51 protein-coding genes and 1 riboswitch are annotated in these 57275 nt (G+C 65.6%); of the genes, 27 read left to right on the plus strand and 24 right to left on the minus strand.

The genetic code is table 11. The features are described from left to right. Window positions 1-563 (minus strand): PAS domain-containing protein (locus MK313_RS00425; protein WP_287779394.1); only part of this gene is annotated, 563 nt, incomplete at its 3' end. Between the two features lie 331 nt (window positions 564-894). On the opposite strand from MK313_RS00425, the gene MK313_RS00430 reads away from it, so the two are divergent. The 5 genes from MK313_RS00430 (at window position 895) to MK313_RS00450 (ending at window position 5904) form a co-directional block, all read left to right on the plus strand. Beyond that, window positions 895-1257, plus strand: a complete 363-nt coding sequence (locus tag MK313_RS00430) for a hypothetical protein (RefSeq protein WP_008944113.1) — start codon at window positions 895-897, stop codon at window positions 1255-1257. Window positions 1258-1386: 129 nt separating this feature from the next. Further along, entirely contained in the window at window positions 1387-2673 is a 1287-nt protein-coding gene (locus MK313_RS00435) for a pentapeptide repeat-containing protein (protein WP_287779401.1), read from the plus strand. A gap of 90 nt (window positions 2674-2763) precedes the next feature. Continuing rightward, the gene (locus MK313_RS00440) at window positions 2764-3942 is read left to right on the plus strand and encodes a GNAT family N-acetyltransferase (RefSeq protein WP_287779404.1); all 1179 of its coding nucleotides are present in this window, start codon (window positions 2764-2766) and stop codon (window positions 3940-3942) included. Between the two features lie 7 nt (window positions 3943-3949). Further along, entirely contained in the window at window positions 3950-4876 is a 927-nt protein-coding gene (locus MK313_RS00445; protein WP_287779407.1) for an alpha/beta fold hydrolase, read from the plus strand. Then, window positions 4873-5904, plus strand: a complete 1032-nt coding sequence (locus MK313_RS00450; RefSeq protein ID WP_287779409.1) for an agmatine/peptidylarginine deiminase — start codon at window positions 4873-4875, stop codon at window positions 5902-5904. The genes MK313_RS00445 and MK313_RS00450 overlap by 4 nt, the downstream gene beginning before the upstream one ends. A 16-nt stretch (window positions 5905-5920) precedes the next feature. On the opposite strand, the gene MK313_RS00455 is transcribed toward MK313_RS00450, so the two are convergent. The 3 genes from MK313_RS00455 to MK313_RS00465 all read right to left on the minus strand — a co-directional run bounded on the left by MK313_RS00455 (window position 5921) and on the right by MK313_RS00465 (window position 7672). Next, window positions 5921-6460, minus strand: coding sequence for a PAS domain-containing protein (locus tag MK313_RS00455; RefSeq protein WP_287779411.1), 540 nt, complete (start codon window positions 6458-6460; stop codon window positions 5921-5923). 251 nt (window positions 6461-6711) lie between these two features. Continuing rightward, a complete protein-coding gene (locus MK313_RS00460; protein ID WP_008944107.1) occupies window positions 6712-7194 on the minus strand; it encodes a PAS domain-containing protein in 483 nt (160 codons plus the stop codon). Between the two features lie 10 nt (window positions 7195-7204). After that, entirely contained in the window at window positions 7205-7672 is a 468-nt protein-coding gene (locus tag MK313_RS00465; protein ID WP_008944106.1) for a PAS domain-containing protein, read from the minus strand. Between the two features lie 202 nt (window positions 7673-7874). Here MK313_RS00465 and aguB point away from each other — a divergent pair, with 202 nt between their 5' ends. Then, a complete protein-coding gene (aguB, locus tag MK313_RS00470; RefSeq protein WP_287779416.1) occupies window positions 7875-8750 on the plus strand; it encodes an N-carbamoylputrescine amidase in 876 nt (291 codons plus the stop codon). Here aguB and chrA read toward each other — a convergent pair. The 3 genes from chrA to MK313_RS00485 form a co-directional block, all read right to left on the minus strand. Then, on the minus strand, window positions 8747-9940 hold the full coding sequence (gene chrA / locus MK313_RS00475) for a chromate efflux transporter (protein WP_287779419.1): 1194 nt from the start codon (window positions 9938-9940) through the stop codon (window positions 8747-8749). The genes aguB and chrA overlap by 4 nt on opposite strands. Before the next feature lie 259 nt (window positions 9941-10199). After that, entirely contained in the window at window positions 10200-11138 is a 939-nt protein-coding gene (locus MK313_RS00480) for a DMT family transporter (RefSeq protein WP_244922256.1), read from the minus strand. A gap of 327 nt (window positions 11139-11465) precedes the next feature. Continuing rightward, complete coding sequence (locus MK313_RS00485; protein WP_287779424.1) at window positions 11466-12368, minus strand: YgfZ/GcvT domain-containing protein; 903 nt, start codon at window positions 12366-12368, stop codon at window positions 11466-11468. Window positions 12369-12519: 151 nt separating this feature from the next. Here MK313_RS00485 and MK313_RS00490 point away from each other — a divergent pair, with 151 nt between their 5' ends. After that, on the plus strand, window positions 12520-13854 hold the full coding sequence (locus tag MK313_RS00490) for an aspartate aminotransferase family protein (protein ID WP_008944101.1): 1335 nt from the start codon (window positions 12520-12522) through the stop codon (window positions 13852-13854). A 54-nt stretch (window positions 13855-13908) separates the two neighbouring features. On the opposite strand, the gene MK313_RS00495 is transcribed toward MK313_RS00490, so the two are convergent. Further along, entirely contained in the window at window positions 13909-14886 is a 978-nt protein-coding gene (locus MK313_RS00495; RefSeq protein WP_008944100.1) for an NAD-dependent epimerase/dehydratase family protein, read from the minus strand. 369 nt (window positions 14887-15255) lie between these two features. Between MK313_RS00495 and MK313_RS00500 the strand changes: the two genes are divergently transcribed. The 14 genes from MK313_RS00500 to MK313_RS00565 all read left to right on the plus strand — a co-directional run bounded on the left by MK313_RS00500 (window position 15256) and on the right by MK313_RS00565 (window position 33959). Then, complete coding sequence (locus tag MK313_RS00500) at window positions 15256-17043, plus strand: methyl-accepting chemotaxis protein (protein WP_287779427.1); 1788 nt, start codon at window positions 15256-15258, stop codon at window positions 17041-17043. Window positions 17044-17318: 275 nt separating this feature from the next. Beyond that, complete coding sequence (locus MK313_RS00505; RefSeq protein WP_287779429.1) at window positions 17319-19034, plus strand: methyl-accepting chemotaxis protein; 1716 nt, start codon at window positions 17319-17321, stop codon at window positions 19032-19034. A 160-nt stretch (window positions 19035-19194) separates the two neighbouring features. Beyond that, entirely contained in the window at window positions 19195-20514 is a 1320-nt protein-coding gene (locus MK313_RS00510) for a sensor histidine kinase (RefSeq protein WP_287779432.1), read from the plus strand. 122 nt (window positions 20515-20636) lie between these two features. Beyond that, on the plus strand, window positions 20637-22616 hold the full coding sequence (locus MK313_RS00515; RefSeq protein ID WP_287779435.1) for a methyl-accepting chemotaxis protein: 1980 nt from the start codon (window positions 20637-20639) through the stop codon (window positions 22614-22616). A gap of 123 nt (window positions 22617-22739) precedes the next feature. Next, window positions 22740-22845, plus strand: a riboswitch (TPP riboswitch). Further along, window positions 22837-23994 (plus strand): glycine oxidase ThiO, encoded by a 1158-nt coding sequence (gene thiO / locus MK313_RS00520; protein ID WP_287779437.1) that lies wholly within the window; start codon window positions 22837-22839, stop codon window positions 23992-23994. Its footprint overlaps the riboswitch before it by 9 nt. 11 nt (window positions 23995-24005) lie before the next feature. Next, window positions 24006-24230 carry a sulfur carrier protein ThiS gene (thiS, locus tag MK313_RS00525; protein WP_287779440.1) on the plus strand — a complete coding sequence of 75 codons (225 nt, stop codon included), beginning with the start codon at window positions 24006-24008 and terminating at the stop codon, window positions 24228-24230. Window positions 24231-24235: 5 nt separating this feature from the next. Further along, entirely contained in the window at window positions 24236-25027 is a 792-nt protein-coding gene (locus tag MK313_RS00530; protein ID WP_287779442.1) for a thiazole synthase, read from the plus strand. Beyond that, window positions 25024-25650 (plus strand): thiamine phosphate synthase, encoded by a 627-nt coding sequence (locus tag MK313_RS00535; protein ID WP_287779443.1) that lies wholly within the window; start codon window positions 25024-25026, stop codon window positions 25648-25650. Before MK313_RS00530 ends, MK313_RS00535 begins: the two co-directional genes overlap by 4 nt. Before the next feature lie 104 nt (window positions 25651-25754). Then, window positions 25755-26144, plus strand: coding sequence for a hypothetical protein (locus MK313_RS00540; protein WP_287779446.1), 390 nt, complete (start codon window positions 25755-25757; stop codon window positions 26142-26144). A gap of 93 nt (window positions 26145-26237) precedes the next feature. Next, window positions 26238-27179 carry a protein translocase subunit SecF gene (secF, locus tag MK313_RS00545; RefSeq protein WP_287779448.1) on the plus strand — a complete coding sequence of 314 codons (942 nt, stop codon included), beginning with the start codon at window positions 26238-26240 and terminating at the stop codon, window positions 27177-27179. Between the two features lie 167 nt (window positions 27180-27346). After that, window positions 27347-28063 carry a hypothetical protein gene (locus MK313_RS00550; RefSeq protein WP_287779451.1) on the plus strand — a complete coding sequence of 239 codons (717 nt, stop codon included), beginning with the start codon at window positions 27347-27349 and terminating at the stop codon, window positions 28061-28063. Window positions 28064-28256: 193 nt separating this feature from the next. Then, entirely contained in the window at window positions 28257-29126 is an 870-nt protein-coding gene (locus MK313_RS00555; protein WP_287779454.1) for a PAS domain-containing protein, read from the plus strand. A gap of 598 nt (window positions 29127-29724) precedes the next feature. Next, window positions 29725-32343, plus strand: coding sequence for a glycosyltransferase (locus tag MK313_RS00560; RefSeq protein WP_121220212.1), 2619 nt, complete (start codon window positions 29725-29727; stop codon window positions 32341-32343). An 11-nt stretch (window positions 32344-32354) separates the two neighbouring features. Further along, complete coding sequence (locus MK313_RS00565) at window positions 32355-33959, plus strand: glycosyl hydrolase family 17 protein (protein ID WP_287779459.1); 1605 nt, start codon at window positions 32355-32357, stop codon at window positions 33957-33959. Here the strand turns inward: MK313_RS00565 and MK313_RS00570 are convergent. Both MK313_RS00570 and MK313_RS00575 read right to left on the minus strand, forming a co-directional pair. Beyond that, the gene (locus tag MK313_RS00570; protein ID WP_287779462.1) at window positions 33926-35398 is read right to left on the minus strand and encodes a M81 family metallopeptidase; all 1473 of its coding nucleotides are present in this window, start codon (window positions 35396-35398) and stop codon (window positions 33926-33928) included. The two genes, MK313_RS00565 and MK313_RS00570, sit on opposite strands and share 34 nt — an antisense overlap. Window positions 35399-35512: 114 nt before the next feature. After that, window positions 35513-36940, minus strand: a complete 1428-nt coding sequence (locus tag MK313_RS00575; protein WP_287779465.1) for a hypothetical protein — start codon at window positions 36938-36940, stop codon at window positions 35513-35515. A gap of 267 nt (window positions 36941-37207) precedes the next feature. On the opposite strand from MK313_RS00575, the gene MK313_RS00580 reads away from it, so the two are divergent. Together MK313_RS00580 and MK313_RS00585 are read left to right on the plus strand one after the other, a co-directional pair. Then, window positions 37208-37717, plus strand: coding sequence for a cupin domain-containing protein (locus MK313_RS00580; protein WP_287779468.1), 510 nt, complete (start codon window positions 37208-37210; stop codon window positions 37715-37717). A gap of 108 nt (window positions 37718-37825) precedes the next feature. Continuing rightward, entirely contained in the window at window positions 37826-38932 is a 1107-nt protein-coding gene (locus MK313_RS00585) for an META domain-containing protein (RefSeq protein ID WP_287779470.1), read from the plus strand. On the opposite strand, the gene MK313_RS00590 is transcribed toward MK313_RS00585, so the two are convergent. The 7 genes from MK313_RS00590 to MK313_RS00620 are packed head-to-tail and all read right to left on the minus strand — an operon-like array spanning window position 38929 to window position 44980. After that, a complete protein-coding gene (locus MK313_RS00590) occupies window positions 38929-39720 on the minus strand; it encodes an ABC transporter ATP-binding protein (RefSeq protein ID WP_287779473.1) in 792 nt (263 codons plus the stop codon). The two genes, MK313_RS00585 and MK313_RS00590, sit on opposite strands and share 4 nt — an antisense overlap. Then, window positions 39711-40754, minus strand: coding sequence for a FecCD family ABC transporter permease (locus MK313_RS00595; RefSeq protein WP_287779475.1), 1044 nt, complete (start codon window positions 40752-40754; stop codon window positions 39711-39713). The genes MK313_RS00590 and MK313_RS00595 overlap by 10 nt, the downstream gene beginning before the upstream one ends. Window positions 40755-40769: 15 nt before the next feature. After that, on the minus strand, window positions 40770-41804 hold the full coding sequence (locus MK313_RS00600) for an iron ABC transporter substrate-binding protein (protein ID WP_287779477.1): 1035 nt from the start codon (window positions 41802-41804) through the stop codon (window positions 40770-40772). Between the two features lie 17 nt (window positions 41805-41821). Next, window positions 41822-42631 (minus strand): molybdate ABC transporter substrate-binding protein, encoded by an 810-nt coding sequence (locus MK313_RS00605; RefSeq protein WP_287779479.1) that lies wholly within the window; start codon window positions 42629-42631, stop codon window positions 41822-41824. A 36-nt stretch (window positions 42632-42667) separates the two neighbouring features. Beyond that, window positions 42668-43501 carry a substrate-binding domain-containing protein gene (locus tag MK313_RS00610; protein ID WP_287779482.1) on the minus strand — a complete coding sequence of 278 codons (834 nt, stop codon included), beginning with the start codon at window positions 43499-43501 and terminating at the stop codon, window positions 42668-42670. Window positions 43502-43532: 31 nt separating this feature from the next. After that, window positions 43533-44267, minus strand: coding sequence for an ATP-binding cassette domain-containing protein (locus MK313_RS00615; RefSeq protein ID WP_287779485.1), 735 nt, complete (start codon window positions 44265-44267; stop codon window positions 43533-43535). A gap of 8 nt (window positions 44268-44275) precedes the next feature. Then, window positions 44276-44980: an ABC transporter permease gene (locus tag MK313_RS00620; protein WP_121220189.1), complete on the minus strand. Its 705-nt coding sequence runs from the start codon at window positions 44978-44980 to the stop codon at window positions 44276-44278. A gap of 203 nt (window positions 44981-45183) precedes the next feature. On the opposite strand from MK313_RS00620, the gene MK313_RS00625 reads away from it, so the two are divergent. Then, window positions 45184-46419 carry an MgtC/SapB family protein gene (locus MK313_RS00625; protein WP_287779490.1) on the plus strand — a complete coding sequence of 412 codons (1236 nt, stop codon included), beginning with the start codon at window positions 45184-45186 and terminating at the stop codon, window positions 46417-46419. Here MK313_RS00625 and MK313_RS00630 read toward each other — a convergent pair. Both MK313_RS00630 and MK313_RS00635 read right to left on the minus strand, forming a co-directional pair. Beyond that, on the minus strand, window positions 46416-47114 hold the full coding sequence (locus MK313_RS00630; protein ID WP_008945154.1) for an ArsR/SmtB family transcription factor: 699 nt from the start codon (window positions 47112-47114) through the stop codon (window positions 46416-46418). The genes MK313_RS00625 and MK313_RS00630 overlap by 4 nt on opposite strands. Before the next feature lie 80 nt (window positions 47115-47194). Further along, the gene (locus MK313_RS00635) at window positions 47195-47407 is read right to left on the minus strand and encodes a hypothetical protein (protein ID WP_008945153.1); all 213 of its coding nucleotides are present in this window, start codon (window positions 47405-47407) and stop codon (window positions 47195-47197) included. 203 nt (window positions 47408-47610) lie between these two features. On the opposite strand from MK313_RS00635, the gene MK313_RS00640 reads away from it, so the two are divergent. Then, entirely contained in the window at window positions 47611-48459 is an 849-nt protein-coding gene (locus MK313_RS00640; protein WP_287779493.1) for a metallophosphoesterase family protein, read from the plus strand. A gap of 163 nt (window positions 48460-48622) precedes the next feature. Here the strand turns inward: MK313_RS00640 and MK313_RS00645 are convergent, their stop codons facing one another. After that, window positions 48623-49366: a 4'-phosphopantetheinyl transferase family protein gene (locus MK313_RS00645; protein ID WP_287779495.1), complete on the minus strand. Its 744-nt coding sequence runs from the start codon at window positions 49364-49366 to the stop codon at window positions 48623-48625. Between the two features lie 170 nt (window positions 49367-49536). On the opposite strand from MK313_RS00645, the gene MK313_RS00650 reads away from it, so the two are divergent. Then, window positions 49537-51474, plus strand: coding sequence for a methyl-accepting chemotaxis protein (locus MK313_RS00650; protein WP_287779497.1), 1938 nt, complete (start codon window positions 49537-49539; stop codon window positions 51472-51474). Window positions 51475-51534: 60 nt separating this feature from the next. Here MK313_RS00650 and MK313_RS00655 read toward each other — a convergent pair whose 3' ends face one another. Together MK313_RS00655 and MK313_RS00660 are read right to left on the minus strand one after the other, a co-directional pair. After that, the gene (locus MK313_RS00655; RefSeq protein WP_287779499.1) at window positions 51535-52935 is read right to left on the minus strand and encodes an amidase; all 1401 of its coding nucleotides are present in this window, start codon (window positions 52933-52935) and stop codon (window positions 51535-51537) included. 32 nt (window positions 52936-52967) lie between these two features. Further along, window positions 52968-53555, minus strand: a complete 588-nt coding sequence (locus MK313_RS00660; protein WP_121220175.1) for a PAS domain-containing protein — start codon at window positions 53553-53555, stop codon at window positions 52968-52970. Between the two features lie 207 nt (window positions 53556-53762). Between MK313_RS00660 and MK313_RS00665 the strand changes: the two genes are divergently transcribed. Beyond that, on the plus strand, window positions 53763-54281 hold the full coding sequence (locus MK313_RS00665; protein WP_121220173.1) for a PAS domain-containing protein: 519 nt from the start codon (window positions 53763-53765) through the stop codon (window positions 54279-54281). Between the two features lie 33 nt (window positions 54282-54314). Here the strand turns inward: MK313_RS00665 and clpA are convergent, their stop codons facing one another. Both clpA and clpS read right to left on the minus strand, forming a co-directional pair. Further along, window positions 54315-56663 carry an ATP-dependent Clp protease ATP-binding subunit ClpA gene (gene clpA, locus MK313_RS00670; RefSeq protein WP_287779501.1) on the minus strand — a complete coding sequence of 783 codons (2349 nt, stop codon included), beginning with the start codon at window positions 56661-56663 and terminating at the stop codon, window positions 54315-54317. Window positions 56664-56669: 6 nt separating this feature from the next. After that, window positions 56670-56996, minus strand: coding sequence for an ATP-dependent Clp protease adapter ClpS (gene clpS, locus MK313_RS00675; protein ID WP_008945146.1), 327 nt, complete (start codon window positions 56994-56996; stop codon window positions 56670-56672). Between the last annotated feature and the right edge of the window lie 279 nt (window positions 56997-57275).

Raw genomic sequence — 57275 nt, forward strand, 5'->3', positions numbered from 1 at the left:
AGCGGCCGGCCGATGAGCGTTGCCGGCGCCATCCACAGGGCGCTGTCCTTGCCCTCCTCGATGTCCAGCACGCGCCCGGTCCGGTCGATCCGCAGCATCGTGTCGGGCACCGCCTCGACCAGCGTCTGGATGCGCCGCTCGCTCTGCCGCACCACCTGAAGCAGCCGCTTCTGTTCGCTAAGGTCGAGGACACTGCCGAAAACCGCCGCCCCAGCCGGGCTTCCACCAACGGGATGCAGATCGAGACGCCACCACATCTTTCCCGCCGGCAGCGTCACCACTTCCTCGCACTGCACCGGAAGGCCCTTGTCCCGGCATTGCCGGAACCGCGCCTGCAGGGACGCCGCCTCCTGCACGCTCATCAGGTCGTAGAGGCTCCGGCCGGCCATGGCCTCGGGCGGCAACCCGGCCAGCGCGGCGAAGCGGGTATTCACCTCGGCCAGCCGGAATCCGCCGGCACCGTCATCGGCCAGCAGGAACATGCCGAGCAGCGGATGATCGAAGACCGCCGGCCGCGAGGGCACACCGTCCCTGGGTTGTTGTCTGCTGGCGTCCCCGGTCATCCGGAATATCCGCTGTCGCCGATGCGAAGAATCATGAACGTTCCGTCTGGCCACCCCGGCCGCTTCACTTGGCGTGTCCCGCCAGCAGATTGCGATAAATCTATGCGATTTTTAGACAAACTAACGAGCAACATTGTGTGCCCAATGTCAACATACCTTTTTATTTAGGGGGTGATTTTTAAAAAAGCTTAATGAACAAGATGCTTTTTCGCGAATCAGGCTTGTTCGAATCTGCTAATACACAAAAAATCTGGGGATGTTGAAAGCGGCATACGATACTATAATAGCGTCATCTGCTCTCCTTCAGCATCATTCCGACCCGGGGATTCACATGCCGCAGCACCAGGACCGCAACAGCCGAGAGGCTGTCTTGCTGCATATAAGCCGGCAGTTCGAGGATATCGCGAAACGCGTTTCGCAGGATGTGACGCATCATGCCGCAAGCAGCCCGGTTCCGGCCGCCGTCGGCTTCGTGCTCTATTTCCTGCGCAACAGCGAAGGCGAGCCCCTGAAGGACACGACGCTTGTGCGCGTCGGCATCACAATGAAGGAGATGGAAGAGACAGAGGGTTTCGCAAATCTGGTGGAGACCTGCAAGCTGCGGCACCTTACCGCCCGGCTGGAAGAACATTTCTACAGCCAGCAACCTGTTTTCACACGTATATATAAGGTGGTGGTCGATGGCTGGTCTTAACCATCAATTAACACCCGTCTGTCTTGATGGCCGGGCCACCAAGACATAGTATGCGCAGCGCGAGAATGTTGGTGACGATGACACATCACTTCTGTTTCCCGGGGCGAACGGCCTAGAACGGATTATTGAATGACCCCCCAGGAAATATTGCTGCTCATTCAGCGTCACGAATTCTGGCTTGAACGGAAGCCCGGCGGCGGCCGTGCAAACCTGTCGGGCATGAACCTGTCCGGGTTCAACCTCGCCAATCTGAACCTGCAGTCCGCCAAATTCTCCGGCGCCAATCTCAGCCGCTGCATCCTGGCCGGCGCGGACCTCAGCTATTGCGACCTGTTCTGCGTCAATCTGGATGCCGCCGACCTCAGCAATGCGGTGCTGCACCGTGCCGATCTGCGCGGCGCGCATCTGCGCAACGCCAACTTCACCGGCGCCAATCTGAAGGAAGCCGACCTGCGCGGTGGCGCGCTGATCAGCGGCAATCCCGCGAACCCGGCGACCATGCTGCGCGCCGACCTCAGTTTCGCGGAGATGGACGCCGCCATGCTGCAGAGCGCCAACATGTCCGGCGCCGACCTGTCGAACGCCACCATGGTCGAGGCGAATCTGGAAAGTGCTTTGCTGTGCGGCGCCAACCTGTCCGGCGTCAATCTGCGGGGCGCACAGCTGGAAGGAGCCGACCTGTCGGGCGCCAACCTGACCGGCGCCAACCTGGCCGATGCCAATCTGACCGGCGTGAACCTGACCGGCGCCGTGATCTCGCGCACCAACATGGCGCGCGCGGAGATGAACCGCGCCATCCTGACCAATGTCGATCTGGGCGGCGCCGACCTGACCGGCGCCAACATGGCGGAGACGCGCCGTGCCCTGTCGCGCTCGATCCACGACATCGTCCGCGACCATGTCACCTGGGTCGAAAGCGATGGCGTGATGGGCGTCCGCGCCGAACTCTCGAAGGCCGACCTCAGCCGCCAGGACCTGTCCGGCGCCGACCTGTCCGGCGCCGACCTGCGCGGCGCGGTGCTGGTGGGCGCGCGCCTGGCCGGCAGCCGGCTGGTCATGTCGGACCTGTCGGAGGCCAATCTGGAAGGGGCCGACCTCGAAGGCGCGGTGATGGACGGGGTCAACCTGTCCAACGCCAACATGACCACCGCCCGGCTGCGCGGCGCCACCCTTGCCTCGGTCGAGATCAAGAACAGTGACGGCAAGCCGACCGGCCGGCTGTGGCCGGCGAACCTGGCCGGCGCCGACCTGTCGCGCGCCGACCTCACCAACGCCATCCTGTCCGGCGCCAACCTTGCCAAGACCGACCTGACCGGCGCCAAGCTGCACAACACCAACCTGATCGGCGCCAATCTGCGGGATGCGGTGATCGATCCAGCGCAGCTGACACTGGCCCTGCGCGACAGCGAGTCCTGACCCGCCCCTGATCTGGCGCACACCGAACGCTTGCACAGAGCGCCGGGTGACCGATCTAATGGGCTGGTGACCGCAACGCAGGTTTTCTTCATGCCAGATGACGCGCCGGAAGAGCGCCTCACCGCCACCGTCCATGCCCGGATATCCGAGATCGGCTCTGCCGACTGGGATCGCTGCGCCGAGCCGGACAATCCCTTTGTCAGCCATGCCTTCCTGTCGGCGCTGGAGGAGTCCGGCTCGGTCGGGACGGAGGCGACCGGCTGGCTGCCGCAGCATGTGGCGCTGCGCGACGGGGCAGGCAGGCTGCTGGCCTGCGCGCCGGCCTATATCAAGCTGCATTCCCAGGGCGAATATGTGTTCGACCATGGCTGGGCCGACGCCTTCGAGCGCGCGGGCGGGCGCTATTATCCGAAGCTGCAGGTCTGCGTACCCTTCACCCCGGCGACCGGACCGCGCCTGCTGGTATCCCCCGGAGAAGATGCCGGGCGGCTGCGCCCGGCACTGGTGACGGCGCTGGTGCAGCTGTGCGAGCAGGCCGGCCTCTCCTCCCTGCATGTCACCTTCCCGACCGAGCCTGAATACCGGCAGATGGGCGATCTCGGCCTGATCCGCCGGATGGGCCAGCAATATCACTGGGAGAACCGGGGCTATCGCAGCTTCGAGGATTTCCTGGGCGCGCTGAACTCCCGCAAGCGCAAGCAGATCCGCAAGGAGCGTCGCGAGGCACAGGATAGCGGCATTGCCATTACCGCTTACAGCGGCAGCGACCTGAAGCCGGCGCACTGGGATGCCTTCTACCGCTTCTATGAAAGCACCATCGACCGCAAATGGGGCTGGCCCTATCTGACGCGTGGCTTCTTCGACCTGCTGGGCGAAAAGCTGGGGGAGCGCGTCGTGCTGTTCCTCGGCGAGGATGGCACTCGACCGGTCTGCGGTGCCCTGAACCTTGCCGGTACCGACACGCTCTATGGCCGCAACTGGGGCTGCGACGAGCATGTGAAGTTCCTGCATTTCGAAGCCTGCTACTACCGCGCCATCGACTGGGCCATCGAGCAGGGCATGGCCCGCGTGGAGGCCGGCGCGCAGGGACCGCACAAGATCCAGCGCGGCTACCTGCCCGCCCCGACCTACAGCGCGCACTGGATCGCCCACCCCGGCCTCGCCGAGGCCGTCGCCCGCGCCATGGACCGCGAGCGCCCGCTGGTTGAGCGCGAGATCGCGGCGCTGACCCAGGAATACAGCCCCTACCGGCAGGATTCGGAAAGCTAGGAACAGCATGTCAGACCCAATCCAACAGGCCGGCGGCAATGTCGGCTGGCTGACCGCCAGCGACGGCGCGCGGCTGCGTTACGCGACCTTCCGCCGCGAAGGGGCACACGGCTGCTTCCTGGTGCTGCCGGGCTTCACCGAATTCATCGAGAAATATCTGGAGGTGGTGGGGGAACTGGCGGCACGCGGCTATGACTGCGTGGTGCTGGACTGGCGCGGCCAGGGCAAGTCGGACCCGCGGCTGGCCGACCGGCACAAGGGGCATGTACTGGATTTCGGCCATTTCCAGCAGGATGCAAGGCAGCTACTGGACGAGGTCGCGCTGCCGCTGGCGGCGGGGCGGCCGCTCTACGGTCTTGGCCATTCCATGGGCGGGCACAATCTGCTGCGGCTGCTGCATGACCGGGGCGGCGATTTCCGCCGCGCCGTGGCGGTGGCGCCGATGATCGACATCTGGTCGGGCTTCCTGCCGCCCGTGATCAGCCGCGCCATTGCCTGCGCGATGGTGCATATCGCCCCCGATTCCTATGTGCCCAACACCGGCCCCTACGACCCGGCGAAGAAACGCTTCGCGGGCAATCCGCTGACCGGCGACCGGGAACGGTTCGAGCGCACCAAGCAGCTCATCCTGGACGATCCCGATCTCGCGCTGGGCGGCCCGACCTGGCGCTGGCTGGACAGTGCCTTCGACAGCATGGCGCTGCTGCGCCGGCCTTCCTATGCCGCCGGCATCGCCACGCCGGTGCTGATCGCCAGCGCCGGGCGCGACCGCATCGTGCGCAGCGCCGCCCAGCACGAGCTTGCCCGGCACATGCCGGCCTGCCGGATTCTCGACTTTCCCGAGGCTGAACACGAAATCCTGCTTGAACGGGATGCCATCCGGCTGGAATTCTGGCGCGCCTTCGATGCATTCATGACTGAGGACAAAGGATGACCGGCAGCTTCTACATGCCCGGCGAATGGCACCCGCACCGGCGCTGCTGGATGGCCTGGCCCGCCGGCACGCGGCTGTGGGGCGAGAAGACGGGCGAGGCGCATGCCGCCTTCGTCGCCGTCGCCCGCGCGATTGCCCGGTTCGAGCCGGTGCGCATGCTGGTCAACCCGGAGGATGCGCCGAACGCCCGCCAGCTGCTGGACGGCGTTGCGGAAGTGATCGAGACGTCCTACGACGATTCCTGGCTGCGCGACACCGGCCCCAGCTTCGTCATCAATGGCACGGGCGGCATCGCCGGCACCGACTGGGTGTTCAATGGCTGGGGCGAGCGCCAGCCGCATGAGCGCGACGCGGCGCTGGCCGGCTGGATTCTGGACCGTGAGGGCATCGCCCGCCGCTCCTCGCCGCTGGTGAATGAGGGCGGGGCGATCCACGTCGATGGCGAGGGCACGCTGCTGGCGGTCGAGACCACGATCCTGAACCAGAACCGCAACCCTGACCTCACCCATGTCGAGATCGAACGTGAACTCTGCGCCGCCACCGGTGGGGAGAAGGTGATCTGGCTGCCCGGCGGGCTGGATGGCGATTACGGGCCGGTCGGCACCGACGGCCATATCGACACTGTGGCCTGCTTCGCCCGGCCCGGCCTCGTGCTGGCACAGGTGACGCGCGAGCCGGCTGACAGCGACTACGAGACGCTGCAGGAAAATCTGCGAGCGCTGAAGGCCGCGACGGATGCGAAGGGCCGCAAGCTGGAGGTAGTGGAGATCGAACAGCCAGCACGGCGCGAGGATGAGGCGACGGGCGGACGGCTGCCGATGTCTTACGTGAATTTCTACCTGGCCGGCGTGCCGGGCGGGAAGCAGGGGCTGGTGCTGCCAATCTATGACGATTCGGCGGCCGAACCCGCCATTGCCACGCTGCAATCCGTGTTCCCGGAACGCGAGATCGTCACCGTGCCTGGCACTATCCTGTTCGAGGGCGGCGGCGGCGTGCATTGCATCACGCAGCAGGAGCCGATGCCGTGAAGAGGCGCGCCAGCGCTCAGCACTTCATATGGAAATCCATCGCCCCGATGAAGCGGTTCACCACCTGCTTGTCATCGGACAGCGGCAGGGTGACCAGCTCATAGGCGACATGGTCCTTACCCCGCCAGACCACTTTTCCGGAGGTGCGGACCGGCACCTGACGGGATTGCAGCCCCTTGTAGAACTGCCGCATGCGGTCATCGAAAATCTCGTCCACCAGCTTGCCGGTATTGTCCACGCCGACCCAGTTGACGATCTTGGTGCCGATCAGCGTGTAGCGGAAATTATCGAGTTCGGGGACATATTCGAGAATAAATATATTTCCGAGACATTCCTTCATCTCGACCGGGTCGAAATCGCCACGCGCCGGCAGCTTCCCCCCGACACGCCTGCTCCGCCACAACTCATAGAGCCGCATCAGCATCGGCGACTGGATGTCCATGCCGTAATCCGCAATGGCATCGTCGCGGGGGCTGTGGACAAGCGAGGGTGTATCCTCCGCCGGGAGCGCGCCTGGCACCGTATCGGCGCCCTTGCTGGTATCGTTCATCGCCATGGTCAAACGCTCGCGGCGCCTTCTGCGTCACTGGATCGAATTTTATTCAATATATACGAACACACGCACTTATCTGGATCATTTTTCGCCCGCACAGTTAATCGTGCGCAAAAAGGCGGGACGCAGCTTTGTAAATAAAGGCGACACCGCGCGATTTACCAAGAAATCACAGGATATTCCAGGACTTTCCCTCCCTTTAATATTGCGACTGGCTTGCACAATCAGTGGCTTTGACCGCCAACGCAGCCAATTCACGCGAAGGATTCCAGCCAATAGATCGTGGCGCCCATGATCCGGTCCACAGTCACCCCGTCATCAGCCAGCGGCAGGGCCAGAAGCTCGAAGCGCACATGCCGCTTGTCGCGCCAATGCACGGTGCCATGAATACGGGCCGGTTTTCCGGAGGTGCGGACCAGCCGATAGAAGGAGCGGCCATGCTCACCGAAAAGCTCGCCGACCAGACGGCCCGTATTATCGACGCCGACCCATTTCACGATCTCGGTGCCGATCAGCGTGTAACGAAAATCATCCAGTTCCGGCACATATTCGGTCAGGAAGATGGCGCCCAGCACCTCCTTCATCTCCGGCGGATCGAAGTCCCGGCGCGCCGGCAGGTGGCCATCCCGGCATTTGCCGCGCCAGAGATCGTGCAGCAGAATGAGGCGCGGCGACTCGAGCCTTACCTCGGTATCGAGTTCGACATCCTCGTGCGGTATGTAACCATCATCTTCCATATCGCCTGCATTATTGTTCGCTCGCCAGACGGAAGATCATCCCCCCGATGAACCGGTTCACCTGCCTGCCATCATCGGCCAGCGGCAGGACCACGGTTTCATAGCCGATATAGTCCCGGCCCAGCCAGTCGACAGGCCCGTGAACGCGGATCGGCCGCCGTTCGTCGCGCACCTTGCGATAGAGCGCCAGCCCCGCGGCGCCGAACACCTCGCTGATCAGCAGGCCGGTGCTGTCGCGGCGCACCACGCTGGTGATCTCGCTGCCCACCAGCGTGTAGCGGAAATCGTCATCCTCCGGCAGTGCCTCGACAAGGAACACGCTCCCCAGGCAGTCGCGCATCTCCAGCGGATCGAAGTCAGCGCGGGCGGGCAGAAGGTCGCCCCGGCATTTCTCCTGCCAGAGTGTGTAGAGCCGCAGCAGCAGCGGCGCCTCTACCTTCATGTCCGGGTCCCAAACGCCCGGCTTCGTTTCCGCCATAACACCGCCTTGTGTGCACACTTGCATGCGCAAAGTCGCACGTATTTTTATTCAATTCCAATGATATTGTCGTGACCGGACGATAACAGACTGACAAACCGAGGATTATCATTGCAAGAGGCAGTGGCATAGCCATATCACCGGCAGGCGCCCCTGCGACAGCCCCCGGGACAGCCCCCGGGACAGGATGAGGAAAAGACGCATGACCCAGATCACCGTTGCCGCCACCCAGATGGCCTGTTCCTGGGACAGTGCGGCCAATATCGCGACGGCGGAGAAGCTGGTGCGCGAGGCGACCGGGCGCGGCGCCAACATCGTGCTGATCCAGGAGCTGTTCGAGACGCCCTATTTCTGCGTCGATCAGAAGCTGGAGCTGTTCGCGCTGGCCAAGCCGATCGACGAGAATCCGGCGGTCGCGCGTTTCCGCGAACTGGCGGCGGAGCTGGGCGTGGTGCTGCCGGTCAGCGTGTTCGAGCGCGCCAACAACGCCTATTACAATTCGCTGGCGATGGTGGATGCGGACGGGTCTATCCTCGGCATTTACCGCAAGTCGCACATCCCCGACGGGCCGGGCTATCAGGAGAAATTCTACTTCAACCCCGGCGATACCGGCTTCAAGGTCTGGGACACACGCTTTGGCCGGCTGGGCGTGGGCATCTGCTGGGACCAGTGGTTCCCGGAATGCGCCCGCGCCATGGCGCTGCTGGGGGCGGATTTCCTGTTCTACCCGACCGCCATCGGCAGCGAGCCGCAGGATGCCAGCCTCGATTCGAAGGATCACTGGCAGACCGTCATGCGCGGCCATGCGGCGGCCAACATGGTGCCGCTGATCGCCAGCAACCGCATCGGGCGGGAGGAAGGCGAGGCCGCCGGCATCACCTTCTACGGCTCCTCCTTCATCGCCGACCATAAGGGCCAGATGGTGGCGGAGGCCAACCGCAGCGACGAGACTGTGCTGACCGCCAGCTTCGATATCGGCCGCATCCGCGCCGAGCGTGCCGGCTGGGGCTTCTTCCGCGACCGCCGGCCGGAACTCTATGCGCCGCTCATGACGCTGGACGGCCGCACCACGCGCTAGAGGCTGTAGAGCACGGCGCCCACGAGGCCAGCCAGCACCACCACCGCCCAGGGCGGTGCCTTCCAGAATTGCAGCGCGGCGTAGCAGACCAGCGCCGCCGCTAAATCCGGCGCGCCAGCGACGGCGGTGGTGAAGACCGGGTCATAGAGCGCCGCCAGCAGCAGCCCGACCACGGCGGCATTCACCCCCATCAGCACCGATTGCGCCTTCGGATGCGCCCTTAAGGACGACCAGAAGGGCAGCGCGCCCCAGATCAGCAGGAAACCCGGCAGGAAGATCGCCAGCGTTGCCAGCAGCGCCCCCGGCACGCCGCCCATCAGCGCGCCGAGATAGGAGGCTATGGTGAAGATCGGCCCCGGCATCGCCTGGGTCACGCCATAGCCGGCGATGAAGGCCTCGCGCCCGACCCAGCCGGGCTCCACCACCTCCGCCTGCAGCAGCGGCAGCACGACATGGCCGCCGCCGAACACCAGCGCGCCAATGCGATAGAAACTGTCGAAGGCGGACAGCATCAGCGAATCCCCCGCCGACGCCGCCAGCGGCAGTCCCGCCAGCAGCGCGAAGAACAGCGCGAGGCACAGCCAGCCGAACCCGCGCCCATAGGGGGCGGCGACATGTCGGGCGCCATTGCCCGCCGCCGGCTTCAGCAGCGCGGCACCAACGGCAGCCCCCAGCAGGATGGCGGCGATCTGCGCCACCGATCCCGCCCACAACACGACGATCAAAGCCGCCGCCACCGCCAGCGTCGCACGCTCCCGGTCCGGGCAGAGCGACTTGGCCATGCCCCAGACCGCCTGCGCGACCACCGCCAGCGCCACCAGCTTCAGCCCCTTCAGCGCGCCCTGCTGCCAGGCCGCCTGCGTCTCGCCCAGCGCCATCACGCCATAGGCGAACAGCGCCATCGCCACCGCCGAAGGCAGGGTGAAGCCGATCCAGGCGGCAATGCCGCCCAGCCGCCCGCCCGCCAGCGTGCCGATGGCAAAGCTGGTCTGGCTGGAGGCGGGGCCCGGCAGGAACTGCGACAGTGCCACAAGGTCGGCGTAGGTCTGCTCGTCCAGCCAGCCGCGCCGCACGACAAATTCCTGCCGGTAATAGCCCAGATGCGCGACCGGCCCGCCGAAGGAGGTGCAGCCGAGCCGGAGGAAGATCCGGAAGATGTCGAGGACAGAATGGCGGGGAACGGAACTCATGGCGCGCGGGCACTCCTCCGGTCGGTCAGGCCGGCAGGATTACCGCAAGCCCCCCGCCATGCAAGGCCGCAAGGGTTACGCTTTCGTTGCAGCCTTTTCAGGTTGCCCCCTCACCCGGCTCGCTGTCGCTCACCCCCCTCTCCCGCGAGGGGAGAGGGTTACAAAGCTGCCCCCTTCTTTTCCTCTCCCCTGGAGGGAGAGGGTTGCGCAGCCTTATCGAGGCGATAGCCGAGATTAGGCGAAGCTGGGTGAGGGGGAACTATGCTGCAGCAGCCTTGCGTTCGCGGGCCAGCTTCTCGCGCCAGACCTGTAGCAGCGCGCCACTGACGATGAGGGCGGCACCGGCCACGCTGATCCAGGCCGGCAGGTCGCCGAACACCACGAAATCGTAGAAGGTCGCGAAGATCAGGGTGGCGTAGTAGAAGGGGATGACATAGCTGGCCTCGGCCCGGCGCATCGCCTGCAGGAAGAAGGTCTGGGCGCACAGCATGGTGACGCCGATCAGCGCCATCACGCCCCATTGCGCGGGCGTCGGCGGCAGCCAGACAAACAGCACCGCCGTCAGCGCGATGGCGGCGCCGATGCCATTGTTCACCACCAGGATCTGGAAGGGCGGCTCGCGGCTGGTCAGCCGCTTGATGAGGATCGCCTCCGCCCCCATCAGCAGGGCGGCGGACAGCGCCACCAGCGCCACGATCTGGAAGGCGTCCGTGCCCGGCCGCACGATCAGCATGCCGCCGGCCAGCGCGATGGCCGCGGCCAGCCAGCGCCAGCGGCCCACCTTCTCCCCCAGGAAAGGGATCGCCAGCATCATGGTGAAGATCGGGCTGAGGAAGCTGATCGCCATGGCGTCGGCCAGATTCATATGCGCGGCGGCGGCGAACATGCAGGACACGCCGGCCCAGCCGACCGTGCTGCGCGCGGCATGGGTGCCCCACTGGATGCCGTGGAAACGCGGCCGCCAGACCGTCAGGATCAGCAGCAGCGCCAGGAAGGCGAAGCCGAAGCGCCCGGCGCTGACCTGCATCGGATGCAGCGGCGTGCCCTCGATCCCCAGCGCTGCACTGCCCAGCGGCCCCAGCGCCTTCGCCATCAGGCTGGTCGCGGCGATCAGCGCGCAGGAACACACCATCATCGCCGCACCGATGACCGGCCCGCGCCCGGGAGATACTGAAGCTGTGTCCGAAGCCGCCGTCACGATTCCTGCCCCGCTGCGAGAATCCGCACATGCCGTCTCATCGCAGGGACACCGCCACCTACTCCACCCGTCACCCCCGCATTTATTGCGGGGGTCCAGGCTTCGGCCTGCTGGATCGTCGGTCGAGCAGGCTGAACCCTGGATTCCCGGTACAAGACCGGGAATGACGGCCTGAGATGTATCGAAAAGAGAGAGTCAGCCTGTAGCACCGCGATGATCCGCAAGATATCCGAATATCCGCAGACACCACGGCAGGGAGGGCGGGTCAATCGCGATTGCCGTAACGACCCGTTGCACCCGAGAAAGGTTGCGTAGGGCAAACCGGCGTCAGGCGGATTTCTTCTCCGGCAGCACGACCCAATCCGGCGTCAGCGGCGTCAGCACCGTGTCGCCGACGGTCAGCCTTGCGCCGCTCTCCAGCGCTTCCAGCCGCAGCAGGGCGAGGCCGACCGCGAAGTCCGGCCCATCGACGGCGCTGCGCATCTCGCCGGCTTCCTTGCCGTCCGCCTCGATGATCGCGCCGGCCTCCGGCAGCGGCCCGGCGATGCCGACCGGCAGCAGCCGCTTCTTGATGAGGCCGCGATATTTCGTGCGCGCCGTCAGCTCCTGGCCGACATAGCAGCCCTTCTTCCAGTCGACGCCATGCAGCTCGTCGAAGCCGTTTTCCAGCAGGATCGCCTTGTCCACCTGCATGTCGCGGCTGCCATCCGGCAGGCCCAGCGATATCCGCAACCGGTCATAGGCCGCCGGATCGCCCACGGCGAACCCGGCCGCCTCCAGCGCCGCGACATCGGGTAGGTAGAGCCGCGCGCCCGCCCCGGCCAGGCGCGGATCGGCAAAGGCGACACCGCCGCCGAAGGGTACAGCGGCCCCCGCCTCATCCGGCAGGCCCAGCGCCTTCAGCGCATCATCCCCCCAGGCGATGGCGACCTGCATATCCTCCACCACCTCGATGGTGGCCTTGGCGCGCAGCCGGTAGAGCGACAGCCGGCGTTTCAGATCGTCGAGCCGGTCGGCTTCCCCATCCAGCAGATAGGTCCCGTCCTGCTCGGCAATGAAAAAATCGTGCAGAAACTTGCCCTGCGCCGTCAGCAGCGCCGACCAGAGCGCGCGGTCCGGCGTCACCTTCGCCACATCGTTGGACACCAGCCCCTGCAGGAAGCTCTGCCGGTCCTCGCCGGAAACCTTCAGCAGACGGCGCGGCGGCAGGATGTAAGAAAGCTCGGTCATGGCGATTTCCTCGGATCAGCGTGCCGATCATATCTCGGTCTGGCGCGGCGTGGATGCAAGCCTGCCATGCCCGATGAGTGGCGGCACTTTACCTATAGGTCAGCAACGCGGTAATCATCGATCAAAGGCACTAGACAGGGAGCTGCCGACAATGGACACCGACTATCAGGACATCACCCGTCCGAACGATCTCGAATCCTTCTGGATGCCGTTCACCGCGAACCGCGCCTTCAAGAAGAACCCGCGCATGCTGGTCGAGGCCGAGGGCATGCACTACACCACCGCCGATGGCCGCCGCATCCTGGACGGCACCGCCGGCCTGTGGTGCGTGAATGCCGGCCATCGCCGCGAGAAGATCGTAAAGGCGATCCAGAAGCAGGCGGAGAAGCTGGACTACGCGCCGTCCTTCCAGATGGGCCATCCGCTGTCCTTCGAGCTGGCGAGCCGGTTGACCACCATGCTGCCCGGCTATGACCGGGTGTTCTTCACCGGCGGCGGGTCGGAATCGGTCGATACCGCGCTGAAGATCGCCATCGCCTACCACCGGGTGCGCGGCGAGGGTGCGCGGACCCGGCTGATCGGGCGCGAACGCGGCTATCACGGTGTCGGCTTCGGCGGCATCTCGGTCGGCGGCATCGTCGCCAACCGCAAATTCTTCGGCAGCCTGCTGCCCGGCGTCGATCATCTGCCGCACACCCACAGCCCGGAAAACCAGGCCTTCACGCGCGGCCAGCCGGCTTGGGGCGGGCATCTGGCCGACGAGCTGGAGCGCATCGTCGCCCTGCACGACGCCTCCACCGTCGCCGCCGTCATCGTGGAGCCGGTGGCCGGCTCGACCGGCGTGCTGATCCCGCCGCAGGGCTATCTGCAGAAGCTGCGGCAGATCTGCGACAAGCACGGCATCCTGCTGATCTTCGACGAGGTCATCACCGGCTTCGGCCGTCTGGGTTCCAGCTTCGCCACCGAACATTTCGGCGTGAAACCGGACCTCATCACCACCGCTAAGGGGCTGACCAACGGCTGCGTGCCGATGGGGGCGGTGTTCGCGAAGCAGGGCATCTACGACACCTTCATGGACAAGGCGCCGGAAGGCACCATCGAGCTGTTCCACGGCTACACCTATTCCGGCCATCCGCTGGCCGCCGCCGCGGGCCTCGCCACGCTCGACGTCTATAAGGAAGAAGGGCTGTTCGAGCGCGCCGCCGAACTGGCGCCCTACTGGGAGGATGCCGTGCATTCGCTGAAGGGCACCGGCCCGGTCATCGACCTGCGCAATCTCGGCATCATCGCCGGCATTGAGCTGGAGGGCATCCCCGGCAAGCCGACGGCGCGCGCCATGGAGGCCTTCACTAAGGCCTATGAGAAGGGCCTGCTGATCCGCACCACCGGCGACATCATCGCCCTCTCCCCGCCGCTGATCCTGGAAAAGAGCCACATCGACGAGATGTTCGGCACGCTGGGCGATGTGCTGAAGACCCTGCACTGAGTGCAGGCAGCAGACGAAAGTGGAAAGGCCGGCGGATCATCCCGCCGGCCTTTTTCATACGCCCTTGTACTGGCGGAACCAGTCGATGAAGCGCGGCACGCCCTCATCGATGGGCGTGGCCGGGTCGTAGCCAAGGTCACGGCGGCTATCCGCGATATCGGCATGGGTGGCGGTCACATCGCCGGCCTGCATCGGCAGTTCCTCGATGATCGCCGTGCGCCCGGCGGCCTGTTCCATCACCGACAGGAAGCGGCGCAGCGGCTCCTGCCGGCTGTTGCCGAGATTATAGAGCGTGTGGCGCACGCCCGCCTCGTCCGCTGCCGGCGGACGGGCAATGGCGGCCATCACTCCGGCAATCACATCGTCGATATAGCTGAAATCACGCGCCATCTCCCCCCGGTTGAACAGCCTGATCGGCCGGCCGGCGAAGATCGCGTCGGCGAACAGCCAGGGCGCCATGTCAGGCCGGCCCCACGGGCCATAGACGGTGAAGAAGCGCAGCCCCGTGGCCGGGATGCCGTACAGGCTGGAATAGGAATAGGCCATCGCCTCGTTCGCCTTCTTGGTCGCGCCATAGAAGGAGACCGGCCGGTCGGTCGGGTCGCCCACCGCGAAGGGCAGCTTCTTGTTCGCGCCATAGACGGAGGACGAGCTGGCATAGACCAGATGTACCGGCTGTTCACTATGGCGGGCCAGTTCCAGCACCGTCAGGAAGCCCTGGATGTTGCTGCGCACATAGGCTTCCGGATGTTCCAGCGAATAGCGCACGCCGGCCTGCGCGGCGAGATTCACGATCGCCTCGAACGGCCCCTCGCCGGCCAATGCCGCGCGCACGCCTGCCGCCTCTGCCAGGTCGGCCTCGATAAAGCGGAAATCGCCTTTCGGCAGAGCGGCCAGCCGGGCGCGCTTCAGCGCCGGGTCGTAATAATCGTTCAGATTGTCGATGCCGACCACGCGCTGCCCGGCGCGCAGCAGCGCCGCCGCCAGATGGAAGCCGATGAAGCCGGCAACGCCGGTGACCAGCACGCTCATACCGTGTTGTCCTTTTTTTGCGATCCGGGTGATCCAGATGTAGCGGGCAGGCGTAATAGATAGCAGGTCAAGCATGCCGTGACAGCCCGACGCCTCCCATCACAAGAAATATTGTGCATCGTCACACTTATGAAGTGCAGCCCGTTTTTAATCTGCAAAAACCAAAACATAAACTCTGAAATGGATAATAATCATCAGAAATGATGACCAATTAGCCTGCAACAGCACAAATATTAAGCATTTTTTACTGTGAATATAATCTTATCGTTAATAAAATTTTAATTTTTATTGCGAATTATTATCGAGAAAATTCCGGCGATAAAGCCTCAAAATGTCGGAATAATTTTCCCTTCTGAGGAGTTCATGAACATGAGCGATATTGCCCTGTCAGGCAGCCCCGTCCGCGCCCGGCGCGACGGCCGCAGCCTCTCCGTCATGCAGAAACTGCTGGCCATTGTCGGCCTCTGCATTTCCTTCACCTTCGCCGTCGGCGGTGCCGCCGTCTGGCAGCTCTCACTGATCGGCGAGGAAATGCAGTCGGTCGTGCGCAACGACATGCCGCTGACCTCGATGGTCCACAAGGTTTCCGAACATCAGCTGGAACAGGCAGTGCTGCTGGAGCGGGTGACCCGTCTCGGCGGCCTGCGGTCCGATGCCAACGCCACCAGCCTGCAGAACGCCATCGCGGCGCTGGAGGAACTGACACCGAAGGTCTATGCGGAAATCCGCGCGGCAGAGGATCTGGCGAAAGCGGCCATCGCGAACGCCAAGAATGCGGCGGAAGCGGAAGAATACGGCTCCGCCCTGCATGATCTGGAGGCCATCGACCGCAACTTCGTCATCCTGTCCGATCAGGTTCGCGACATCACCACGGCCCTGCGCGAGGGCCGTATCGAGCAGGCGGAAGGCATGCTGGCTGGTGTGTTGGCCAGCGAGGAAACCCTGCACAAGCAGTTCGTCGCGCTGATCAACAAGCTGGACAGCTTCACCGCGGAGGCCATGGAAACCGCCTATGCGCATGAGCAGTTCGCGCTGAAGCTCATGGCTGCGCTGTCGATTGCCGGCGCCGTACTGGGCTTCGGCATCGCCGCCTGGCTGGTACGCGGCCAGATCACCCGTCCGCTGTCGCAGGTTGTCAATGCGCTGCTGCGGCTTGCCGAGGGCGACACCAGCATCGATGTCGATGTGCGCAGCCGTGACGAGGTGGGTCAGGTCGGCCTCGCCTTCCGCACCTTCAAGCAGCGCACCATCGAGATCAAGCGGCTGGAGGCGGAACAGGCCGAGCGCGAGGCGCGGGCCGAGGAAGAAAAGCGTCAGGCGATGCTGCAGCTTGCTGACAGTTTCGAGCAGAGCGTCGGCAGCATCGTCGGCATCGTCTCGGCGGCGGCGACGGAGCTGGAGGCGGCGGCGCAGACGCTGAACGCCAGCCTGGAGGAGACCAACGCCCAGGCCAGCACGGTCGCGGCGGCGGCGACCCAGGCCAGCACCAATGTCGAGACGGTGGCCACTGCCTGCGAGGAGCTGGCGGCCTCGGTCCGCGAGATCGGCAGCCAGGTCAGCCAGTCTTCCCGCGTCTCCGAACGCGCGGTCGGCACGGCGGAACAGACCCAGGAAACCGCCGAAGGCCTGTTTGCCGCCGCCCAGAAGATCGGCGAGGTGGTGAACCTGATCCAGGAGATCGCCGAGCAGACCAACCTGCTGGCGCTGAATGCCACCATCGAGGCGGCCCGTGCCGGCGAGGCCGGCAAGGGTTTCGCCGTGGTGGCCTCGGAGGTGAAGAACCTCGCCAGCCAGACCGCCAAGGCGACTGAGGATATCACCTTGCAGATCAGTGAGGTGCAGGGCGGTACCCAGCGCACCGTCGGCGCCATCAAGGAGATTGCCCAGGTCATCAACGAGAGCCGGGAAATCGCCTCGGCCATCGCCTCGGCGGTGGAGGAGCAGGACGCGGCAACCCAGGAGATCGCCCGCAATGTGCAGCAGGCCTCGGCCGGCACGCAGGAGGTCTCGGGCGCCATCGTGCAGGTCAGCCAGGCCGCATCCGAAGGCGGCTCGGCGGCCAGCCAGGTGCTGTCCAGCGCGCAGGAACTCTCCCAGTCCGCCGCCCAGCTGCGGACCGAGATGGAAAGCTTCCTCGCCCGGGTTCGCGCGGCCTAAGGCGCGCGGCCTGATCAACACTCCATCTGACACCGCAACAGAAGGGCGCCGGCAGCACTGCCGGCGCCCTTTCCGTGTCCGGAGTCTGCCGTGGGCAGCAGGCTCTGAAGAGCAGCGCCGGACATGTTTAAGAAAAATTAAGAATAGGCTGATATCTAATTTTGCGCGACTTTAACAAACCTTTAAAAAACAAAAGAAATTCAACCTGCAGCTTATCGGTCAGGGACTGGAAATAGCCTTAGCCCGAACAATCACTCCTGACGGGAGACAAGACATTGAAGAACAGGTTCAGCCTCTCTCTCCGCGGCAAGCTGGTCACCCTGACCCTTTGCCTCATCGCGCTGTCTGTGCTCGCGGTCGGCGGCACCACGGCCTACATCCTGAAACAGGACATCGCCAGCCAGGTGATCGCCCGGCAGAATGCCAGCCTGCGCACCGCTGCCGTGCTGCTGCGGAAGGCGATCCCGGAAACCCGCTTCACGGTCAGCAAGGAAGGCCGGGTGTCGGCCCTCACCCTGCCGGCCATCCCGGAGTTTCCGAACCACGACATGATCGACGAGATCGGCCTGCTGACCGGCGAGACCGCGACCGTCTTCGCCTGGGACCCGGCGAAGGAGGATTTCTTCCGCCGCTCCACCAACATCATCAAGGATGACGGCCAGCGCGCCGTCGGCACGCCGCTGGGCAAGAATGGCGCGGTCTATCCCTACATGCTGCGCGGCGAGACCTATAACGGCGAGGCCACCATCCTGGGCAAGGAATACTACACCATCTACGAGCCGATCTTCGGCCCGGAGCGCAAGGTGATCGGCATCCTCTATGCCGGCGTACTGAAATCCACCATCAACGCCACGCTGAACGAGATGATCGTCGCCATCCTGACGGCCAGCGGCGTGGTTCTGGTGATCGGCGGGCTGATCGCCGTGGTGCTGATGGGTCGGACCACCGCGCCGCTGGGCCGGCTGAGTGGGCTGATGGTCGAAGTCGCCAACGGCCGGCTGGACGGCGACACACCCTATACCGGGCGGGGCGACGAGGTTGGCGGCATGGCCCGCGCACTCGACATCTTCAAGGCGAACGCGCAGGAACGCCAGCGCCTGGAAGCCGAACGCGAGCAGAATGCGACCCGCGCCACCGAGGAAAAACGCCAGGCGATGATCGCGCTGGCCGACAGCTTCGAGGAGAATGTCGGCAGCATCGTCAGCATCGTCTCGGCGGCGGCGACGGAGCTGGAAACCGCGGCGCAAACGCTGAATGCCAGCCTGGACGAGACCAACAGCCAGGCCAATACGGTGTCCGCGGCAGCCAACCAGGCCAGCGCCAATGTCGAGACCGTGGCGACCGCCTGCGAGGAGCTGGCCGCCTCGGTCCGCGAGATCGGCGGCCAGGTCAGCCAGTCCTCCAGCATCGCCGACCGCGCGGTCAGCAACGCCAACCAGACCCAGACCACCGCCGAAGGGCTGGTGGCCGCCACCCAAAAGATCGGCGAAGTGGTGAACCTGATCCAGGAGATCGCCGAGCAGACCAACCTTCTGGCGTTGAACGCGACGATCGAAGCCGCCCGCGCTGGTGAAGCCGGCAAGGGCTTCGCGGTGGTGGCCTCAGAGGTGAAGAACCTGGCCAGCCAGACCGCCAAGGCGACCGAGGACATCACCCTGCAGATCGGCGAGGTACAGTCAGTCAGCCACCGCACGGTGGATGCGATCAAGGAGATCGCCAATGTCATCGGCGAAAGCCGGGAGATTGCCTCCTCCATTGCCGCCGCCGTCGAAGAGCAGGGCGCCGCGACCGACGAGATCGCCCGCAATGTGCAGCAGGCCTCGGCCGGCACGCAGGAGGTCTCCAGCGCCATCGTGCAGGTCAGCCAGGCCGCGTCCGAGGGCGGGTCGGCGGCCAGCCAGGTGCTGGAAAGCGCCAAGGAACTGTCCCGTACGGCAGCCAAGCTGCGTAACGAGATGGGCAACTTCCTGAACCGCGTGCGTACCGCCTGAAGCGCGACCGGGTAACGGGCGGGACGGTGGGGTTCGGGCCCCGCCGTCCCGTCAAGCTTTTCGCCCCGGCTATTAACAAACGCTCAACTCTTCTACTCTAGCGTGCTTCGATCATCTCCCGACGGCCACCCCGCAACGACATACGCGATGGACCAGCCAGGTGCCTAATCCCGAAGCAGCGCCGGATATCGCCCCGCAACAGGCAGAAGGGCTGTTGCGGAACCGCGCGACCATCCTGTCCAACCTCGTCGTTGCGCTGCTCTCCGTCCTGGTGTTGCGGGAAACCCTGCCGACCGCGACCACGCTCGGCTGGATCGCCGGCATGGCGGCCCTCAATGTCGCCCGGCTTTTCCTGTCGCACTGGATGCTGCGGTCGGCCTGGCCGGTGAGGCGGAAACTGCATGTCTTCACTGTGGGCGCAGCGCTGAGCGGCCTCAGCTGGGGGTGCCTTCCGGTGCTTTTGCTGCCGGCCGGCACCGAGGCGGATTTTGCCTTTGCCGGCTTCATGATCGCCGGCATGACCGCCGGCGCCATAACCGCCCTGTGCTGGTATCAGCCGGCCTATCTCGGCTTTCTCCTGGGGGCCACCCTGCCGCTTTCCGCCTCCCTGCTGACCCTTCAGCAGCCGGTCTATCTGACGATGGCGGGGCAGGTGCTGTTCTACGCCATCATGCTGGGGGTGATCTCCGCCTTCTACAGCCGCCGGCTATTGCAGAATCTGCGCCTGGAAGCCGCGCTGGACCGGGAACACCGGCGGCTGGAAGCGACCCGGCAGGAACTGGCTCTGGCGCAGAGCAACAAATGGCTGACCCTGGCGCAGCTCCGCCATCATCTGCGCACGCCGATGAATGCCGTGATCGGCTTTTCCGACATGCTGCGCAGCGAGGTGCTGGGGCCGATCGGCAACCCGAAGCACAAGGCCTATATCGACCATATCCACGAAAGCGGCACCCGCGCCCTGCAGACCATCACCCAGATCCTGGAGGTCTCGCAGGCCGAGGCCGGGATGCTGACACTCTCCCGCACGCCCCTCGACATCCGGCAGGAGCTGACGGATTGCCTGCGGCATCATGGCGAGACAGCCAAGCGCCTGAATGTGACCCTCACTGCCGATATCGCGGACGACCTGCCGCCGCTGCCCTGCGACCCGGACCGCCTGCGCCAGATTCTCGACCAGCTGCTGTCCAACGCGCTGCGCCATACGCCGGCAGGCGGAGCGATTACGCTGGCCGCCCGTGTGACACCGAAGCACTGGCTGGAAATCCGCATTGCCGATACCGGCATCGGCATTCCCGAAGACCGGCTGGCCGAGGCGATGACCCCCTTCGTGCAGTTCGACGATGCGCTGGTGCGCCAGCATGACGGCATCGGCATCGGCCTGCCGCTGGCCCGCCGGCTGGTCGAGCTGCATGGCGGCAGCTTCACGCTGGACAGTGCCCCCGACCAGGGAACCACCGTCACCATCCGCCTGCCGCTTTAGCTCCCTGCTCAGGGCGATCGTGATATTGCCGGGCGAAGCGCTTGGCATTTAATTAATTATTAAAATATAATTCACTAATAAAACAGCCGCGACTCTTTTCCCCGAACCGCAGGAACCCCTTCATGTCCAGCTTCCTCTCGCGCGTCAGCGTCAAATTTCAGGTCGGCCTGCTCGGCCTGCTCGGCATCGTCGGGCTCTTGGCGGCTGTCGCCGTCTTCTTCCAGGGCATGGAGAAATTCGCCGAACAGCAGGCCCGGCTGGACCTCGCCGCCGATCAGCAGTTCCAGGCGCTGCGCCTTGATGCGGCATTGCTCGATGCAAGACGCGCGGAGAAGGATTTCCTGATCCGCCGGGAAGACCGCTATGTCGAGCGGCACGGGAAAATCATCGATAACGCCAGCGGCATGATCGGTGGGCTGGCAACCTCGCTGGCCCGGACCGACGCCGCCCTGGCGGAGAAGCTGCGCGAGATCGGCGCCGGTCTCGATACCTACCGACAGCGCTTCGCCGCCGTCGTCGAGTCCCAGCGCCGCCTCGGCTACAAGGAGACGGAAGGGCTGGAAGGCAATCTACGCGCCGCCGTGCATGCGGTGGAGACCCGGCTGAAGGAATATGAGCAGGCGGAACTTGCCGTGCTGATGCTGATGATGCGCCGGCACGAGAAGGATTTCATGCTGCGTCTCACCCCGAAATATATCGAGGATATCGCGCAGCGGAAGATCGCCTTCACCGCGCTGATGGCCGAAACCGACAGCATCCCGCCGGCAACCAAGCAGGAGATCACCGGCCTGCTGAACAGCTACCAGGACGCCTTCAACGCCTTTGCGGCCACGCGCCTGCAACTGGTCGAGCAGGTGGAGGCGCTGTCCAGCGCCTATGCCGCCATCGACCCGCTGATCGAGCAGGTATTCGCCGGCATCGCCGCCGGCTACGAATCCACGCAGCAGACCCTTGCCGCCGAACATGCCGAAGCCGAAAAGCTGCTGTGGATCATGATCGCCAGCATCCTGGCGGCCCTTTCGCTGCTGGCGATCTGGCTCGCCCTGTCGATCTCGCGCCCGCTGGTCGGCATGGCCGGCGCCCTGAATGCGCTGGCCGGCGGCCAGACCGAAGTGGCGATCCCGGCGCAGGACCGGGGCGACGAGATCGGCGCCATCGGGCGGGCGGTGAAGCGCATCGAGCAGAACGCCATCGACCGCGCGCTGGCCGAAAAGCAGGCAGAGGAAGAGAACCGCCTGCGGCTGGAAGCGGAGAAGAAGCGCGTCATGGCGCAGCTTGCCGACCAGTTCGAGCATAATGTCGGTAGCATCGTGCGCGTCGTGTCCTCGGCGGCGAACGAGCTGGAAGCGGCGGCGCAGACATTGAACAGCAGTCTGGAGGAAACCACCGCCCAGGCCGATACGGTGGCGGCTGCCGCAACCGAGGCCAGCACCAATGTCGAGACGGTGGCTACTGCCTGCGAGGAGCTGGCAGCCTCGGTCCGCGAGATCGGCCAGCAGGTGGCGCAATCCTCCCAGGTCGCCGACCGCGCCGTCGGCACCGCCAACCAGACCCAGGTGACCGCCGAAGGGCTGGTGGCCGCGACGCAGAAGATTGGCGAGGTGGTGCAGCTCATCAACGAGATCGCCGAGCAGACCAACCTGCTGGCGCTGAACGCCACCATAGAGGCCGCCCGCGCCGGCGAGGCCGGCAAGGGCTTCGCCGTCGTCGCGTCGGAGGTAAAGAATCTCGCCAGCCAGACCGCCAAGGCGACCGAGGACATCACGCTGCAGATCGGCGAGGTGCAGGACGGCACCCAGCGCACCGTCGGTGCGATCCGCGATATCGCTGCCGTCATTGGCGAAAGCCGGGAGATCGCCTCGGCCATCGCTTCCGCGGTGGAGGAGCAGGACGCGGCGACGCAGGAAATCTCCCGCAATGTCATGCAGGCCTCGGCCGGCACGCAGGAGGTCACCAGCGCCATCGTGCAGGTCAGCCAGGCGGCATCCGAAGGTGGTTCGGCTGCCGGGCAGGTGCTGTCCAGCGCGCAGGAACTCTCGCAGTCTTCCGTCAGGCTGCGCAGCGAGATGGACAACTTCCTCGCCCAGGTCCGCGCCGCCTGAGACGGAACGGCACTGGAGCATGTGAAAACGGCGGGACTCCAGCCCCGCCCCCCCCTATAGAGCATGTGAAAACGGCGGGGCTCCAGCCCCGCCGTTGCATTTCGGGACAGAACCATTACATGGCATAGTGTGCTGGGGTGCCGGGGCGGGATGAGCCGACGCGGCTGAGATCATACCCATTGAACCTGATCTGGATCATGCCAGCGAAGGGAGCGTTACCATGTCACCTAAACCAACCGTCGCCATCATCGGTGCCGGTGTCTGCGGCCTCGGCATCGGCTGGCGGCTGGCGCAGGCGGGATGTCCGGTGTCCGTGTTCGAGCGTGGCCAGGCCGGGCGCGGCGCCAGCTGGGCCGCCGCCGGCATGCTGGCCGCCAATGCCGAGACCGAACCCGGCGAGGAATCCCTGTTGCCGCTGACGCTGGCCAGCCAGAAGATGTGGCCCGGCTTCGCCGCCGAGCTGAAGGATGCCAGCGGGATCGATGTCGAATATCGCGAGACCGGCACGCTGGTCGCCGCCACCAACCGCGACGAGGCGGAGCAGCTGCGCTTCACTTACGAATTCCAGCGCGATCTCGGCCTCGCCGTCGAATGGCTGAGCGGGGCGGAGGCACGGAAGCGCGAGCCCTATCTGCGGCCCGGCGTGCCGGGGGCGATCTGGGCACCCGACGATCATCAGGTTGAGAACCGCCGGCTGTCCGAGGCGCTGAAGGCGGCCTTCCTGCATGCCGGCGGGACCTTGCACGAGAACAGCCCGGTCGCCGGCATCGAGACCGAAGGCGGCCGCGCCGTCGGCGTGCGGGTTGGCGATGATCTCCATAAGGCTGACAGCGTGGTGCTGGCCGCCGGCTCCTGGTCGCGCGACATTCCCGGCCTTCCGCAGGCTGCCCTGCCGCCGGTGCGCCCGGTGAAGGGCCAGATGCTGAGCCTGCGCATGGACCCGAAGGCACCGCTGGCGACTGCCGTGCTGTGGGCACCGAAAATCTATCTGGTGCCGCGCGCCGACGGGCGGCTGATCGTCGGCGCCACGGTCGAGGAAAAAGGCCATGATACGGCACTGACGGCGGGCGGCGTGCTGGCGCTGCTGGACGCCGCCTGGCGGGCGATTCCCGCCATTGAGGAACTGCCGATTGAGGAGATGTGGGTGGGCTTCCGCCCGACCAGCCGCGACGATGCGCCGATCCTGGGCGAAACCGGCACCGATGGGCTGCTGGTGGCGACCGGCCACCACCGCAACGGCATCCTGCTGGCGCCGATCACCGCCGACGCCATCGCCCGCAAGATCCTGACCGGCAGCCCGCTGCCCGAAGCTGCCCCCTTTACGCTGGCGCGCTTCACCGCTAAGGCTGCTGCAAGACCTGAGATCGCCGCAGAATGAGTATGGTTGCGATGAGTGACGCGAAGACCCTGCTTTCGATCCGCCTGAACGGCAAGCCCTACGGCACGATGGCCGGCAGCATTGCCGCCCTGCTGGCCGAACGCGGTATCGATTCCAGCCGGCCCGGCATTGCCGTGGCGGTGAACCAGAAGGTCGTGAAGCGCGGCGACTGGGCAACGACACCCGTTTCCGCCAGCGACGACATCGAGATCGTACAGCCCTTCCAGGGCGGGTGAGAGACATGAACGCGATGAACGATACCGCGAAAGACCCCCTCACGCTGGCCGGCAAGAGCTTCGGCTCGCGCCTGCTGATCGGCACGGCGGGCTATCCCAACCGCCAGGTCATGCTGGATGCGCTTGATGTCAGCGGGGCGGAGATCGTCACCGTGTCGATCCGCCGGGTCAGCACCGAATCCTATGCCGAGAATCTGTGGGACCTGCTGAAGGACCGCTGCCACCTGCTGCCCAACACGGCGGGTTGCGGCACGGTGCGTGACGCCGTGCTGACCGCGCAGCTGGGACGCGAGGCAGTCGGCACCGACTGGGTGAAGCTGGAGCTGATCGGCGACCGCGAAACGCTGTATCCCGATGTCGCCCAGCTGGTCGAGGCGGCGGAGGAGCTGGTAAAGGACGGCTTCATCGTGCTGCCCTACTGCACCGACGATCCGGTGGTGTGCCAGAAGCTGGCCGATGTCGGCTGCGCCGCCGTCATGCCGCTGGCCTCGCCCATCGGCTCCGGCATGGGGCTGGTGAACCCGTATAATCTGGAGATGGTGTGCAACCGCTCCACCGTGCCGGTGATCGTCGATGCCGGCATCGGCACCGCCTCCGACGCCGCCCGCGCGCTGGAGATCGGCGCCGACGCGGTGCTGCTGAACACCGCCATCTCCAAGGCACGCAACCCGGTGCTGATGGCGGCCGCCATGCGCGACGCCGTGGCCGCCGGCCGCGCCGCGCGCCGCGCCGGGCGCATCCCGCGCAAGGGCTATGCCGAGGCGTCGAGCCCGCAGCTGGGCATGATCGGCTCTTGAGGTCCCTTCCCGCGCCGCTGCTGCTGATCACCGACCGGACGCAGAGCCCCCGCCCTCTGGCCGAGACCGTGGCAATGGCGCTGGAGGGCGGCTGCCGCTGGGTGATGTTGCGCGAGAAGGATTTGCCGCCGGACGAGCTGCTGGCACTGGCCCGCGAGATCGCCGCGCTGACCTCGGCCAGGGGCGCCACCCTGACGATCAACAGCGACATTGCGGCAGCACAGGCGCTGAAGGCCGGACTGCACCTGCCGACCGGCGGCAAGCCGCTGGGTGCCCGTTCGGCGCTGGGGCAAAAAGCGCTGATCGGCCAGTCCGCGCACAGCGTGGAAGAAGCCGAGAAGGCGCTGGATACCGGGGCCGATTACGTCACTCTCAGCCCGATCTTCGCCAGCGCCAGCAAGCCCGGCCATGGTCCGGCGCTGGGCAGCGAGGGGCTGCGCCGGGTGGCGGCACGGCTGCAAATCCCCATCGTGGCGCTGGCCGGCATCGATGCCGACAATGCCGGCACCTGCCTGAGGGCCGGTGCCGCCGCCGTCGCCGTGATGGGCGGGATCATGCGGGCGAAGGACCCGGCGGCGGAGGTCCGCGAACTGCTGGCGGCACTGGCAAAGGCCAGCTCTTAACCCCCACCTCTTGACGGCCTTTGCGCGAAGGCGCATCTATCGCCTGTGACCGGCGGCCTTGCGCCACTGTGGCGTTTTCAGCCCGGTCCCTCTGGACGACCCGGTTGAGCGCTTTCTCCAAAGCCCTGCCCGCTTCCATGCTGCGCGCCGTCACGGCGCTCGCGGTGCTGGCCGGGCTGTTGCTGGGGATGGCGCATCCGCCGGCCCAGACGCAGACAATCGCCCTTGCCCCGCAACCCGCCTCGCTGGAGCTGGGCGGCGGCACCTTCGGCCCGTCCGGCCATGTGCTGGCCGAGGATTTCCGGCAGGTCCAGCAGCGCGCGGACGAACTCCCTGCGCCTGGCGGCAACGATAGCTATGGATTGCCGCACTCAACCCTTGCGGACACCTCCCTGCCCGTGTCGCTGGCAGCTTCCGCTGCGACGCTTCCTATCCCCGCTACCCGGACACCGGACCGGCACCGACCGACCGGCCCTCCTAGCCTCCTGTCGTGATCCGTTGCCGGCCGCCCAAGACGCGGCCGGCTGTTCCCGGCAAATTTCGGCACGCGCCCACAACAAACGGCGGCGTGCCCGGAGGCTTAATCCATGCGTTTCCTGCCCATCCGGCTGCTGCCGGACAATACGGCGTTCGACTTCGTGCGCTATCGCTTCGCCGCCTATGCGTTTTCCCTGCTGCTGGTCGTCGCGACCCTGGGGTCGCTGGCACTGAACGGCCTCAATCTCGGCATCGACTTCAAGGGTGGCATGCTGGTCGAAATCCAGTCCGCCCAGCCCATCGATCCCGGCAGTCTGCGCAGCCGGCTGACCGAGGCCGGCCTTGGCGCCGCCGAGGTGCAGCAGTTCGGCAAGCCCAATGAGGCGCTGATCCGGCTCGACAGCGACCAGCTTGGCACCACCGAGGCGAAGCAGGCGGCCCCGCGCATCCGCGCCGCGCTGGGCGAAGGCTACGAGTTCCGCCGCACCGAACTGGTCGGCCCGCGCGTCAGTGCCGAGCTGTTCCGCGACGGTGCGCTGGCCACGGCGCTGGCCGTGCTGGGCATCGCGCTCTATGTCTGGTTCCGCTTCGAATGGCAGTTCGGCGTGGCGGCGATGATCGCCACCGCGCATGACGTGGTGGTCACGCTGGGGCTGCTGTCGATCACCGGGCTGGAATTCAACCTCACCGCAATTGCCGCGCTGCTGACCCTGGCCGGCTATTCGATCAACGACACGGTGGTGGTGTTCGACCGCATCCGCGAGACCATGCGCAAGCACAAGAAGCTGCCGATGGCCGAGCTGATCAACCTCAGCGTGAACCAGACGCTGTCGCGCACCATCCTGACCTCCGGCACGACACTGATCGCCATCCTGCCGCTGATGTTCTTCGCCACCAGCACGCTGCTGAATTTCACCGTGGCGCTGGTCTGGGGCATCCTGATCGGCACCTTCTCCTCGGTGTTCGTCGCCGCGGCCCTGCTGCTGCACCTGCCGGCGATCCGCAGCACTGAGGCCGAGGCCGAGAGCCCGGAAAAAGCAGTTTCACAATGATCGCAAGGCCTAGGCGCGATCCGCTGAGGCCTGCATTCAACCGCCCTTATTCAATCCAGAATTGAAAAGTGAGCAGAGGGGTACATCCGCCCTAGAAGCGAAGCGCAAAGAGTCCTTCTAATGAACGCTGGCCTGCATTCCGCGGGCTTACGGCACAGGAGGACAAAATGCGTGCTTTGACTTCGCAGGACTACGACAATATTCAAGCCGTCATCAGCCTCTATCTCGACAGCCTTGAGGGGATGGGGCTGGAACTCACTGTCGAAACCGACATGGCCGGCTGGGCCGATGTGATGCGCTCGGCTCCGAAGATGTCAGCGGTAAACCCGACGTTTGACCCAGATAAAAGCTATCTGCATCCAGGAAACAGTTTTTGGATCAGATTACGCCATGACGACGAGACGGTTGCCTGCATCGCCAACCGTCTTTTCGTTACAGAGGATTATATCGGGCTGAAGCGGTCGCTGCGCCTTTGGTATGATCTGAAGCCGGTCCTTATTCGGGAACCCATGGCGTTGATGCTTCCTGAAGACGTGCCGCACATTTCCGGTCGAATCGGTCACCACGGCGGTCTCTGGGTTCATCCTGACTGGCGCGGCAATGGTCTGGCCGGCACCCTGCCCAGGCTCACGCGGGCATTGTCGATGCGGCATTTCGATGTGGACTGGCATTGCGGCATCGCCCTGAAGCCCATCGCGGATAGAGGACTGCCTCTGAAAGCCTATGGCTACCCGCATATGGACTTGTGCCTTGAAGGTTTTTTTCCTGTTACGGGCAAGTATGAACAGATTTACATGGGCTGGATTACGAGGCCCGAAATCCTGAAGCAGTTCGCGGAGACAGTGACCCAGCCGGAGCTGCAGCCTGCTGCTACGGCCGCTTAGTCTGCTTTATATGGTCGTTGTGGCCGCTTCAGGATGAGGCGGCCACACGCTCCATTCGAAACTGTCACGTCGCCAAAACAACGTAAAAAAGCGGCACATAGTATGCATTTTACAGTTGCCTGTTGAATTTTCTCCGTTAATTCTATGTTTAGAAACTATAACTAAATTCAGGCTGTTTGCGTGGGGAGATATCATGGCCACATCGCAGCCGTTCATAGACAGTAATCTGAGACGCTGTCACGACCTGTTGAATATGGCTAATTTGTTCCTGGCACAGAACAAACTGGCCAGCGCTGGCAGTGCCATTGGCGCTTTGCGGGCAAATTCCGCGCTTCTGTCATCGAAGGATGCGACTTTTTTCCGGGAGCGACTGATCGCTCTCGATCAGGAGCATATGCGGCGCGGCGGAAGCCCCCTCAAGAACCACAAGATTGTTGATCTTTCTGCCTATCGCCGGGAAAGGCTTGCGCAGCGCCCCATGGCCAGTTCCGCTATGGGGCTGAAAGCACTTTACGGCAACAACCGAAATGGAAGACCAGCCACGGCGGAAGATGAAAGAGGCAATTTCATCTATCGCATGCCGATGGCTGTGAGCGAGGTCTCTAAGTCTGACAGTTTGGGCATGGAAAGCTTGTGGCAGATTTGGCAACACGCCCAACAGTCACGAGGCCGGCCCCACAGCCTTCCCTTATTGTCGGATGTAGACCCGAAGATGATTGCCGACATTGGCATGCTCGGGTTTGTCCATATCATCGACGTGTCTCCGGAAAACCCTGAAAACTTCAATGTTCAGGTCTATGGAAGCCGGGTGACGTTTTATAATGGACAGAATTTGTCCGGTCTGAAGATCGGGACCTTCCCCATTCCGATCTACCGGGAGTCGGTGGCGACGGACTACAACACCGTGCGCATGACCGGCGTGCCGGCCTATCACCGGGTGATCGCCACCGTGGACGGGTCGCGCCGGCATTACACCCGCCTGCTGCTGCCTTTCTCGACCGATGGCAACCGGCCAGACCGGTTGCTGGTGGGCGTGCGCACGGACAACTGGCTGCCCGAATAAGCCCCCTCTAAACCCCACCGGTAAATCGCACCATAAATCCCGCCGATAAGACCGGCGCAAGACAAGCGCGCCGCACCGACCAGAAGCCGGAATAAGCCCTTAAAAAGAATCGCTTATCGCCAGCACTGATGGGCGACGCACGGGCTTATCCCGCACCTGCGAGATGGATTCATTTTTCACGTGACCCGGCAGCAATCACGCTGCCCGTTTTTCGTCACCATATGAATTTACGAATATACAAATAGGCGCCAATTTTTACTTTATCATCTATGTAAATAATAACACATTACTATAACAATCTTCTAAATTCTGAGAATCGATAAAGACTTGAATGGTGGTTTCGACATGGCTATATTTGCCGCCGTCGGGTCGGAAGAGACCCCCAGCCATCCTGCAAGTCGAGGCTAGCGGACTGGCTCAAACAAGCCTCCCGGTGGGTGAAAGCGCTCCCGTCTTCGGGACATACAGCCGAAATGGCAGCCAGGAATATGGCCATTGCTGGGCCAAGGGACGGAACCTCCGCCCTTTGCTGGCCGTTTTTCTCGTCATGCTGTGATCTTGAACACGGAAGCCTTCTGACAATGAAACGGCACTGAACATGTTGCGTTTGTCGAATCTGCTTATCGTCGGGCTTGTCATTCTGGCGAATGTCGCGGTCTGGGGCGCCATCTACTGGCCGCGCCCGGCCGTCAATGCCGATGGCGCGATTGCCGGCATGTCCTTCAGCCCCTACCGGCGCGACCAGGGCCCACTGACTAAGGGCCCGTCGGCGGAGGAAATCCGCCGCGACCTCGAACTGGTCTCGAAGGAGACCTCGGGCATCCGCACCTATACCACCAGCGATGGCCATGACCGGATTCCGGCCCTGGCCCGCGAGTATGGGCTGCGTGTCATGCCCGGCGCCTGGATCGGCAGCGACGACGCGCGCAACAAGCGCGAGGTGGCCGACCTGATCAGCATCGTGCGGCAGAACCGCAACGTGTCGCGCGTCATCGTCGGCAACGAGGCGCTGCTGCGCGCCGAGGTGACCGTGCCGGAGATCATCGACTTCATCCGCCAGGTGCAGATGAATGCCTCGGTGCGCGTCTCCACGGCGGAGCCCTGGCACATCTGGCACAAGCATCCGGAACTGGTCGAGGCCGTCGATTTCATCGCCGTGCAGCTGCTGCCCTACTGGGAAGGCGTGCCGGTCGAAATGGCCATCGAGGACACGCTGCAGCGCTACGCCAAGCTGCGCGAGCTGTATCCGAACAAGCCGATCGTCATCACCGAGGTGGGCTGGCCGAGCGCCGGCAAGAAGGTGGGTGCCGCCGAGGCCTCGCTGGTCAACCAGGCGCGCTTCATCCGCGAATGGGTGAATGTCGCGCGCATCCACCAGTTCGACTATTACATCATCGAGGCGTTCGACCAGCCCTGGAAGATCGGCGAGGAAGGCATCGTCGGCGCCTATTGGGGCCTGTACGACGCTGACCGCCAGCCGAAATTCTCCTGGAACCAGCCGGTCTCCGAACTGCCGGACTGGCCGCTCTGGGCCGCCATCGCGGTGTTCATCGGCCTGATCCCGACCATCGTCTATCTGCGCGCCCGCGGCGAGCTGAAGCTGCCCGGCCGGGTTGTGTTCGCCGCCACCTTCCAGGGGGCCGGCACGGCCATCACCATGGCCATGCTGATCCCGGCCATGCGCTATCTGGGCGCCGGCGAGATCGCTGCCTGGGCCGTGCTCATCATGCTGCAGGTGCTGCTGTTCACCGCGGTCGCCGGCGACATGGTGGAACTGATCGACGTGATCTGGCGCAAGAACCGCCGGGTGCAGGCACCGCGCCTTGCCGGCACGGACATGTCGCGCCTGCCCAAGGTGTCGATCCATGTGCCGTGCTACAACGAGCCGCCGGAGATGCTGAAGCAGACGCTGAACGCGCTGGCGAAGCTCGACTATCCGAATTTCGAAGTGCTGGTGATCGACAACAACACCAAGGACGAGGCCGTCTGGCGCCCGGTGGAAATCCATTGCCAGGCACTGGGGGACCGGTTCCGCTTCTTCCACCTGTGCCCCTGGCCGGGCTACAAGGCGGGCGCGCTGAACTTCGCCCTGAAGGAGACCGCCGGCGACGCCGAGGTGGTTGCCGTCATCGACAGCGACTACATCGTCACGCCCGACTGGCTGACGAACATGGTGCCGCACTTCCAGGACCCCGCCGTCGGCCTGGTGCAGGCGCCGCAGGATTACTACGACCAGGACGAAAGCGCCTTCAAGAAGGCCTGCTACTGGGAATATGCCGGCTTCTTCAAGATCGGCATGGTGCAGCGTAACGACGATAACGCCATCATCCAGCACGGCACCATGACCATGGTGCGCAAGTCCGCGCTGCAGGATGTCGGCGGCTGGGCGGAATGGTGCATCACCGAGGATGCGGAGCTGGGCCTGCGCCTGTTCCAGGAGGGCTGGCAGTCGGTCTATGATTCCCGCTCCTACGGCAAGGGCGTCATGCCGGACTCGCTGGATGCCTACAAGACCCAGCGTTTCCGCTGGGCCTATGGCTCGGTGCAGATCCTGAAGCGGCACTGGCGCAGCCTGCTGAAGCCGGGCGTCACCCGCCTGACCAACGCGCAGCGCTATCACTTCATCAGCGGCTGGGCGCCCTGGTTCGCCGATGCGCTGGGCATGGTTTTCACCGTCGCCGCGATCTTCTGGACCGGCATGATGATCGCCTTCCCGAAGGTGCTGGAATTCCCGTCCGCCGCCTTCGTGGTGCCCGCCCTGTCGGTGTTCGTGTTCAAGGTGCTGCGCTCGCTGTGGCTGTACAAGCTGCGCGTGCCCTGCTCCTTCGCGGAGAATCTGGGCGCGGCCCTGGGCGGCCTGGCGCTGGGCCACATGGTCGCCAAGGCGATGCTGACCGGCATCTTCACCTCCGGCCGTCCGTTCCTGCGTACCCCGAAGCTGGAGAACCGCCCGGCCTGGGTGCAGGTGATCGGCCAGGTGCGCGAGGAGGCACTGATGCTGGTGCTGCTGCTGGGCGCGATGGCGGCCATGCTGCTGACCAACCACTTCAACCAGCTTGAGGAGCGGCTGTGGCTGGCGATGCTGGGCGTGCTGTCCCTGCCCTACTGGGCGGCGCTGGGCATGTCCTTCATCAATGTCGCCCCCTACCGTGCGCTGGTCGGCATGCTGCCCTGGACCAGCACGGGCAAGACCCCGGCGAACCAGCAGGCCAAGTGAGTCGGGACAGAATGCGGGCACGCAGGCTTGCCGGGCTGGCGCTGCTGGCGCTGGCCACACTCGCCGGTATTGGCCACTGGATCGCGCAAGGCGTTCCGGTGGCCTTGCCGGATGTAAGCGGCGGCAAGTTCGCCTGCGTCTCCTACGCGCCGTTCCGCGAGGGCCAGTCGCCCTTCCAGGAAGGCATCATCATCCCGGAATGGCAGATCGACGAGGATTTTGCGGCACTGGCCAGCAACACGCGCTGCGTGCGCACCTACGCCGTCGATCAGGGCCTCGACAAGGTGCCGGAGATCGCCGCCCGCCACGGGCTGGAGGTGCTGCTGGGCGTGTGGATCGGCAGCCAGGCCGACAAGAACATGCTGCAGATGGCAAAGGCGGTCGAACTCGCCAACGCCCATCCGCAGACGGTCCGCGCCATCGTCGTCGGCAATGAGGTGATGCTGCGCGGCGAGCTGCCGCGCGAGAAGCTGGCCGAGACCATCCGCTGGGTGCGGCAGCGCTCGCAGGTGGCGGTGACCTATGCCGATGTGTGGGAATTCTGGATGCGGCACAAGCCGCTGCTCGATGAGGTGGATTTCGCCACCATCCATATCCTGCCCTATTGGGAGGACGAGCCGGTCGGCATCGACGCGGCCGTCGCCCACATCATGGACATCTACCGCTTCGTAGAGACGCAGATGCCGGGCGTCACCCTGCTGATCGGCGAGACTGGCTGGCCCAGCGCCGGCCGCCAGCGCGAGGGCGCGGTGCCCGGTCGGGTGAACCAGGCGGCCTTCCTGCGCGGCTTCGTCTCCGAGGTCAGCAGGCAGGGAATCGACTACAATCTGATCGAGGCATTCGACCAGCCCTGGAAGCGCGCGAACGAAGGTACGGTCGGCGGCCATTGGGGCCTGTATGATGTCGGCCGCGAGGCCAAGTTCCCGCTGACCGGCCCGGTCGAGGAACTGTCCGGCTGGAAGCTCTGGCTGACCGGATCGCTGCTGTTCGGCCTGCTGCCGCTGGCCTGGGCCACCCTCCGCCGCGAGGCGCCGGGTACAGCCGCCGGCTGGGCCACGCTGGTGCTGACGGGTGCCGCCTCCGGCACGCTGCTCACCTTGCAGGCACGCTATGTCGTTGAGATGAGCCGCATGCCCTTCGAATGGGCGGCGGGCGGGGCGCTGTGGCTGCTGTCGCTGGGCGCCATGCTGGTGCTGGCGACGGCGCTGGCGCGTGCTGTTGAGGAAAAACCCGACAGCGCGACAAGCCGGCTGGTCGATCCGGTGCGGCTGCTGGCGCTGGCCTTCGTGCTGGCGATGTGTCTGGGGCTGGTGTTCGATCCGCGTTACCGCGACTTCCCGGCCTCCTTCGCGCTGCTGCCGGCGGTGGGGCTTGCCCTGCTGGCCTTGCTCCGTGGTCTGCCGGAAGCCATCGGCGATGCAGAGGTCGGCCTTGCCCTGGCCCTAGTCCCCTGCGCCATCTTCATCGCCATCCGGGAAGGCCCGCACAACACACAGGCCTTGCTGTGGTGCGCGGCCAGCCTGCTGCTGGCGCTGCCGGTGCTGGCGGCACGCCTGCGTGACAGGCGCGCCGCCCTGAGGCTTCAGCCCAGCGGGGCCGGCACCAGCGGCCACTGATCGCGCGGCGCCTTCTTGTAATCCAGCTTGGTGAAGTCCGGCATCAGCGCGCCGGGGGCCGCGACATACAGAACGTCGGAGGCCAGCGGCGCATAGGCGGCATGGAAATGCTGCATCGACTTCACCACCACCACCTTCTTCGTGGTGGGATCGATGCCGAGATTGGTGAAGCAGTCGGCGCTGGAGCACTGGGTACGCAGCGTGTTCACCACGATCACGATGCCGTCCGCTTCCAGCGCCGCCATGTCGCCGACCTTCTGATGGCCCTTGCGGGCACCGCCGAACTGCACGGTCGCATCTTCCAGCAGGGCCAGCACCTTCACCCTGAGGTCGAGCGGCTGGCCGGAGGACGCGCCCAGCTTGCCGCCAAGCCGGATATCGGTTTCCGCCCCCACGCCAACCTCGAAGGCGACGCGCACCGCCATCGGGTCCCAGAACATACCGATGGCGGCATCGCTTATGCCCTTCTTCAGCATCGCCTCCAGCACGAAGGTCGAATCGCTGGCCGCCCCGCCGCCGGCATTGTCGGAGACATCGGCCAGCACCAGCGGCTTCGGCTGGTTATGGCTGGCCGCCCGCGCCATCGCCTGGTCGAGACTGGTGTAGGCGGGCTGCGCCTCTTCGCGGAAGGCATAGAATTCCCGCCCCAGCTTTTCCGCCAGCGCATTGGCCTTGGCCCGGTCGCCATCAGCAACCACCAGCATCTTGCTGCCCATGTCCGGCACATCGGCCCAGGGGAAGCCGTGAATGGCGGAGACCGACAATATGCCGTCCTTGCCTTCCAGCGCCGCCATCCGGTCCACGAAGCCGCGCATCGGCGGCCGCGTGGTGTGGAACACGCCGATGGTCTTGCAGTCGAACCAGCCCATCACCGGTTTCGTCTTGCCGTCCAGATGGTCGGCGATCAGGGTGAAGACTTCCTCCGCGCGCTCGGGGATATCGATATGCGGATATTCCTTGAACAGCACGATAACCGTGGCGTTCTCCAGCATGCGTGGCCCGACATTGGCGTGCAAATCCAGCTCCACGCCAATGGCGACATCTGGGCCGACCAGCTTTCGCACCGCCTCGATCAGCTGGCCCTCTGCATCGTCATGTTCCTCGGCCACCATCGCGCCATGCAGCGACAGCAGCACCGCATCGACCGGCATTGCCGCCTTGATGTCGGCCAGGATTTCGTCACAGAACTGGCGATAGACCCGCGCCACCGTCTTGCCCGCCGGCATCGCGAAGGCGCACAGCCCCTCCACCACCTCCCAGCCGCGCTCCTCCGCGCGGCGGCGCCAGACCACCAGCGGCGCGCCGAACATCGGCGGCTTGTCGCCATAGCTGGCGTTCCGATAGAGGCAGGTATCCTCGAACATCTTCATGCCGGTCGGCAGCGAGGAGAAGGTGTTGGTCTCGGTGCCCAGCGTGGCGGTGAAAATCCGTCGGGTCATTGCCTGCCCATCCCTGTTGTTGCCCTGTTGTGATACCAGCATGCCGCCATCGCCGGGATCGCGTAACCCCGGCGATGGTGAGGCTGCCATGCGATAGGGCAGGTACTGGAACGGTCAGGCCGCGACCAGAACTTCTTCCAGCGTGTAACGGGCAATATTGCGCGGCTTCTCCACGCGGCCGCCGATGGCCGCGCCGGCGATATAGCGCGCCCCGCCATTGACGGCGGACCGCACCAGGCCTTCGCTGTTCAGCCCGTTCACCGCCAGCAGCAGCCGCGCCTTGCGGCATTCTGCCGAGAAACCGGCCAGCTTGACCTCGAAGCGGGTGTCATAGCAGGCATCCGGCGCGACCCTGAGACTGAGGCCGCCCAGCCCGACGCCGGTGAAGGTGCCGATCTCGGTCGTGCCCAGTTCGGTCTGCAGCAGCACCGCCCGGCAGCGCGGGCGCAAGAGGTTCACGAAATCCGCGATCCGGCTCTGCGGTACACCGGCCGGCGCGCCGGCAATGCTGATGACCAGGAACTTGTGCGCATGGCCCGGAAGCCGGTCGAGAATCTTGGTGACCGTCGCCAGGTTGCGCCGATTCGCCAGCGTCTCGAAATGGATGTTGGCGGAAATGAAGACGGTGAAGCCTTTCGCCAGCATCTCGACCAGCGTGCTGCAGGCGCTGACCAGCCGCAAACTGTCCAGCCAGCCGATATCCCCGGTATCCGGGTTACGGCCCAGAACGTCGTAGCCGACGATGTCCGGCAGGCTGCCATCTTTCAGCACGGCGGCGCATTGCCAGATCGACAGCGCCTGAGCCTTCACGTCCCAATAGGGCGTGTAGAGGAAGCGGATATCCTCCTCGGTGACCAGCTGTTCGGGCAGATGCCGGTCGATCAGCAGATCGACGGATTCCCGTTGCGGCCGCTTTGCCTGCAATGGATCGCCATCAGCCTTCGCGGCAGGCTTCACCACAGGCAGCGTCGCGTCCAGCAGCATGCCGATGCGCTCGAACACCGACTCCAGATTCTCTTCGGCGAACACCACATCGCCATCCACCGCGGCACTGGCCACCTGGACCGCCGCAACCGGCTTCTCGACCTCACCGAACAGCTGCTGCTCGATCTCCAGCGCGACCTTCATCAGCATGACCTTCGCATGCTCCAGGCTGGCGTCGGCGAACACCACGACATAGGAATCGCCGGCAACCGGGCAATACACATCGCCGCCCTGCAGGTGCCGGCCCAGCACCTTCTGCGTCAGCCCATGCACGCGCGCCTGATGGTCCTCCCAGCGGCCGCCCAGCTTCTCCCTGATCTTTTCCAGGTCGAACAGATGCACTCGGCCCACCGCCGCCGCCTTGTGCTGTTGCAGCACGTCGGTCAGCCGGCGCAGGAAATCCTCGCGGCTGCGCTGCGCCTCCGGTACGGACCGGTTGCCGGCCGCGACAATGGGTCGGGTCAAAGGCTGCCCGTTTCCGGCTTGCTCGGCCTCGGCGGCGCCGAAAATACGGCCGACGAAGCTTTTCACACGATCCGGGAGCTTGGTGTCCTGCATGCTGATTCCTGCCTGGCGTTTCCGGCCTGTTATCTGCGCGACCCGCTTCTTCTCGGCGGTCGCACGGTTATGCACGGAGATTAACGCCGCTGGCTTAAGGGACCTTTAAGAATCCCCGGCATTCATTACAAATGATGACAGTTGAGTATTGTCATTCCATTGGTTGTCTTTTGTGGATGGACGAGCCTGTCGGACCACCCTTGGCGTCGCCTGACCTTTATGTCAGCATTGGCGGATCGAGGTCTGGCGAACGGAGAGGGACAAGCGATGACCGCGCTGAAGCACGAAGACGCAACCCGGAATTTCGCAGTGGTGGTGCAGCCTGACGAGGGGCCGAGCTGGTGGCAGCCGGTGCCGGCCAATGGCTATGGCGAGGTGAAGTTCTCCCAGCGCAATGTGCCGGGCCTGCCCTTCTCCACCGGCGTCCAGTCCATCGCGCCGGGCTGCTTCATCCGCGACCATCAGCACCCCGACCATACCGAGATCCTGTTCTTCTATGAGGGCGAGGGCACGGTGGAGCTGGATGGCGAGCCGCATCCGGTGCGCCCCGGCACGGCGATCCTGCTGGGCTCCTTCCGCCGTCACAAGATCATGAACACCGGCACGAAGGACCTGAAGATGTTCTGGACCATCATGCCGGGCGGGCTCGACCTGTTCTTCGAGGAGATCGGCCGCCCGCGCACGCCTGGCGAGCCGGCGCCCGCACCCTTCGCCCGGCCGGAGGATGTGGACAGCATCGAGCTGGATACCGTGTTCGCGCCGATCGCGCAGAAATAGGCGGCCAACCTCCCGCACCGCCCTGACGGCCCGCCGGAACCGCCGGCGGGCCGTTGCCGTTTCTGGCAGGTACTCAATGCGAAGAGCGCGATACCGCGGGAGGTTCCGATGCGCCCCACCCTCAGCCTGTCCATCGTGGCCCTCGGCCTGACGCTGGCCGCCTGTGCCACGGACCAGCACATTACCGAGGGGCCGATGACGCCGCCCGCCATGCCGGCAAGCTTTGTCGCCGCGAACGGCCTCAGCCTGCCGGGCAGCTATGCCGGCGTGCTGCCCTGCGCCGACTGCCCGGGCATCAAACACGAGCTGACCCTGCGCCCGGACCAGAGCTACGCGCTGCGCCGGACCTATCTGGAACGCAATCTGAGCGAGGAGAGCATCGGGCGCTGGCATGCCGACCCGGCGCGCCGCACGCTGATCCTCGGCAGCGAGGAAGCCGGCACGCCGGAGGTGCTGCGCCTGGAGATAATGGGCAATGGCACGCTGCGCCTGCTCGACCGTACCGGCCAGCCGATTGCCTCTACCCTGCCCTATGAGCTGACCCGACAGATGGACGCGGCGCCGCTGGAGCCGGTGCTGCCGCTGCGCGGCGCCTTCACCTACATGGCCGATGCGCCGCGCCTGACCGAATGCCGCACCGGCAATTCCTATCCGGTGGCAATGGAAGGCGAGTATCTGGCGCTGGAGCGCGCCTACCTCGCCGCCAGGCCGAAGGGTGCCGCACCGCTGACGGCCGAGTTCAAGGGCGCCCTCACCCAGCGACCCAGAATGGACGGCCCCGGCAGCGAGCCCACCATCCTGGTTCAGCGCTTTGACCGGCTCTCCACCGAGCGTGCCTGCGATCCCGGCGTGCCGGCCTCCAACACGCTGGCCAATGGCTACTGGCGGCTGATTGCGCTGGAGGGCGAACCGGTGGCCCCTACGGAAGGCGGGCGTGAGCCCTATCTGCTGCTGCTGCCGGAGCCGGCGCGCTATGCCGCCAATGCCGGCTGCAACCAGATTGCCGGCGGCTACCGGCTGGAAGGCGACAAGCTGCGCTTCGGCGACGGGCTGTCTACCCGGATGGCCTGCCCGGAACCGGCGATGAGCCGCGAGGCCGCGCTGACAGACGTTCTGAAGGAGACGGCGACCTGGCGGATCGACGGCGACCGGCTGTCCCTGCTGGATGAGGCCGGCCGGCAGCGCGCGCAGTTCCTGGCGGTCTATCGGCCCTAGAAAGACGCGAGGGACGGTACGCAGATGCGCCGTCCTGACTCCGGCAGCGTCACGATCTCGACCTCCACGCCATAGAGCAGGCGCAGCGCCTCGGCGGTGACCACCTCCGCCGGGGCGCCCAGCGCGTGCAGCCGCCCCTCATGCAGCAGCGCCACCCGGTCCGCGCACAGGAAGGCATGGTCCGGGTCGTGGGTACTGAGCAGTACGGCGATGCCGGTGCGGGCCAGCCCGCGCACCTTCTCCAGCACCCGGATCTGGTTGCCGAAATCGAGGCTGGCCGTCGGCTCGTCCATCACCAGCACGCGCGGCTCCTGCGCCAGCGCGCGGGCGATCAGCGTCAACTGGCGCTCGCCGCCGCTGATCTCGGTATAGGCGCGGTCCGCCAGTCGTTCGATGCCCAGCGCCGCCAGCGCGGCTTCCGCCGCCTTGCGGTCAGCCGCCCCCGGCGTGGCGAACAGGCCGACGCGCGATGCCCGCCCCATCAGCACGATGTCGCGCACGGTGAAGGGGAAGAAGGCACTGTGCGCCTGCGGCACATAGGCGATGTGGCGGGCAAGAATCTCGCGCTTCCAGCCGGCGATATCCTCGCCGCCCAGCGTCACCCGCCCGCCCAGCGGTCGCAGCAGCCCCAGCATGGTCTTGAACAGGGTGGTCTTGCCGCCGCCATTCGGCCCCAGCAGGCAGATCACCTCCCCCGGTTCCAGCGCGAAGCCGACCTCCTGCCCGACCGGCGTGCCGCCATAGCCGAAGGAAAGGCTCTCGACACGCAATCCTGCCTCTACTGCCATCCGTGCCTCCCGCGCGCCAGCAGCCACAGGAAGAAGGGCGCGCCGAGGAAGGCAGTCAGGATGCCCAGCGGCACCTCGGTTACGGTCAGGGTGCGCGCCAGCGTATCGACGATCAGCAGATAGCCCGCCCCCAGCAGCAGCGAGGCGGGCAGCAGCCGCTCGAAATTGGGCCCCACCAGCATGCGCGCGATATGCGGCATGACGAGGCCGACCCAGCCGACAATGCCGCTGATCGACACCACGGCGGCGGTCATCAGCGTGGCGGCGGCGATGAACAGCAGCCGCAGCCGCGCGGCATCGATGCCCAGCGTCTTCGCCTCCTCGTCGCCCAGCGCCATCAGGTTCATCCGCCAGCGCAGCAGGTAGAGTGGTGCCAGCCCCAGCAGCACCAGCGGTGCCGCCGCCAGCACATCGCCGGGATTGAGCGTGGCGAGGCTGCCGAGCAGCCAGAAGGTGATGGCGGGCAGCTGGTCATAGGGGTCGGCCAGCACCTTCAGCAGCGAAATGACAGCCCCCGCCAGCGTACCCAGCACCACGCCGGCCAGCACGAGGACCAGTACCGGTTCGCGCCCGCGCACCGAGGCGGCGATCAGATAGACCAAAGTGACCGCAGCAATGCCGAAGACGAAGGCGCTGAGCTGGATACCGATGACCGGCAGAGACAGGAAGATGCCCAGCACCGCGCCCAGCCCGGAGCCGGCAGACACACCCAGTATGTCCGGCGAGACCAGCGGGTTTCTGAACAGCCCCTGATAGGCGGCCCCGGCGGCAGCCAGCGCCGCGCCGACCAGCAGCGCGCCGGCAACACGCGGCAGGCGCACCTGCCAGATCACCGGCTGCACGGTTTCCGGCACGGCGGAGGGCCGCCCAGTCAGGCCGGCGACGATCAGGTCGAACAGCTGCCCCGGCGTCACCGGATACTGGCCGACCGAGAGGGCCAGCAGGATGAGCAGCACCAGCAACGCCAGCAGCGCCCCCGGCATCAGCCAGGAGCGCGCGCCCGCCGCCGCACCATGCCGGGTTTCCGCTGTCATGCGCGCAGTATCGGCTTAGCGACCTGTGCCGGCAAGCAGCGGCGCCAGCAGCGCCTCATCCAGCTCGACATGGTAGAACAGCCGGTAGAACTCCCTGGTGATCGCCCGCATGTCGCCGGTATCGATATCGGGATAGAGCACCTTCGCCAGCCAGCGCAGGCCGAGCAGCCGGTTGATCGAGGGCGGCCGGTCGATCCAGCCGAACGGCACCGAGGGGGCGAGATAGAGCCGCCCGGTCTGTACCGCGCGGACGTTGCGCCAGCGCGCGTCGGTCAGCATATGGGCGAGGCCACGCTCATCCCAAGTGATGATGACTTCCGGATTCCAGGCCAGCACCTGCTCCAGCGAGACATTCACGATGCCGCGCTGGCCGGGCGCGTCGGCCACGTTGATGCCGCCCGCGCGCTCGATGATCTCGGTATTGATGGAGCCGCGCACCCCGGTTTCCAGCCCGACCGGCCCGCGCGCCAGATAGACGCGCGGCCGCCGGTCCTGCGGCACCTGCGCGGCGATGGCATCGACCTCGGCCAGCGTGCGCTCGGTATAGCGCGCCAGTGCCTCCGCGCGTTCCTGCCGGCCCAGCGCCTCGCCCAGCAGGCGCAAGGCCGCCGCCGTATTCTCGAAGCGCCCGTCAATCAGGATGGCGGGAATGCCGGTCTGCGCCTGCACCCGGTCCGCCAGCGACACATAGGTCGGCGCGGTCGAGCCGAAATCGAAGATGAGGTCCGGCTTGGATGCCAGCACTGCCTCCAGATTGGCGGTGCCGCCGCGCCCGGTCAGCCGCCCCAGAGTCGGCAGGTCGCGGTAGCGTTCCGGCACATAGGGGCGCTCGTCGGCATGCAGCGGGCGCGACCAGCCGGCCAGCGTCTCCGGTGCCAGGGTGTAGAGGAAGACCGTGGCCGGCGGACCGGCGGCAAACACGGTCTCGACGCGGTCAGGCAGAGTGACGGTCCGCCCGGCCGAATCGGTGAGTGTTCGCGCCGATGCGGGTGCAGAGGCAAGGCTCCAGCAGATCAGGCCGCCCAGCAGCAGAAGGACGAAACGGCGCATCCACATCCTCCTGTGTTCTATTTCTCGGCGGGCACCCCGGCCACGGTGAACCCGTATTTATCTAGGATGGTCTGGCCGTCCGGCGAGAGGATGAAGGCCGCCAGCTGCCACGCCGCCGGCTTGTCCGCCCCGATGACGGTCAGGCCGTAATCCGCGCCCACCGACAGGCTCTCCGGCAGGGCGACGATCTGCAGCCCCGGCACCTCCGTCTGCGCCAGCCTTGCATTGGTGCAGTAGGTCAGGAACAGGTCGGCCTGCTTTTCCGCCATCACCCAGCCATAGGTGTTGCGCCCGGCTGGCGGCTTCGGCGAGTCCGGGCCGCCGGTCAGCTTCAGCGCCTTGCCGTCCAGCAGCTTCAGGCTGCCGGGCTTCAGCGCATCGGCCTTGCCGAACAGTTCCCACGCATAGTCGCCGGACGGATCGGCCTTCGGCGTCGAGGTGCCGAGCCGCACCTCCGGGCGTAGCATGACCTCCAGCAGCGTCTCGCTGGTCACCGCGAGGCCCGGCTGCGCGAGGGCGCACAGCCGGTTGCGGGCGAACAGCATGACCGGCCCGCCGATGCCGGCGGCGGCCAGCTTGCGCGGATGCGCCATGTTGGCGGAGGCGAAGACATCGGGCCGCGCGCCTTCCTCGATGCGCTTGCGCAGCAGGCCGGAGGCGGCGAACTCCGTCGCCACCGCCATGCTGTGCCTGGCCGTATAGGCCTTCGCCACCTCCCCCAGCGCCGTCTTCAAGCTGCCGGCGGCGAACAGGGTAAGATTATCGGCGGCTTTAGCGGGCATGCTCACCAGCACCGCCAGAACCGCAACCAGAGTGCGGAGCTTCATGCCATCCTCCCTTTGCCTGTGCGCCACCGAAGCCCATCAGCTGCTGGACTTCTTCGCGTTCGGGAAGAACAGCTGCTGGCCGTTCAGCTTGTAGTCGGCAATCGCCTTCTGGCCTTCGCCGGAGACCAGCCAGTCGATGAAGGCCTGACCTTCCGCCTTCTTCACATGCTTGTGCGTCTCCGGGTTCACCAGGATGACGCCATACTGGTTGAACAGCTTTGCATCGCCCTCGACGCTGATCTCCAGCGGGCCGCGATTCTGGAAGCTGATCCAGGTGGCACGGTCGGTCAGCGCATAGGCCGGCATCTGCGCCGCGGTGTTCAGCGTGGCGCCCATGCCGGAACCCAGCTCGCGGTACCAGCCGCCACCAGCGGCCTTCACATCGACGCCGGCTTCCTTCCAGAGCCGCAGCTCCGCCTTGTGGGTGCCGGAATCGTCACCGCGCGAGGCAAAGGCAGCTTTGGCGGCGGCGATCTTCGCCAGCGAGGCCGGGGCGTCCTTCATGCCCTTCACGCCGGCCGGGTCGCTCTTCGGGCCAACGATGACGAAGTCGTTATACATGACCTCGAACCGTTCGACGCCATGGCCCTCGGCCACGAACTTCTTCTCCGCCGCTGGGGCGTGCACGAACACCACATCGGCGTCGCCGCGCCGCCCGGTGTCCAGCGCCTGGCCGGTGCCCTGCGCGATCACCCGCACCTCGATGCCGGTCTTCTGCTTGAAGATCGGCAGGATGTGCTTGAACAGCCCTGAATTCTCGGTCGAGGTGGTCGAAGCCACGGTGATGAACTTGTCCTGTGCCTGCGCGGAACCGATGGCTGCGGTAACAGCCAGCGCCGCGACGGCGAGGAATTTGCCAAACCTGTTCATTGCTATCCTCCTGTTTATGGAATTCGAATTGTCACCAGAGAAGCTCGCCTTTGATGAAGGCGCGGGCCTCCTCGCTCTGTGGTTCCCGGAAGAACCGTTCAGCCGGAGTCACTTCGACCAGCCTGCCGTGATGCAGGAATACGATCTCGTCGGCCTGCCGCCGCGCCTGCCCCAGATCGTGGGTGGTCATGACGATCTTGGTACCGGTCTCGTGGAAATGGGTCAGCGCCTCCTCGACCTCGCGGATGCCCCGGACATCCAGCGCCGAGGTCGGCTCGTCGAGGAACAGCACTTCGGGCTGCAATATCCACGCCCGGGCCAGCGCCAGCCGCTGCTGCTCGCCACCCGACAGCACGCGCGCCGGGCTGTCCGCCAGCGGCGCCAGGCCGAAGCGTTCCAGCGCTGCCATCGCAGACTCCCGGCGCCCCGTACGCGCCACCCCGGCGACGGACAGTGCATAGACCATATTGGCCAGCACGGAGCGGCGCAGCAGCACCGGGCGCTGGAACACCATGGCCTGCCGCTGCCGCGCCTCCTGCGCGGAGACACCCTCGGCCCAGCGCACCCGGCCCGAGGTCGGCTGGATCAGCCCGTGGCAGAGCCGCAGTAGCAGGCTCTTGCCCGCGCCGTTCGGTCCGATGACGAAACTCCGGATACCGGCTTCCAGCGTCAGATTGATGCCGTCGATCAGCCGCTTGCCGCCGGCGTCGAAACACACATTCTCCAGCCGCAGCGGCAGGACGGTGGGCCTTACCATGCCATGCATGACCGCCCTCACCCGGCCCGCCGGCGGGCGGTTTCGCCAATGCCGAAGGCGGCCCCGTTGATCGCCGCAATGATCAGAATCAGCACGATGCCGAGACCCAGCGCCAGCGCCAGGTCGCCCTTCGCGGTCTCCAGCGCGATGGCCGTCGTCATGGTGCGGGTGACGCCGTCGATATTGCCGCCGACGATCAGGATGGCGCCCACCTCCGCCGCCGCCCGGCCCAGCCCGGCCAGCACCGCTGTCAGCAGGCTGAAGCGCCCGTCCCACAGCAGCGTCGGGATGGCGCGCAAGGGCGTGACTCCCAGCGAGGTCAGCTGCTCGCGATATTCCGCCCACAGATCCTCGATGGTCTGGCGGGTCAGCGCGGCAATGATCGGCAGCACCAGGATGGTCTGTGCGATGACCATGGCCGGCGGCGAGAACAGCAGCCCCAGCTCGCCCAGCGGCCCGGCGCGCGACAGCAGCAGATAGACCACTAGGCCGACCACCACCGGCGGCAGGCCCATGCAGGCATTCAGCACCACGATGACCGCCCCGCGCCCCGGAAAGCGCCACAGCGCCACGGCGGCACCCAGCGGCAGGCCTATCAGTGCGGCGATGGCGACCGCCGACAGGCTGACCGACAGCGACAGCGCCACGATCTGCAGCAGCTCGCTGTCGAAGCCGGCGATCAGCGCGAAGGCCGTCTTGAAGGCACTGAAAAACTCGAACATCGCTCCCCTGAAACCACTTTTCCGATTTTCTGCCGGATTATGCAGGAAGAACGAAAATATGGCATCAATGGAATAGAAACAGTCTTTCGCACTATTTCGACGCATCCTCTGGTGCGGGAAAAGCGCTGGCAGGACGGGCGCGCTGCTTCCAAACTGCACCAGAGGCCAGACAACGCCGAGGCTGAAAGGGAAGCGGAGCCGGCATGGACGACACCATCCTCCATCTCGCCGTGGCACTGGGCATCGGCCTGCTGATCGGTGCCGAGCGGGAACGCCGCAAGGGTACCGGGCCCGGCCGCGCACCTGCGGGCATCCGCACCTTCGCCATTGCCGCGCTGGCCGGCGCCACGGCCATGCTGGTGGGCGATGGTCCGCTGCTGGCGGCGGCTTCACTGGGAGTCGCGGTGCTGGCAGCCGCCGCCTACTGGCGCAGCCGGGAAGAAGATCCCGGCCTCACCACAGAGGTGGCGCTGGTGCTGACCGTGCTGCTGGGCGGGCTGGCGCTGCAGCGCCCGGCACTGGCCGCCGGGATGGGTGTGGCGGTTGCCATCCTGCTGGCGGCACGCGGGGCGATCCACCGCTTCGTCAGCGGCGTACTGTCCGCGCAGGAGGTGAATGACACCCTGCTGTTCGCGGCGGTGACGCTGATCGTGCTGCCCATCCTGCCGGACCGGCCCATCGGGCCTTATGGCGCGCTGAACCCGCACAGCCTGTGGCTGTTGGTCGTGCTGTTGATGGCGGTCAGCGGCCTTGGCCATGCCGCCATCCGGCTGGTCGGTGCGCGCGCCGGCCTGCCGCTGGCCGGGCTGATCGGGGGCTTCGCGTCCAGCACCGCGACCATCGGCGCGATGGGCGGCCGCGCGCTGCGCGATGCAGCGCTGCTATCCCCCGCCATTGCCGGGGCCGTGCTGTCCTCCGTCGCCACGATTGCCCTGCTGGCCGCCGTGCTGGCGGCGACCAGCCTGGAGGCGCTGCGGGCGCTGCTGCCCGCGATCCTGGCCGGCGGTGCGGCGGCGCTGCTCTACGGCGTCCTGTTCACCCGCCGCGCCTTTGCCGGCGGCACGCCGGAAGCCGTCCCGCCGGGCCGCATCTTCGACCCGAAGGCGATTGCCGGCTTTGCCCTCGGACTGGCGGCGATCATCCTGATCTCGGCGGCGCTGCATGACTGGTTCGGCGATGCCGGCATCCTGGCGGCGTCGGCACTGGCCGGATTCGCCGATGCGCATGCCGCCGCAATCATGGTCGCAAGCCAGGTGGCCAGCGGCAATCTGCCCGCCGGCGAGGCAGCGCTCCCAGTATTGCTGGGCCTCACCACCAACACCATCAGCAAGGCAGCCCTGGCCTGGCTGGCCGGCCCGCGCGGCTTCGCCGCCGGGGTCCTGCCGGGGCTGATCCTGATCCTGGCCGGCGCCTGGGGTGCCGCCTGGTGGGCCAGCTAAAAAGTGCGGATATCGAAGCGTTCGCGTAAATATGCCTGCCCCGTCGGCGTGATCTCCAGCGCCCGGCTGCCGCCGATCCGGCGCACCAGATGGCTGTCCAGGAAATGGCTGCACAGCGCCGCCCCCAGCCGGCCGGCGATGTGCGGGCGGCGTTCGCTCCAGTCGAGGCAGGGCCGGCACAGGGCACGCGCTCCAGAGGCACCAGAAAGACTTTCGCCCGTCAGCCCCAGCCCGTGCAGGAAGTCCAGCCCGGCCGGCGTCACCAGCCCGGCGCCGTCATCCAGCTCGACATGGCCGCGCGCCTGCAGCGCATCGGCCAGCGCCACGCCGAGTTCGCCCGCCATATGGTCGTAGCAGGTGCGGGCCCGGCGCATCGCCGCATCGCGCGGGCCGGTCACCGGCGCCCGCACGGGTTGCGGCGCCAGGGACGCCACCTGCATGACGGTTTCCAGCAGACGCGCCACCTCCGGCGAGGCCAGACGGTGATAGCGGTGCCGGCCCTGCCGCTCCATCGCCAGCAGCCCGGCCTGGGTCAGCCGGGCGAGATGCGCGCTCGCACTCTGCGGCGTCACTCCGGCGGCCTGGGCCAGCTCACCGGCGGTCAGCGCGCGCCCGTCCATCAGCGCAAGCAGCATGGCGGCGCGGGCGGGTTCTCCCACCAGCAGGCCGATCTCGGCAATACGGTTCGTGTTCATGGGTTCCTCCGTGCGAGCCTTCAGACTAGCACGGCGGCGAGGGCAACAGTTCAGTCCAGACCGAACTGTTTAGTACAGGCTCAGTGCAGGGAATCCTGGCGCATGTAGCTGCCGTCGCGCAGCAGCACGGACAGGGCCACGGTCTTGCGGCGGCTGGGATCATGGGCCGAGACGATGCAGGCATGCGGGATGCCGTGATGGTCCATCACCTGCTCGACCGACCAGGACACCAGCCGGCCATAGCCATCGACCTGACCGAAACGGTCGCCAACGCCGATAGAGGGTTTTTTCATAGTGTGCCTGTTCTAGCCGTGGTGGAGGTCCAGAGGGACCGGAGCGCTCTTCCAGTATCAGATCATTCTGATGGTCTTTAGGATAAAATTTATATATCTCCCGTGCCGGACTGCAAGAGCCGTTGTCATGTCCTGCTGTGGGGCAAGCCCGCCGGGGATGCATGTCTTTGGCTTTCCTGCCGGCTTGCGGTAAAGCTAAGCGCATGAAACTGCTTGCCATCAGCGACCTGCATCTGGCCAATCCGGTAAACCGCGAGGCACTGGCCGGCCTGCCCCACGCGCCTGGGGACTGGCTGATCCTGGCCGGCGACATGGCCGAGCGGCTGGAGCATATGCGCGCGCTGTTCGCCCTGACGACCGAGCGCTTCGCCAGGGTGATCTGGGTGCCGGGCAATCATGAGCTGTGGACCGTCTCCGAGAATGGCGCGGATAGCGCCAATGGGGGCGATAGCCTGGCCGGCGAGGCGAAATACCTGGCGCTGGTCGATCTCGCCCGCGAGTTTGGCGTTATCACGCCGGAGGACGACTATCCCATCTGGACCGGGCCGGGCGGCCCCTGCGTGGTGGCCCCGCTGTTCCTGCTCTATGATTACAGCTTCCGGCCGGATGACCTGCCGCGCGACCAGGTGATCGCCTGGGCCCGCGAGGGCGGGGCGGTCTGCGCCGACGAGATGCTGCTGAACCCCGCCCCCTACCCCTCCCGCGAGGCCTGGTGCGCGGCGCGGTGCGACGAGGCCGAGGCGCGCCTGATGGCGCTGGACGGCGCGCCCACCGTGCTGGTGAATCATTATCCGCTACGCCGCGACCTGGTGCATATCCCGCGCATTCCGCGCTTCATCCCCTGGTGCGGCACGCGCCGGACCGAGGACTGGCATGTCCGCTTCAACGCAAAGGTCGCGGTGTCGGGCCATCTGCATGTGCGGCGCACCGACTGGATCGACGGCACGCGGTTCGAGGAAGTCTCGCTGGGCTATCCAAGGCAGTGGGACCAGCAGCGCGGTATCCTGCCCTATATACGGGAAATCCTGCCCGGCCCGCCGACTATGGCCTGACGTCTGGCTGACCACTCCCCGCCAGTTTTCATATTGTCACCCCCGGGCTTGACCCCAATGGGCGCCTGGGGGTCCAGGAGCGGTGCCCCGCCTGAAACCCTTCAGAACGTGGCCCCTGGATTGCCGGGTCAAGCCCGGCAATGACAAGGAGAATAATGGCAGCTTATTGTGCCAGCCGCATCAGCGCGGCAAGGTCGGCGGGGGCGGCATCCAGCGTCACGCGCGCCGGTGCTTCGTGCCGCAGCGCCAGCGCCAGCACATGCCCTTGCGTCGGCCGCAGGCGCCGGAAGTACCAGTTGGCGGGGTCGTCCTGGATGCGTTCGTCGAAGGCGATGGACAGCGGATCGAGCGTATAGGCGAAGGCGCCCAGGGGCAGCGCGAGCCCCATGCCGACCGCCTTAATATAGGCCTCCTTCAGCGTCCAGAAGGCGAACAGCGCCTCCTTCTCCGCCGCCGCGTCCAGCCCGACGAGCTGCGCGCATTCCGCCGGGGCGAAGAACCGGTCGGCGAGGTCAATGGTCAGGTTGGTGCGGTCCAGCCATTCCACATCGACGCCGATCTCGCGGTCCAGCGCCACCGCCACGGCGGCCAGCCCCCGCGTATGGGAGAGGTTCACCCGGAAGGGTGGTGCCTCCGCAGGCAGCACTGGTTCCGGCTTGCCGTGATCGCCGATGGAAAAGCGCCACTCCGCCGGCGCCACGCTGAGGCCGGAAGCCGACGCCAGCAGGCTGAGCGTGCCGCGCAGCAGCGCATGAGCAGCAGTATAGCTTTCCCAGTCGCGCCGGAAATGGAAGCGCTGCGCCCGCGCCTGCTCCTCCGCCGGCAGCAGCGCCGAGAGGTGTTGCCAGTCCGGTTCCGCGATATCCGCCACCGGTAGCCAGCGCACCAGCGGTTTGTTTCTGCTCACTTCAATATTAAGATTATCTGTTGAAAGCATTCGCTTCACCGGGGATATCGAACAAAAAAGAATATAAATAAAATTTTAATAATCCCGATCTATCTTCCGACCACCTGCCGCCGACCAAACCGGCTCGAAGCCACCTGTGCCGACGGTTCTATCCTCATATGGAGCCAAAAATGAACATTACCGTGAAAGCGCTGCTGATGAGCGTGCTTTTGGGCCTGGGTGCAATTCTCACCGCCTCCGGTGTCGTGAATCTGCTTGCGCTGAACGCGGCGGATGATGGCTTGCGGAGCGTGTATGAAAACCGGGTGATCCCGCTGAAGCAGCTGAAGAGCGTGTCGGACGACTACGCCGTCTTTATCGTCGATGCCAGCCATAAGGTGCGCAACGGCAATTTCAGCTGGGAAGAAGGCGTGCAGTCCGTGCAGCTCGCCACCAGGCGCATCAAGGAGGCCTGGTCGGAATATCTTGGAAATCCGCTGACGGCGGAGGAGGCGAAACTGGTCGCCGAGGCGAAAGCGCTTCTGGTTCCCGCCGACAAGGCTGTTGCTGATCTGACCGGCATCCTGCAGCGCAAGGACAAGGCGGCTCTCGACGCTTTCGTCCTGGAACAGCTGTATCAGATCATCGACCCGCTGACCGAAAAGATCGCCGACCTCATCACCATCCAGGTCCGGATCGCGGAGGAGGTCTATACGGAATCCCATTCAAGGGACGAGCTTGCGGTACTGGTCGCTGAAATCCTGGTCGGTATTGGCCTGATCGCCACGGTCTTCGGCATCTTCATGGTGCATCGCCGGGTGACGCGGCCGATGGATGAGCTGACGGCCTCTCTCCGCAAGCTGGCGACTGACGATTACAGCATCGCCGTTCCCCATGCCGGGCGCGGCGACGAGATTGGCCAGATGGCCCGCGCCGTCGATATCCTGAAGCAGCATGGCATTGAAGCGCAGGAACTGCGCGCCGCGCAGGAAAGCGAGCGTGCCGAGGCCGAGCGGCTGAAGATTGCCGCCCTGGAAGCCATGGCCGGCAAGGTCGAGAGCGAGACCCGCCTGGCCGTCGATCAAGTGTCGGAACGCACCCAGGCGATGGACCAGCATGCCGTCTCCATGGCGTCATCGGCCGAGCAGATGTCAATGAACAGCCAGGGCGTGGCCGCCGCCGCGCAACAGGCGCTGCACAATGCGGAGGCCGTCGCCTCCGCCGCCGAGCAGATGGCCGCCTCGATCCGCGAGATTTCCTCGCAGGTCAGCCATGGCAGCGCGGTCAGCCAGCGTGCGGTGGAAACCGGCGCGCGCACGGAACAGACCATTGGCGCCCTGTCCGAGGCGGTGACACGCATCGGCGAGGTGGCAACGCTGATTTCCGATATTGCCTCGCAGACCAACCTGCTGGCGCTCAATGCGACCATTGAGGCGGCGCGGGCCGGCGAGGCCGGCAAGGGCTTTGCGGTGGTTGCCTCGGAAGTGAAGAACCTGGCGGGCCAGACCGCGAAAGCCACCGAGGAGATCGCCGCCCAGATCGGTAATATCCAGTCCGTCACGAAAATCTCGGTGGAGGCGGTGAAGGAAATCGGTCGGACCATCGAGGAGATGAGTGGCATCACCAGCACGATCTCCGCCGCGATCGAGGAACAGTCGGCCGCGACGCAGGAGATCAGCCACAACATCAACCAGACCGCCGACGCCTCACGCGAGGTCTCGACCAGGATCGCGGAAGTCTCCAACGAGGCGATTCGGACCGGGCAGAGCGCCTCCACGGTGCGGGATACGTCCACGGAAGTGGCGACGGCGATTTCCGATCTGCGCCAGCTTCTCGTTCGGGTGGTCCGTACCTCCATGAAGGAAGTGGACCGCCGCTATGCAGAACGCCAGCCGGCCAACACGCCCTGCACCCTGAAGCTGCAGGACCGCAGCGTGCAAGCTCAGCTTGCCAATCTCTCCGAAGGTGGCGCCATGGTGCTGACCGGCGAGAGCGTCGCCGTCGGCACGCCGGGGAAGCTGGAAATCGCCGGCCGCAGTGGCAGCACCGCCTTTACCGTAGTGACTGTCGGCGACGGTGCCTTGCATCTTAAATTCGAAAAGGCGCGCGAGCAGCAGAAAGTCGCCTGACCTCTGACGCCAGTGAAATGCAGGAGCCGCGGTTCATGCCGCGGCTCCTTTCTTTTTGCCTCAGCCTGCCGGATCGACCGGGGTGACGACGCCCTCGGCGGCCTCGATCACCTCGCCGGCATCGAGGCAGATATCCTCGCGGTTGCGCATCGCCATGATCTGCACACCGGTACGCAGCGCGCCATGCCGACCGACCGGCACGGCAAGGCCCGGAATGCCCAGCAGCGGGGCGATCAGGGCCGCGCGCATATTGTCCAGCACCTCCGCCTGGCCTTCCGGCGTCACATCCGCGCCCTGCTCCGGCGGCAGGCCGCACAGCACCGGCATGATGACCAGCGGATAATTCTCGAAGAACTGCATCCAGCGCAGCGCCAGCGCCTCGCGCTCGGTCATCGCGGCGATGTAGGCCTCAAGATCAGCCGGCTTGTGCAGCGACAGCCAGGACTGCATCGCGGCGATGCCGTCGGGATCACCCATTTTCTGCATCGCCGGCCACAGGCTGCCGAACACGTCGGTCACGCAGATGATGTGCCACAGCGCGATGGCGCGTTCGATATCCGGCGGCAGCACCTCCTCCACCGCATAGCCAGCGGCGGCCAGATGCCGTCCGGCCTGGCGCACCGCCTCGACCTGTGCCGGATGGCTGGTACCGCCCGGCACTTCGGGCACGATGGCGACGCGGATCGGCCGCGCCGGCTCCGGCCCGCGCATTGGCACATCGTTCCAGCGCCAGTCGCGGCGGTCGCCCTGGGCCATCACCTCCAGCGCCAGCCGGGCATCGCGCACGGTACGGGTGTGCGGGCCCTGCACCGCCATGATGACCGCACCGGGCGGCCGACCGCCGGGGGCCGTGAGGTTGAAGGCGGGAATTCGTCCATAGCCGACGCGCAACCCCACCACACCGTTGCAGGTGGCGGGAATCCGCACCGACCCGCCGATATCATTGCCATGCGCGATGGCGCCGATGCCGGTCGCTGTCGCTGCACCCGCCCCGCCGCTGGAGCCGCCCGGCGTCACCGCCGGGTCGAGCGGGTTCAGCGTGCGCCCGTGCAGCGCATTGTCGGTGAAGATGCGCATGGAGAAGGCCGGCGCGTTGGTGCGCCCGACGATGATGGCACCGGCGCGCTTCAGATTGGCGACCACCGGGCTGTCATGCCCGGCGATGAAGTCTTTCAGCGGCACCACGCCATTGTCGGTCGGCAATCCTGCCTGATCGACATTCACCTTGGTGGTGACCGGCACGCCATGCAGCGGCCCCAGCACCTCGCCGCGCGCCTGTTTCGCATCGGCGGCATCGGCAGCGGACAGCGCCTCTTCCTCCAGCACGCGGACCACGGCATTGATCGCCGGATTGACCGCATGAAGACGCTTCAGGACCGATTGCGTGGCCTCCCGGGCAGAGGCGCGGCCAGTGCGGATAAGGCGCGCGAGATCGGTCGCGTCGAGCTGCCAGAGGTCCATGAGCGGGGTCCGTTCGGTTGGGCGAAAACAGATCAGGCGATCATGCTAACAGAGAGAGTCTTCACGCGGGATAGCTTAACCTCCTCCGCCACCTCACCCTTGTGCCATTCGCAGACCGTCATGCCGAGCAACCCGGTGACCGGCCCGTCCGCCGCATCCGCCAGCGGCAGCATCAGCCGCTCGCCGATGGGCGTACGGTCGGCGGGCAGATAGACCATGCCCTTCATGCACAGCAACAGCCGCTGTTCCACCAGCGGCATCCAGCGCCCGGCGACCACCGCCGCCTTTTCCGGCCCGAGGATATCCTCCAGCGTCATGCCCTTCAGATTGCTGTGGCCGAAGATCGAGGAGACTTCGGTACCGGCCAGCCGGTAGCGGAAGCCACTCTCCGGTGCGTAATCGACCAGGAAGATCTGCGCCAGCGCCCAGGGAATCTCCGTCGGGTCGATGTCCGTGCGGGACGGCATTGGACGGCCCTGACGCTTTTCGCGCCAATAGGCGAACAGGCGGCGGAGCCGGTCATCCTCGATGAAGCTGGCCAGCTGCTCGGCATTCGCCACGCCTTCGGTTTCCGGGCTTGCCCAGTTCCACTCCAGGCCGGGTATCGGGCGCTCGCTCATCTTGTCCTGTCGCTCAAAGGAAAAAGCACAGCATTGTATGTTTTGATAATGACAGACAGCAATCGCTTTCAACCATGGCGCGCATAAATAGAAATCGCGATCACCAATACCATCGGTGCCGGCGCGCCGATTTGGTTAATCGGATTTTAACTTTTGCCTGATATTCAAAGTTCCAACGATGGCGCGAATCATAAAAAAGGAAGATGGATGACGGGGCTATCCACTGACGGTCAGGTCATCGATCCCGAACCTTCGCTTCTCGCCCCTGCCCTGCAACCTTTGCTTGCTTACTGGAAAAGCAGGGGGAGTGACGAGCGGCTGCCGGCGCGCGCCGATATCGACCCGCTGGACATTCCCCGGCTGCTGCCCTTCCTCTATCTGGTCGATGTGGAGCGGCAGAGCGGCGGCACGGCGCCCTACCGCTTCCGCTACCGGCTGGTCGGCACTGGAATCGTTGAACGCAATGGCGGCGACCCGACCGGCCATTATCTCGACGATTTCGAAAACCGGCCGTTTCACGAGACCATCGTGGCCGACTATACGCGCTGCGCCATGGAGAAGCTTCCTGTGGCGGCGTCGCGCCGCTTTATGGATTCCAGCGGCCGCCACTGGCCCTATCAGCGGCTGGTACTGCCGCTTTCGGAAAATGGCCTGGATGTGAACATGCTGCTGGGCGGCAATGCCTTCGGCGACAAGCCGGAACCCAGGGGACGGCGCGGCCGGTAGCCGCACCGCCCCCGGATGATCACTCCGGCCCGATCACTCCGCCAGGGCCGGTTCGCGCTTGCGGCGGCCCGATGATCCGCCGCCGCCCGAGGACGGTGCGTCGGGGTAAGTCAGCACCAGCTTGCCATCCTTCACCGTGACCAGCACCGTGCCGCCCTTGGCCAGCTTGCCAAACAGAAGTTCCTCGGCCAGCGGCTGCTTGATGTTGGTCTGGATGACGCGGGCCAGCGGCCGGGCGCCATAGGCCTGATCATAGCCCTTCTGGGCCAGCCATTTGCGGGCCGGGTCGGTCAGCTCGATAGTGACGCCGCGGTCGGCCAGCTGCACCTCCATCTGGATGACGAACTTGTCCACCACCCGGTCGATGATCTCCGGCGTCAGATGGCCGAAGGGCACGATGGCGTCCAGCCGATTGCGGAACTCCGGCGTGAACATGCGGTTGATCGCCTCATCATCCTCGCCGACCCGCGCCGTACGCTCGAAACCGATGGCCGGCTTCGCCATGTCGGCGGCCCCGGCATTGGTGGTCATGATCAGGATGACATTGCGGAAATCGACCGTCTTGCCGTTATGGTCGGTCAGCTTCCCGTAATCCATGATCTGCAGCAGGATGTTGTAGAGGTCGGGATGCGCCTTCTCGATCTCGTCCAGCAACAGCACCTGATGCGGGTGCTGGTCGATGGCGTCAGTCAGCAGCCCGCCCTGGTCGAAGCCGACATAGCCCGGAGGCGCGCCGATCAGCCGGCTGACCGTGTGGCGCTCCATATACTCCGACATGTCGAAGCGCGTCATCTCGACGCCCAGGATAGTGGCCAGCTGGCGCGCCACCTCGGTCTTGCCGACGCCGGTCGGGCCGGAGAACAGGTAGGAGCCAATCGGCTTCTCCGGCTCGCGCAGGCCGGCGCGCGACAGCTTGATGGCGCTCGCCAGCGCCTCGATGGCCTTGTCCTGGCCGAACACGACATTCTTCAGGTCGCGCTCCAGGTTCTTCAGCACCGTGCGGTCGTCGGTGGAGACACTCTTCGGCGGGATGCGGGCGATCTTGGCGACGACGGCCTCGACCTCCTTCACGCCGATGGTCTTGCGCCGCCTGGAGGGCGGCACCAGCATCTGCGCCGCACCCACCTCGTCGATCACGTCGATGGCCTTGTCCGGCAGCTTGCGGTCGGAGATGTACTTGGCCGACAGATCGACCGCCGCCTTGATCGCCTCCGCCGTGTAGCGGACATGGTGATGCTCCTCGTAATAGGGCTTCAGCCCCATCAGGATCTTCACCGCATCCTCGATCGACGGCTCGTTCACGTCGATCTTCTGGAAGCGCCGCACCAGCGCGCGGTCCTTCTCGAAATAGCTGCGATATTCCTTGTAGGTGGTGGAGCCGATGCAGCGCAGCGCGCCTGAGGCCAGCGCCGGCTTCAGCAGGTTGGAGGCATCCATCGCCCCGCCGGAGGTGGCGCCGGCACCGATCACCGTGTGGATCTCGTCGATGAACAGGATCGCGTTGGGGTGCGCCTCGATCTCGTTCACCACCGCCTTCAGCCGCTCCTCGAAATCGCCGCGATAACGCGTACCGGCCAGCAGCGCCCCCATGTCGAGCTGGAAGATCACCGCCGGCTTCAGCACGTCGGGTACTTCCTCCTGCACGATGCGGCGCGCCAGCCCCTCGGCGATGGCGGTCTTGCCGACGCCGGGATCGCCGACATAGAGCGGGTTGTTCTTGGTGCGCCGGCACAGGATCTGGATCGTGCGCTCGACCTCCGCCGCGCGGCCGATCAGCGGGTCGATCTTGCCGGACTGCGCCTTCTTGTTCAGGTTGATGCAGTAGGTATCCAGCGCCTCGTTGCCCTTCTGCCGGGCACCGCCCATGCCGGTGGCACCGGCCGGCTTCTCGGCCTGGGGCTCTTTCTCCTCATCGGCGCCCTGCACCGGGCGCGGCTCGTTGCGCTTCGGCACCTTGGCGATGCCGTGCGAGATGTAGTTCACCGCGTCGAAGCGGCTCATCTCCTGCTCCTGCAGGAAATAGACGGCATGGCTCTCGCGCTCGGAGAACAGCGCCACCAGCACATTCGCGCCGGTCACCTCGGCCCGGCCGGAGGACTGCACATGGATGACGGCGCGCTGCACGACGCGCTGGAAGCCGGCGGTCGGCTTCGCATCCTCCTCACGCTGGGTGGCGAGGTTGGCGAGGTCGGTGTCGATGTAGCCCACCAGGTCGGCGCGCAGCTTGTCGAGATCGACACCGCAGGCCTTCAGCACGGCCAGCGAGTCCTGATCCTCCGTCAGCGCCAGCAGCAGATGTTCCAGCGTGGCATATTCGTGCCGCCGTTCGTTGGCGAAATCGAGTGCACGATGCAAGGTCTTTTCCAGATTGCGGGACAGCATGCGGGACTATTCCTTTTCCAACGTGCATTGCAGGGGATGTTGGTTCTGGCGCGCGAAATCCATCACCTGGGTGACCTTGGTCTCGGCCACCTCGTAGGTGAACACGCCACAGATGCCGACACCGCGATGGTGGACGTGCAGCATGATCCGCGTCGCCTCTTCCCGCGACTTCTGGAAGAAACGCTCAAGCACATGCACGACGAACTCCATCGGCGTGTAGTCGTCATTCAGCATCAGAACCTTGTAGAGCGACGGTTTCTTGGTCTTCGGCTTCGTCTTCAGGACGACGCCCGTACCTGTTCCCGTGCCGCCGATGGGGGGCTCATCGCTCATGCGTGATCGTCTCGACCTTACGTTCGTCGCGCCGGCGGACACCGGCGCATCCACTGTTTGTAATGATAGGCATTGGGCCGGGCTTCGCAAAGGGGCTTTGCCCGGATTTCTCTTGTCATCGCCCTCTTGAAATCAGATTCCCGCTCCACAAGGCGCCGCGGACGCAAAAAGGCCCGGCGCGGGGCCGGGCCTTTTCGGGCAAGTGGGCTCGGATTGAGCGGACAAGGGGGGATGCCCGCCGCACCGGTCCACGATGCCGGATAGCGATACCGGTTCAGG

It is taken from the genome of Oceanibaculum sp., from assembly GCF_022449305.1.
Lineage (GTDB): Bacteria > Pseudomonadota > Alphaproteobacteria > Oceanibaculales > Oceanibaculaceae > Oceanibaculum > Oceanibaculum indicum.

What these genes read in the sequence shown, in the direction of transcription:
- MK313_RS00465 (WP_008944106.1), bottom strand. Translation starts at nt 7,672, where the DNA reads ATGGCGGAAACGAAGCCGGGCGTTTGGGACCCGGACATGAAGGTAGAG.
- MK313_RS00455 (WP_287779411.1), bottom strand. Translation starts at nt 6,460, where the DNA reads ATGGCGATGAACGATACCAGCAAGGGCGCCGATACGGTGCCAGGCGCG.
- MK313_RS00570 (WP_287779462.1), bottom strand. Translation starts at nt 35,398, where the DNA reads ATGACCCGACGGATTTTCACCGCCACGCTGGGCACCGAGACCAACACC.
- MK313_RS00665 (WP_121220173.1), top strand. Translation starts at nt 53,763, where the DNA reads ATGACGGGGCTATCCACTGACGGTCAGGTCATCGATCCCGAACCTTCG.
- MK313_RS00555 (WP_287779454.1), top strand. Translation starts at nt 28,257, where the DNA reads ATGGCCACATCGCAGCCGTTCATAGACAGTAATCTGAGACGCTGTCAC.
- MK313_RS00625 (WP_287779490.1), top strand. Translation starts at nt 45,184, where the DNA reads ATGGACGACACCATCCTCCATCTCGCCGTGGCACTGGGCATCGGCCTG.
- MK313_RS00560 (WP_121220212.1), top strand. Translation starts at nt 29,725, where the DNA reads ATGTTGCGTTTGTCGAATCTGCTTATCGTCGGGCTTGTCATTCTGGCG.
- MK313_RS00485 (WP_287779424.1), bottom strand. Translation starts at nt 12,368, where the DNA reads ATGACCGAGCTTTCTTACATCCTGCCGCCGCGCCGTCTGCTGAAGGTT.
- MK313_RS00610 (WP_287779482.1), bottom strand. Translation starts at nt 43,501, where the DNA reads ATGAACAGGTTTGGCAAATTCCTCGCCGTCGCGGCGCTGGCTGTTACC.
- MK313_RS00600 (WP_287779477.1), bottom strand. Translation starts at nt 41,804, where the DNA reads ATGCGCCGTTTCGTCCTTCTGCTGCTGGGCGGCCTGATCTGCTGGAGC.
- MK313_RS00620 (WP_121220189.1), bottom strand. Translation starts at nt 44,980, where the DNA reads ATGTTCGAGTTTTTCAGTGCCTTCAAGACGGCCTTCGCGCTGATCGCC.
- MK313_RS00640 (WP_287779493.1), top strand. Translation starts at nt 47,611, where the DNA reads ATGAAACTGCTTGCCATCAGCGACCTGCATCTGGCCAATCCGGTAAAC.
- MK313_RS00615 (WP_287779485.1), bottom strand. Translation starts at nt 44,267, where the DNA reads ATGCATGGCATGGTAAGGCCCACCGTCCTGCCGCTGCGGCTGGAGAAT.
- thiO (WP_287779437.1), top strand. Translation starts at nt 22,837, where the DNA reads ATGTCACCTAAACCAACCGTCGCCATCATCGGTGCCGGTGTCTGCGGC.
- MK313_RS00435 (WP_287779401.1), top strand. Translation starts at nt 1,387, where the DNA reads ATGACCCCCCAGGAAATATTGCTGCTCATTCAGCGTCACGAATTCTGG.
- MK313_RS00605 (WP_287779479.1), bottom strand. Translation starts at nt 42,631, where the DNA reads ATGAAGCTCCGCACTCTGGTTGCGGTTCTGGCGGTGCTGGTGAGCATG.
- MK313_RS00580 (WP_287779468.1), top strand. Translation starts at nt 37,208, where the DNA reads ATGACCGCGCTGAAGCACGAAGACGCAACCCGGAATTTCGCAGTGGTG.
- thiS (WP_287779440.1), top strand. Translation starts at nt 24,006, where the DNA reads ATGAGTGACGCGAAGACCCTGCTTTCGATCCGCCTGAACGGCAAGCCC.
- clpS (WP_008945146.1), bottom strand. Translation starts at nt 56,996, where the DNA reads ATGAGCGATGAGCCCCCCATCGGCGGCACGGGAACAGGTACGGGCGTC.
- MK313_RS00585 (WP_287779470.1), top strand. Translation starts at nt 37,826, where the DNA reads ATGCGCCCCACCCTCAGCCTGTCCATCGTGGCCCTCGGCCTGACGCTG.
- MK313_RS00515 (WP_287779435.1), top strand. Translation starts at nt 20,637, where the DNA reads ATGTCCAGCTTCCTCTCGCGCGTCAGCGTCAAATTTCAGGTCGGCCTG.
- MK313_RS00655 (WP_287779499.1), bottom strand. Translation starts at nt 52,935, where the DNA reads ATGGACCTCTGGCAGCTCGACGCGACCGATCTCGCGCGCCTTATCCGC.
- MK313_RS00550 (WP_287779451.1), top strand. Translation starts at nt 27,347, where the DNA reads ATGCGTGCTTTGACTTCGCAGGACTACGACAATATTCAAGCCGTCATC.
- MK313_RS00575 (WP_287779465.1), bottom strand. Translation starts at nt 36,940, where the DNA reads ATGCAGGACACCAAGCTCCCGGATCGTGTGAAAAGCTTCGTCGGCCGT.
- MK313_RS00650 (WP_287779497.1), top strand. Translation starts at nt 49,537, where the DNA reads ATGAACATTACCGTGAAAGCGCTGCTGATGAGCGTGCTTTTGGGCCTG.
- MK313_RS00490 (WP_008944101.1), top strand. Translation starts at nt 12,520, where the DNA reads ATGGACACCGACTATCAGGACATCACCCGTCCGAACGATCTCGAATCC.
- MK313_RS00530 (WP_287779442.1), top strand. Translation starts at nt 24,236, where the DNA reads ATGAACGCGATGAACGATACCGCGAAAGACCCCCTCACGCTGGCCGGC.
- MK313_RS00440 (WP_287779404.1), top strand. Translation starts at nt 2,764, where the DNA reads ATGCCAGATGACGCGCCGGAAGAGCGCCTCACCGCCACCGTCCATGCC.
- MK313_RS00460 (WP_008944107.1), bottom strand. Translation starts at nt 7,194, where the DNA reads ATGGAAGATGATGGTTACATACCGCACGAGGATGTCGAACTCGATACC.
- MK313_RS00660 (WP_121220175.1), bottom strand. Translation starts at nt 53,555, where the DNA reads ATGAGCGAGCGCCCGATACCCGGCCTGGAGTGGAACTGGGCAAGCCCG.
- MK313_RS00590 (WP_287779473.1), bottom strand. Translation starts at nt 39,720, where the DNA reads ATGGCAGTAGAGGCAGGATTGCGTGTCGAGAGCCTTTCCTTCGGCTAT.
- MK313_RS00450 (WP_287779409.1), top strand. Translation starts at nt 4,873, where the DNA reads ATGACCGGCAGCTTCTACATGCCCGGCGAATGGCACCCGCACCGGCGC.
- MK313_RS00445 (WP_287779407.1), top strand. Translation starts at nt 3,950, where the DNA reads ATGTCAGACCCAATCCAACAGGCCGGCGGCAATGTCGGCTGGCTGACC.
- chrA (WP_287779419.1), bottom strand. Translation starts at nt 9,940, where the DNA reads ATGAGTTCCGTTCCCCGCCATTCTGTCCTCGACATCTTCCGGATCTTC.
- MK313_RS00500 (WP_287779427.1), top strand. Translation starts at nt 15,256, where the DNA reads ATGAGCGATATTGCCCTGTCAGGCAGCCCCGTCCGCGCCCGGCGCGAC.
- aguB (WP_287779416.1), top strand. Translation starts at nt 7,875, where the DNA reads ATGACCCAGATCACCGTTGCCGCCACCCAGATGGCCTGTTCCTGGGAC.
- MK313_RS00630 (WP_008945154.1), bottom strand. Translation starts at nt 47,114, where the DNA reads ATGAACACGAACCGTATTGCCGAGATCGGCCTGCTGGTGGGAGAACCC.
- MK313_RS00565 (WP_287779459.1), top strand. Translation starts at nt 32,355, where the DNA reads ATGCGGGCACGCAGGCTTGCCGGGCTGGCGCTGCTGGCGCTGGCCACA.
- clpA (WP_287779501.1), bottom strand. Translation starts at nt 56,663, where the DNA reads ATGCTGTCCCGCAATCTGGAAAAGACCTTGCATCGTGCACTCGATTTC.
- MK313_RS00635 (WP_008945153.1), bottom strand. Translation starts at nt 47,407, where the DNA reads ATGAAAAAACCCTCTATCGGCGTTGGCGACCGTTTCGGTCAGGTCGAT.
- MK313_RS00495 (WP_008944100.1), bottom strand. Translation starts at nt 14,886, where the DNA reads ATGAGCGTGCTGGTCACCGGCGTTGCCGGCTTCATCGGCTTCCATCTG.
- MK313_RS00430 (WP_008944113.1), top strand. Translation starts at nt 895, where the DNA reads ATGCCGCAGCACCAGGACCGCAACAGCCGAGAGGCTGTCTTGCTGCAT.
- secF (WP_287779448.1), top strand. Translation starts at nt 26,238, where the DNA reads ATGCGTTTCCTGCCCATCCGGCTGCTGCCGGACAATACGGCGTTCGAC.
- MK313_RS00595 (WP_287779475.1), bottom strand. Translation starts at nt 40,754, where the DNA reads ATGACAGCGGAAACCCGGCATGGTGCGGCGGCGGGCGCGCGCTCCTGG.